The organism is Azospirillum sp. Sh1, assembly GCF_008365135.1.
Classification (GTDB): Bacteria; Pseudomonadota; Alphaproteobacteria; order Azospirillales; family Azospirillaceae; genus Azospirillum; species Azospirillum oryzae.
The window spans coordinates 1-57671 of record NZ_VTTK01000015.1 but is presented as its reverse complement, the minus strand read 5'-3'; the positions used below and the strand labels follow the sequence as shown (position 1 = coordinate 57671).

The window sequence follows — 57671 nt, the reverse complement described above, 5'->3', positions numbered from 1 at the left end:
GCATCCGCCGAAATACGGATTTCCCTGCACCCCCTGCCCTCCTTGCCGGAACTGGCGCTGGCATGGACGGAACTGGAAAGCCGTGCCGACTCTTCCTTCTTTCTCTCCTGGACCTGGATCGGCTCCTGGCTGGCGCAGATGCCGGATGGCATCGAGCCGCATTTGCTGGTGGCATTACGGGGCGATGAAGCGGTCGGTCTGGCCGTGCTCTGCCCGCGCGTGCGGCGGCGGTTCGGGGTACTGCACAGCCGATGCTGGATGCTGCACGAGACCGGCGACCGCAGCTATGACCGCCTGTTCATGGAGTATAACGGCATCCTCGCCGACCGCCGCGTCGCCGACGAAGTGACGGATGCCATGCTGCATTGGCTGGGCGAACGGCTGACCGCCAATGACGAGCTGGTGCTGGGCGGGCTGACCCTGGCGGCGGAACGGGCCGCCCGGCGGGTGGCGGCGCGAACCGGCCATACGCTGCAATTGCGCATCGCGGATTCGGCGCAGTGGGTCGACCTCGGCACGGTGCGGGCCGGCGGCGGCGACTTCCGTGGCGGCCTCGGCCGCAACACGCGGGCGGCGGTCAATCGGGCAGAGCGGCTTTACCGCGCCCGCGGCGCGCTGGATCACCGCGTCGCCGCGACGGTGGACGAGGCGATGGAGTATTTCGCCGGGATGGAGGTCCTGCATCAGGCCGGCTGGCAGGCGCGCGGACAGGCGGGCGCCTTCGCCAACCCGGCCTTCCGTCCTTTCCACACAAGGCTGATCGCCGAGGGGATGCGGCGCGGCGCGGTGCGGCTGAGCCGGGTCAGCGTCGGCGGGCAGCCCATCGGCTATCTCTACAACTTCGTCCATCGCCACCGCGTCCTGAACTATCAGGGCGGCTTCGCCTTCGAGGCCGACAACCGGCTGAAGCCCGGACTGCTGAGCCATGTGCTGGCCATCGAGGATGCGCTGGCCCGCGGGGAGGATTGCTACGACTTCATGTCGACGCCGGCCGGGCACAAGCCGCTGCTCTCCAATGCCGAACAGCCGATGAACTGGCTGACGCTCGGCCCCGACCGGTTCAGCCGGCGGCTGGAGGCGCATTGCCGCCGGGCGCGCGGGGTGATGGTCGACGCCGTGAAACGGTCGCTGCGCGGCTGGATCGCTCCGGCAAAGGGAATCTGAGAAGGGAGAGCGTTCGCCATGGCAACAGGACCGAAAGCCGGGCCGCTGGCCTGCGTGTTGGGCGACATGGATCTGGTACGCCCGCTGGGGCTGGCCGGCATCCGCTGTGCCGTGGTCGGACCGCCGGGCGGGGCGACCGCCCATTCCCGCTTCACCGAGCGGCTGATCCCGTGGGAGGGCGGCAACGACGAAGTGCTCGTCGACCGCCTGCTGCGTTTCGGTGCCGCGCAGGCCGAGAAGCCGGTGCTCTATATGGAGGAGGATGCGCAGCTTCTGATGGTGTCGCGCCATCGCGACCGGCTGTCCGCCGTCTTCCGCTTCGCGCTGGCCGATGCCGATCTGGTGGAGACGCTGGTCGACAAGGGCCGGTTCCAGGCGCTGGCGGAGCGGATCGACCTGCCGGTTCCCCGCACCCGGCGCCTGAGCCCCCTGCCCGGCAGCGAGGCGCCGGATCTGGACCTGCGCTATCCCGTGATCGTCAAGCCGCTGACCCGCCGCCCGCCCTGGGACGAGATCGAGGGGCTGGGCAAGGCGATCCGCCTGGATGGGCATGACGAGCTTCGCGCCCTGTGGCCGCGGCTGATCGCGGTCGGCATCGATCTGCTGGCGCAGGAACTGATCCCCGGACCGGAGACGCGGATCGAAAGCCACCATGTCTATATCGATGCGGACGGCGCCGTGGCTGGCGAGTTCACCGGGCGCAAGATCCGCACATATCCGGTCGATTACGGTCACAGCACCGCGCTGACCATCACCGACATCGACGGCGAGGGAGCCGACGTGGCGGCGCTGGGACGGGAGATCGCGGCGCGCATCGGCCTCAAGGGCGTTGCCAAGTTCGATTTCAAACGCGATCCCGACGGCCGCCTGCACCTGCTGGAGATCAACCCGCGCTTCAACCTGTGGCACCATCTGGGTGCGGTCGCCGGGGTGAACCTGCCGGCGATGGTACAGGCCGACCTGACCGGCCGACCCCGCCCAAACCCCCGCCCGGCCCCCCGCCCGGCCAAGGCCCGGCCCGGCACCTGCTGGTGCCATATCAGCAAGGACAGGCTGGCGGCGCGGGACGGCGGGGTGCCGACAGTGCGCTGGATCGCCTGGGTCGCGCGTTGCGAGGCGAAGGCGATCACGCCGGACGACCCGATGCCCTTCCTGCGGCCGAAGCTGGACCGACTGCTCGCCCGCATTCCCGGGGTCGCCGGCCCGGCGCGTCTGGCGAAGCCATGAAGATCGCCCTCATCTCCGACATCCACGCCAATCTTGAGGCGTTGCAGGCGACACTCGACGCCATCCGGGCCGAGGGGGCGGAGCGCATCGTCTGCCTGGGCGACATCGTCGGCTACAACACCGATGCCGCCGCCTGCATCGCCCTGCTGCAGCGGGCCGGCGCCGTCTGCATCGCCGGCAATCACGACCGGGCGGTGACCGGCGCCATCGGGACCGAGGGGTTCAGCGGACCGGCGGCGCGCGCCGTCGCCTGGACCAAGGAGCGTCTGGACGAGGAGAGCCGCGCCTTCCTGGCCGCCCTGCCGCTGACGGCGGCGGTGGATGGCGTCCTGGTCGCCGTCCATGGCGCCCTGCATCCGGAGGTAGGGAAGGAACTGGTGCGGCTGGACGATGACGGCAAACGCCGCTTGAGCCTTCAGGCGCTTCTCGGGCATCCCTCCGGCGCGCGGGTCTGCGCCTTCGGCCACACCCACCGGGCGGGGCTGTGGGAATGGCGGGACGGGGCGGTGCAGGCGGTGCCGCTCGACGGCGGGGCGCAGTTGCGGGCAGACGGGCTGTATCTGCTGAACCCCGGCACGGTGGGGGAGCCGCGCGGCGCCGACAGCCGCGCCAGCTTCGCCTGCTTCGACACCGCCAGCCGGCGGGTCACGCTTCACCGCGTCGCCTATGCCCGCCGGGCGGCACTGTCGAAAACCCGGCGCGCCGGGCTGGCGCCACGTTTTGCCGCAGTTCCGGCGTCGGTGCGGATGAAGTTGATCGGAATTCTGCGAGTTCTCGGTGTCTACGAACGGGTAAAACGGGCTCTTCCGCGCCGTGTGTCATCAATATGACAATCCCGTAACGCGGCTTTGCTTCAACAGCGACGTGGAAATGAGCATAATCCGGCGCGGGGGCAGAGGTGACGCCGGGCTATGGACACTATCGGTATACTCAACGGCGCTGCCGGCAGGATTCGGACCCGGCTCGGCAGGACATTGTCGTCCCTGGCCGCATCGCTGGCGCTTGGCCTTGGCCTTGGCTTGCCTGCGGCGATCCTGCCGGCGCAGGCGCAGCAGCCTGCCGCCGCGGTCGTGGATGGAAAGGTTGCGACGGACACCGGGCCGGTCCATCTGACGATCCTCTACACCCAGGGCACCACCGACCTTGACGAGACCGCCGGACGCGGCGGCATGGCCCGGCTGGCCGGGACGATCCGCCAGGAACGGGCCGCCCATCCCAACCTGCTGGTCCTGCATGGCGGCCAGACGCTGGCGCCGTCGGTGCTGGCCTTCTACGACCAGGGCGCGCACATCATCGACCTGCTGAACGGCATGACCATCGACGCGATGGCCGCGCTGAACCGCGAATTCCACCATGGCGACGACCGGCTGAGCGCCCGCGCCTTCGAGGCAGGCTTTCCCATCGTCACCACCAATACGGTGGACCGCGCCACCGGCCGAACGCCGGACGGGCTGGAGGACGCGGTGGTGCTGAGCGCCGGCCCCTTGCGCATCGGCGTGATGGCGGCGACGCCGGTGCTGACGCGGGAAACCACCCGTGCCCAGCGGACGGAGTTCCGCGACCCGGTTCCGGCGCTAACGGCCAAGGCCGCGGCATTGCGCGCCGACGGTGTCGATCTGGTGGTGGCGATGACCGGCTATGCCGGCGACACCCACCGCAGCGTGTTGGCCGCCCGTCCCGCCGACATCGTGCTGTACCAGGACCGCAACCGCCCATTCGCCGTCGATTACGACGGGCGTTTCCTGTCCGCCACCGTCGGGCCGCAGGCGGCCTGGGTTCTGGCGCTGGATCTGACGGTGGAGCGCAGGACGGGGCCGGACGGCAAGCCGCAAGTGAGCTGGACCCCGGCGCCCCGCCTGATCGACAGCGCGGCGGTGCCGCCCGATCCCGCCGCGCTGATCCAGGCCAAGACCTATGCGGCACGGCTCGACACCATGCTGCGGATGGAGGTGGGACGTCTCACCGCGCCGCTCGACACCCGCAAGGAGGCGCTGCGGACGGGCGAGAACGCCTTCGCCAACGCGGTGGTCGACACCCTGCGCGAGACGCTGGACGCCGACGTGGCGCTGATCAACGGCGGCGGCATCCGCGGCGATCGCCAATATCCGGCCGATGCCCTGCTGACCCGGCGCGACATCTACAGCGAGCTTCCCTTTCACGATGTCGGCGTCGTGCTGGACATCACCGGGCAGCAGCTTTGGGAGGCGGTGGAAAGCGGCGTTTCGGCGGTGGAGCAGCTGCAGGGCCGCTTTCCCCACCTGTCCAACGCCCGCGCGGAGATCGACCTGACCCGCCCGCCCGGCCAGCGGCTGCGCAGCCTGTCGGTCGGCGGCAACCCGGTCGGCCGGTCCACCCGCTACCGGCTCGCGACCAGCAGCTTCCTGGCGGCGGGCGGCGACGGGTACGGCGTGCTGGCGGGCGTGCCGAGGCTGGTCGAAGACCGCAACAGTGAGTTCATCTCCACCCAGATGATCGACCAGATCGCCCGCAGCGGCGAGTTCGTTCCCCGGCTGGACGGCCGCATGACGGTGAGGCGGTAATGGACGGCCAGCTTTCCACCAGCCTGTCTTCCTCCACCGTGCCGAGCATCGTGCGGAGCACGTCTGAAATCTTGAAGAGCACGTCCGGCGTCATGCAGACCGCGGCGCGGGTTGCCGCGCTGCCCACGCCGGCAACGGGCGCGACGCCGGGTCCGCAGACGCCGCCGCCGAACCGGACGCGACGCTTCGGCATCGCGGTGCGCATCACGCTGGGGCTTTCGGTGATGGCGCTGCTGGTGGTGCTGATCGGCGGCGTGTCGATGTCGTCCTTCCGCCTGTTCCGGGCGGAAGTCACGGCCCTGTCGACCAACACGCTGCCGGAGGTCATCACCAGCGCCGAACTGCACGGATCGCTGCAGAAGCTGGTGGCGCAACTGCCGCAGCTCGCCGCCGCGAATTCGACGCCGCAGCGCCGGTCCATCTATGACGGGCTGGTGACGGAACTGGATTCGATGCAGCTTCTGGTCGCCCGCATGCGCGGCCTGATGAAGGACAACCACGGGGACGGGAAGGAGCGCGACGGCAATGTCCGCCTGCTGGAGCAGACCCGCTCCACCCTGCTGATCCTGGCCGCCACCGTCGCCGACCTGAATGCCGAGGTCACCCGCCAGATCGAGTATGGCGACCGTCAGGCCGAAGCGGCCCGCGCGCTGAGCCGGCTGGCGGCGGCGATCGAAAGCATGCCCGACACCGGCGCCTGGGCCGCGCGCATCGGCGCGCTGATGGCGCGGGCGGCGGGGGCGACGCAGCTCGACCATCTCAGCCGGTTGAAGGGGGAGGCGCGGTCGGCCGAACGGACGCTGGCCGAACTGGCCCGCCTGACCGGCGGTGCACCCGACCCGACCGGCCAGATGATGTCCACCGTGCAGGAGGAGCTGTTTTCGCTGCTGGTCGCGCCGGGCGGGCTGTTCGAAAGCGCCATCGACCGCCTGCAGGCGCGCAACCGCGCCCAGGCGCTGACCGGGCAGGCCCAGGTGCTGGTGGAAACGGTCGAACGGTCCACCCGCGCGCTCTATGACTCCATCCGCGACCAGTCGGCCGAGCGCACCGATGCGCTGGCCGAGCTGATCGCCGAACGCACCCGCACGGTCATGATGTTGGCCGGCGCGTCGATCCTGCTGGCGGTCGGCGTCTATTTCATCTTCCGCCGCTTCCTGTCCTCGCGGCTGGTGGCGATGAACCGGGCGGTGCTGGCCCGGCTGTCGGGTGGCCGGCAGGCCGGAGGCGGGGCGGCCGGTACGGTTCCGGTCCCGGCCCCAGTCCCGGTGGACGGCGACGACGAGATCACCGACATCGGCGCCTCGATCCGCTACTTCATCGACGAGATCGACCGGCGCCAGCAGGCGCTGGCCGACAACGAGCGGCGATTCCGCGATCTGGTCGAGGGCTCGATCCAGGGCATCATCATCCATCGCGATTTCCACGCGCTCTACGCCAACGACAGCTTCGCCGCCATGCTGGGGCTGACGGTGGCGGAGGTGATGGCCCTGCCGTCGCTGCTGTCCGTCGTGGCGGTGGAGGCGCGGCAGTCGATGATCGACAATTACGACCAGCTGCTGGAGGGCGGGCAGTCCACGCCGCGCCGCCGGATCCGCGCCTGCCGGCCCGACGGCGCCGAGCTGTGGGTGGAGCTGACCGGCCGCCGGGTCGACTGGATGGACGGCCCGGCGATCCAGGCGGTGGTGGTCGACGTGACGCGGGAGGTCGAGGCGGATAATGCGCTGCGCCAGTCGCGCGACGCCGCCGAACGGGCGCTCGGCGAATTGAAGGCGACGCAGGCCAGCCTGATCCAGGCGGAGAAGATGGCCTCGCTAGGCCAGCTGGTCGCCGGCGTGGCGCACGAGGTGAACACCCCCATCGGCATCACCATCACCGGCGCCTCGCAGCTGCAGGCGCTGATCGGCGAACTGTCTGACCGCCACACGGCGAACGCGCTGAAGAAGTCGGATTTCCAGCGCTTCCTCAGCGACGGGATGGAGATGGCCAACCTGATCCTGTCCAACAGCACCCGTGCGGCCAATCTGGTGCAGAGCTTCAAGCTGGTCGCCGTCGACCAGTCCAGCGACGAGCGCCGCGCCTTCCTGCTGCGGGATTACATCGACGAGCTGCTGCGCAGCCTGCATCCGACCTACAAGGCGCGGGCGGCGCTGACCATCGACATCGATTGCCCGGCGGATCTGGAACTGGACGGCTATCCGGGGGCCCTGTCGCAGATCCTGACCAACCTGGTCATGAACGCGCTGGTCCATGCCCTGGATCCGGAGCAGCCCGGCCGCATCACCATCGCCGCCCGCGTGATGGACGGCGACATGGTCGAACTGTCGATCGGCGACGACGGCGCCGGCATCGCGCCGGAGGTCCTGCCCAAGGTCTTCGACCCCTTCTTCACCACGCGGCGCGGATCGGGCGGCAGCGGGCTGGGGCTGCACATCGTCTACAATCTGGTGACCGGCCGCCTGCACGGCACCATCGGGGTGGAGAGCCGCCCCGGCGAAGGCACCCGCTTCACCCTGCGTTTTCCCCGAGTCACCGCGGCGGCATAGATCGCTGCCACATCCGCCCGCCCGTTTCCCCGACCGGCGACATGCCTGTGCATGGGCCGGACATATCTCGGTATGCTGGCGTTCGTCCGCTGCCCTTCGGCGTGGCAGCGACGGTTGATTCCACGTGCAAACAGTCAGTTTCCTATACAGGCTTCCAGTGTTTTTATCGCTATGAGGGAGCTTGAACGAAATGAATTTCAGCAGACGGGATTTTCTGGCATCCACCGCCGCCGTGGCGGGTGCCTCCATGCTGCCCTTCGCCCCGGCGCGGGCGGCAACGGCGAAATATATCCGCTACAGCGCGACCAGTGACGAAGGCAAGGCGATGCTGCGCAGCTACGCCACGGCCGTCCAGCGTATGGTGAACCTGCCGCCCGACCATCCGCACAACTGGTTCCGCAACGCCTTCGTCCATTTCATGGACTGTCCGCACGGCAATTGGTGGTTCTATGTCTGGCACCGCGGCTATCTCGGCTATTTCGAGGAGACGGTGCGCAAATACAGCGACAATCCCAATTTCGCCTTCCCCTATTGGGACTGGACGGTTCTGCCGCAGATCCCGAACGAGATGTTCGACGGCGCCCTGACCCCGGTCAGCGAGGCCTTTCTTCCCCATACCAAGGACCTGAAGACCTTCACCGCCTATATCAAGCCGGCGATGAAGAAATATTGGGACACGCTGAATGCGGCCCAGCGCAAGCAGCTGGACATCCGCGGCTACAGCAGCTTCGACAAGCTGTGGGACGACGTCACCGGCTGCAGCCACGGCAAGTGCGATCCGGGCAACGAGGCCTTCGCCGCGACCGACCGTGCGCGCTACCTGAGCCGTGAGAACCCGAAGCTGGACGACAAGACGGCCAAGGCCTGCTCGCCCCATACGGTGCTGACCGGCCTGCTGCCGGTGGATTACTACAACGCCGACGTGACCCGCAGCTTCACCAGCTCCAAGACGGCGTCGCACAACGTCATGCCGGGCGGGAACACCCAGTTCTCCGTTCTGGAAGGCCAGCCGCACAACCTCGTCCACAACTGCATCGGCGGCGTCGGCCCGTGGGATCCGGGTCCCTACGGCAACATGACCAACTTCCTGTCGCCGGTCGACCCCGTCTTCTTCCTGCACCATGCGAACATGGACCGGCTGTGGGACGTCTGGACGCGCAAGCAGCAGCGGCTGGGCCTGCCGATCCTGCCGACCGACAAGGAGGAGCTGTCGCAGTTGTCCCGCGAACCCTTCCTGTTCTTCGTCCGCGCGGACGGCAGCTATGTCCTCGACGGCCGCGCTGGTGACTATCTCAGCACCGAACGGTTCCAGTACGAGTACCGGCACGGCTTCGGCGACGCGGAATCGGCGCAGGTGGTGGCGGCCAATCCATCGGCTCAGGTCAAGGCTCCGGTCAGGGGCACGGTGGCGAAGGGCGTGGGATCGGTCCAGCTGTCGGCGGCGCCGTCCAGCCCGGTGGTGATGGCGGTCAAGGTGAGCCGCCCCGCCGGCACCGGCGCCTCGCGGAATTTCGACCTGCTGATCAACGCCCCGGCCGGCGTGACGAAGGTGGCGGCGGACAGCCCCTATTACGGCGGCACCATCGGCTTCTTCGGCCCGGCGATGCACGGCATGGCGGACGACGCCACCTTCACGCTGCCGCTGCCCCAGGCCGCCCACACCGCCGCACTGGCGCAGAGCCCGACAGCCAACGCGGCGGCGCCGGCGGCATCCGCAACGCTGGAGGTTCGCCTTGTCCCGACCAATGGCACCACCACCACCGCCGCCGTCAAGGCAGTCTCGCTCCAGGCCCTGTAGGGGTTGGCGAGGCGGGCCTGCTGCCGCCCTGCTCGCGCTGCTGGTCCTGACGGGCCAGCCCGCGGGCGCGGAGCCGGCGACCCCGTCCGGGACGCCGGACCGCAATGGGGAGATGGTCCTCGCCCTGCCGCATCCGCTGCGGCAGGGCGAGGCCGCAATCCTTGCAGTCACCCTCGGCCCGCTCACCCGTGGGCAGACGGTGGAGGTCGCCACCTCGGACGGCGTGCCCATCGGCGCCGCCGCTCCCTTCGGTCCCCAGCGTGGTCAGGGCGCCGGTACCGTGACCATTCCGGTGCCGGCCGGGGTTTGGCGGGACGGACGCCTCGCGCTCCGCCTGCACATCACCACCCATGACGGCCGGTCCCGTCCGCCGACGGCGGATGAGGTCAAGGAGATTCGGCTGTCCATCATCGGCCCAACTCCCCAATCACCGCCCTAACCGCCGCCTGTCAGCGCACCGGCCCGTCGAACCAGTGGCGGCCCTGGCGGTCCTCCACCTCGACCACCCAGACGTCGGGGTCGTAGCGCAGCTGACGCGCGATGTAGGTGTCGGCGTCCGTCTCCGGCACCGGATCGGCGCCGGTGCCACGCGCCCAGAACAGCCGCTCGCCATCCGCCTCGCGGGTCTGGACCAGCACGGTGAAGGTGCGGTCGAGCCGGTTGATCTTCAGGATCACCGTGCCGCGGCTGGGATCGCCCTTGCGGACCACGGTCATCGCCACGCCCTGGGCGTCGGCTGCGCGGATGTGGGCCGAAACCCAGAGATGCGTCGGAAGGCGGTCGTCCATTGCCGTGACAGGCTCCTGATCGTGGGCTCTTGGTGATTTTCGATTCTCGCCCTGCCCGGCCGGCCGGTGTAGAGAAGAAGGTATGGCAACACTCCTGGACGCTCTGAACGCTGCCGTCAACCACCACATGGCCGGCCATGCCCAAGCGGCGGCGGACGCCTATCGCCACATCCTGACCGCGGAACCGGCACAGCCGGACGCGCTGCACCTGTCGGGCGTGCTGCGGGCGCAGACGGGCGACGCGGCGGCGGCGGTGCGGTGGATCGGCCGTGCCGTTCGGGTTCGTCCGACGGCGGCAGCCCCCTGGGGCCATCTGGGCGCGGCGCTGCGGGCGGCGGAGATGCCGGAGCGGGCGGAACCGGTGCTGCGGCGCGCCCTGGCGCTCGACCCGAGCGATGGCGACGCGGTGGAGGCGATGGGTGCCTCGCTGCACGCGCTGGCGCGCTACCCCGATGCGCGGCGCTGGCTGGAGCGTGCAGCCCGGCTGCGCCCCGGCCATGCGGCGACCCTGCTGAATCTCGGCACCGTCCTGCGCGACCAGCGCCGCTTCGACGAGGCGGAGGCCTGCTTCGACGCCGTGCTGGCACGCAATCCCGCCAATGGCGACGCCCATCTGGCGCGCGCGGTGGGGCGGCTGGTCCGCGGCGACCTGCGCGCGGGTTGGGAGGGGTTCGAGCATCGCTGGCACCGCTTCGCCAGCCCGCCTTGGGCCGGCCAGCCGCCGGGCGGCGCCACCATCCTGCTGCACATGGACCAGGGGTACGGCGACGCCATCCAGTTCGTGCGCTATGCCCCGCTGGTGGCACAGATCGCGGCGCAGGGCGGCGGCCGGGTGGTCCTGGAAACGCATCTGCTGCTCTACCGCCTGTTCAACCGCTGCCTGGGGTCGTCGATCCAGGTGCTGGTGCGCGGAGAGGATCCGCCGCCGCACGACATCCACTGTCCGCTGATGAGCCTGCCCAGGGCCTTCGGCACCGAACTGGAGACCATTCCCGCCGGCGTGCCCTATCTCGCCCCCGATCCCGGCGACGTGGAGCGCTGGCGCGACCGGCTGGCCGGTGAGGACGGGGACGGGAACGGGACCGCCCTGCGGGTCGGGCTGGTCTGGGCCGGCAACCCGCAGCACCGCAACGACCGCAACCGCTCCATCCCGGTGGCAGCCTTGGCACCGCTGTTGTCGGTGCCGGGGGTGCGGTTCGTCAGCCTGCAGACCGGCGACGCGGCGGCCGACCTGAACCGCCTACCCGGCGTGGCGATCCCCAACGCGATGGAGCGGGTGCGCGATTTCGCCGATACCGCCGCCATCCTCGCCAACCTCGACCTGCTGGTGACGGTCGACACCGCCATCGCCCATCTGGCCGGGGCGATGGGCCTGCCGTGCTGGCTGATGCTTCCCCATGTGCCGGACTGGCGCTGGATGCTCGACCGCGCCGACAGCCCCTGGTACCCGTCGCTGCGGCTGTTCCGCCAGCCGCGCCCCGGTGACTGGACCACCATGCTCGGCACCGCCGCCGCCGTGCTGAAGGCGCAGGCCGCCCGCGCCGCCCGGCGCTTGGGATAAGGCCGGCAACTTCGGCGGGAGCTTTCTGCCCGGCGGGCCCGGCGGCACTAGGCGAAACTTTCCTACCTGCCGGCAAAATCCGGCCCCGCCGTGACGCTTCCGCAAATAATCAGCCGATTTCAATGAGTTGTCGTCGGCATGGCAGTTGGCACTCCGCTTGCTAGATAGGGCGCAGAAGACCTTTGCCCTATCTTTCGGAGACCCCGGCCATGAGCATCTTCGGTTCGATGACAACCGCCGTTCTCGGCCTGAATGCCCAGTCGAAGGCGCTCGGACATATCTCGGACAACATCGCGAACAGCTCGACCATCGGCTACAAGCGCGTCGATTCGGCCTTCGAGACGATGGTCCTGCAGTCCAGCCAGCGCCTGCACGAGCCGGGCGGGGTCACGGCGCAGCCGGTCTTCATGAACAACATCCAGGGCAGCCTGACCCAGGTGCAGAGCCCGACCAACATCGCTATCCAGGGCCAGGGCTTCTTCAGCGTCACCAAGGTGGCGACCCAGGGGTCGAGCACGCTGGTGCAGACGCAGACGGGCACGGTCAACTCATCGGCCGCCTTCTACACCCGCGCCGGCGACTTCGAACTGGACAAGAGCCGCTATCTGGTCAACAGCTCCGGCTATGCCCTGAACGGCTGGCTGGTCGATCCGGTGACGGGCGTGCTGCACAAGGACCAGGTGGCGCCGATCCAGGTCAACTCGCTGATCGACAAGCCGGTGGCGACCAACACCATCGACTTGGCCGCCAACCTGCCGGCGACGCCGAAGCCGGGTGAGAAGATTCCCGACAGCAGCATCCAGATCTTCGACAGCCAGGGCAACCCGCGCACCGTCAATTTCAAGTGGCGGCAGCAGGCGGACAGCAGCTGGCGCATGGTCCTGGACGCGCCGGGCTCCAACACCAAGCCGGTCGACGGCACCTTTACCGGCAATCCGGCCACCGTGACCTTCGGCCAGAACATCGCCGGCCAGACCGCGGTCGCGCAGGTCAACGTCATCACCCTTGCCGGCAACAACACCAATGGGCAGGACAACCTGCGCATCGGCGACACCTATACGGTCAAGGTCAACGGCACCAACTACAGCCTGAAGATCACGGCCGACAACATCGGGTCGATCCGGACCTATTCCGGTCTGGCCGGCGCGCTGGCCAACCAGATCAACTCCGCATCGCCGGCGGCCTCGGTGCTCGCCACCTCGTCGGGCCAGACGATCCGCGTCACCGCCCGCGAGCCCGGCACGCCGTTCAAGCTGAACACCGACGTGGTGTCCGGCACCAATACCACCAACACCATCGTCACACAGACCTCGACGGCTGCGACGGCGAGCGCCGGTGAAATCGATAAGTTCCAGTTCCCGCAGACGCAGGTCGAGGTCGGCGACTCCTTCACCATCAACGTGAACGGCACGCCGATCAGCTACACGGTGACCGCCGCCACCTATCAGAGCTATTCGACGGTGAGCGATGTCGTGTCCCAGCTGGCCGGCAAGATCAACCAGGCGCTGGGCTCCACCGTCACCGCGTCGTCGGCCGGCAACATCCTGTCGATCCAGGCCAATGCGGTGAACACCAACGTCACCTCCAGCGCGACGGTGACCAACTCCAGCGCGTCCGTGAACACGATGAGCTCGCTGCCGTCGGTCTCCAGCGTGGCCGGCGTGCGCCAGAGCCGCACGGTGACGCTGACCGGCACGCCGGGCGACATCGGCACGCAATACACCCTCAGCATCAATGGCACGGCGGTGACCTACAGCACCACCGGCGAAGAGATGACGATGGAGGACATCACCGCGGCGCTGGCGAACAAGATCAACTCCAACACCTCGCTGCCGGTGACCGCCACCGCGCAGGGCGGCGTCATCACCGTCACCGCCAAGACCGCGGCCACGCCGGCCAACGCCAACACGATGACCGGCACCGGCTCCATCACGCTGGGCGGATCGACGGTGGACGTCGGCGATACCTATACCGTGACGGCCGGTGGCGTGACCTATTCGCTGACCTTGGACAACGCCAACATCAACACCTACAGCACCCCGAACGCGGTTCTGAACTATTTCGCCACGCAGATCACCGCCGCCGGCGGCACTGCGACGGTGACCGGCAACGTGCTGGCCGTGACCAGCGACGCGACGGCGACCGGCACGGTGAGTGACGCGACCGCTTATCAGTTCACCCTGGACCAGAGTGCCGTCGCCGGCCAGACGCCGGCCCATATCGGCCTGACCTTCGGCAAGACGCCGGAGACGGTCGGCACGCTGACCAACATCTCCACCGCCCTGGTCGGCACCGGCACGGCGGTCAGCGCCGCCAACCAGTCCGCCGGGTCCGACGCCAACGTCACCTTCACCGTCGACTACGGCTTTGGCCCGCAGCAGATCTCGCTGAACCTCGGCAAGTACCAGAAGCCGGGCGGCCTGACCCAATATGCCGGTGAGGAGATCAACGTCACCCAGCTGGTCCAGAACGGCGCGCCACGCGGGCAGTTCAAGGACGTGGTGTTCGGCGACAACGGCACCGTCATGGTCAATTACGACAACGGACGGTCGAAGATGATCGCCAAGGTTCCGATCATCACCTTCAACAACCCCAACGCCCTGCAGCGCGAATCCGGCGGCGTCTTCGTCGAGAGCGAAGAGGCCGGCAAGCCGAACTTCAACGATCCGGAGACGAACGGCGCCGGTGCGGTGGTGGCGAACAGCGTTGAAAGCTCCAACGTCGATATCGCCGACGAGTTCACCAAGATGATCGTCACCCAGCGGAGCTATTCCGCCAACGCGAAGATCGTCACCACCTCCGACGAAATGCTTCAGGAAGTGCTGGGGCTGAAGCGCTAAGCGCGGCCCTGACCTTCTGATTACCTGATCGCCTCTCTACCGATCGCCCGTCTACCGATCGCCAGTTCCCTGATCGTCTGAATGGGGGGCGGCGGCCATCCCGGCACCGCCCCGACCATCCCGATCCGTGAAAGGTCTCCTGCCATGTCCCTCTTCGCAGCCTTGAACAGTGCCACGGCCGGGCTGCGCACGGTCCAGACCAACGTCAAGCTGGTTTCGGACAACATCGCGCAGGCCAACGACCCGAACCGCACCCGCCACACCGCCCAACAGTCGGTGGACGCCAGCGGTCAGGTCATCAGCACGACCTATCGCCGGGAAGTCGACAAGGCGCTGATGGCCCAGGTGATGGATCTGACCTCGCGCGACGGCGGATCGCAGGTGACCTCGACCTACATGCAGCAGCTGGGCGACCTGATGCGGACCACCAACGGGACGCCGCTGCTGAACGACTATGCCGACAAGTTCCAGGCGGCGATCAAGACCCTGTCCACCTCGCCGGAAGACGAGACGGCGCAGTACCAGCTGGTCCAGACGGCCGAAAGCTTCTCGCGCGAGATCCGCCGCGTGTCGGAAGGCGTGGAGCAGCTCGACCGCGACATGTCGACCGACATCACCAAGTCGGTCGACACGGTCAACGACCTGCTGAAGCAGATCAATTCGATCAACAACGACATGGTGTCGCTGCAGGGCCAGGGGTCCGCCGCCAACGCCGTCGCCGACAAGCGCGACGGGCTGGTGCGCGAGCTGAGCACCTACATGGGCATCCGCACCGTGGAGCGGCCGGACGGCCGGCTGGCTATCTTCACCCCGTCGGGTCTGGCGCTGGTCGATGCCCAGCCGGCAAATCTTTCCTATGACGGCGGCAACATCAACCTACAGGTCGGCAATCAGGTCACCTCGATCAACAGCCACCTGACCACCGGCAAGCTGGGTTCGCTGATCCAGATGCGCAAGGACGGCTCGACCACCGAGCCGCCGACGCCGGCCAGCGGCGACCCGACGACCGAGGTCATCCGCAAGCTGCGCTCGCAGCTGGACGAGTTCGCCAAGGCCTTCACCGGCCCGACCAAGGCGGGAGAGCCCACCAGCTTCGCCGACGCCTACAACGATGCCAGCCCGGCCGCCGCCGGCGAACAGGCCAACCAGTTCTTCACCGGCACCGACCGCTTCACCATCGCGATCAACCCCAAGCTCCTGGACAACACCAGCAAAATCAAGCAGTCCGCCATCGACGGCATGGTCCAGGCGGTCAATTCCGCCGGCCGCAGCTTCAACGCCGACGGGCTGCAGATGAAGGACACCAGCTACAGCGCCATCGGCAGCGCCATCACCGGGACCTGGATGGCCGCGGCCAAGACGGCCAATACCTCCGCTGAGTCCAACAAGGCCTCCATGCAGCTTCTCAGCGAGCGCTACCAGTCGCAGACGGGCGTGAACATCGACGAGGAAATCGCCCAGCTGCAACAGCTCCAGACCTCCTACCAGGCTTCGGCACGGGTCATGCAAGTGGCCAATGCAATGTTCGATGCGCTGGAGGCGGTGGTCCGATGAGCTCGATAACGGGAGTCAGCAGCTACTCGAAATATCTGAGCCTTGTCCGGAACCTGTCCGGGGGCCAGAACGACATCAACCGACTGTCCGAACAGCTGACCACGGGCAAGAAGTCGGTCGATCTCAACGCCTACGGGCCGGAGGTTCAGAAGCTTCTGGACCTGCGGTCGGAGATGGCGAAGAAGGACAACTACGTCCAGAACATCAACATGGCGGCGCCGCGCGTGCAGGCGACGGACAAGGTGCTGACCTCGCTGGAATCGATCGTGTCGAGCTGGACCTCCAGCACCACGATGCCGTTCGAGCCGGGTCCGGCCAGCGTGGCCACGCCGATCAACACCAATCCCGACGGGATGAAGCTGTCGGTCGACGCGGCCAAGTCGAAGCTGACGGTCGGCGCCAAATACACCGTCACCGCGGTTCCGTCGCAGCAGGGCCCCAACGGCACCTTCGACGTGACCGTGACCGACGGGCTGGGCGGCAAGACCACCCGCGCCATCAATCTGGGCACCACCCCGCCCAACGACGGCAAGGGATACAACTTCAACATCTCCGGCGGCCCTGGCGAGGGCGCGATCCTGAACCTCAGCTTCGACACGCTGAAGGCCTCGTCGAGCAGCAGCTTCTCCGTCACCTTCCCGCAGGCCGATCAGGTGAAGGACCGCGCCGAGGGCGCCATGCGCGACATCCAGGCGCTGATGAACCAGCGCTTCGGCGACCGCTACCTGTTCTCCGGCTCGCGGTTCGGGACGGAACCGGTCACCGACCTGATGGCGACGAAGCAGACCAGCAAGATCACGCTCAACGGCGCCGTGGTGAACGCCGACGATTATTTCGAGGTGACGGTCTCCGGCAAGACCTTCGGCTATCAGATCCAGGCGACCGATCCGAAGACGCTGACCTTCGTCGCCCAGACCCTGACCACCCAGATCAACGCCGCCAACCCGCCGCTGCCGATGACGGTATCGACCTCCAACGGCATCATCACGCTGGTCGGCCAGGATCCGGGGCAGAAGTTCGACCTGTCGGCCCGCGTCATCAATTCCGCCACGGTGGAGAACACCGTCACCGCGCCGACCACCACCCAGGCGCCGACGACCACCCTGCCGCAGATCGACAGCTTCACCCTGAACGGTGCGGCGGTGGACATCGGCGACACCTTCGAATTCACGGTCGCGGTCGGCGATCCCGACGATCCGTACAACCAGAACTACTACACCAAGAACCCCAACGAACCCCGCGACCTGCCGCCCTACCAGACCTACACGGTGCGCTACACGGTCAGCGATACCGACTATGCCGCCGGCGTCACCGGCGTCAGCCAGGTGGCCGACAAGCTGCGCCAGAACTTCGCCAACCTGAACCCGGCCCCGCCGGTCACCATCGACGCGGTCGGTAACGGCCCCGGCATCGCGCTGACCAGCACGGCCAATGCCGATCCCAACCATCCCAACCGCAGCTCGCTGTTCTCGACCAGCGCCAAAGTGACGAACGGGTCGCTGCAGAACACCATCTCCGTCGGCACCCTGCCGCCGGAGCAGGACAGCCTGATCGACGTCCCCTATGCCGAGCCGCCCGACCTGCCCTTCTACGATGCCGAATATCTGACCAAGGGCAAGAATGCCGAGGCGTACCGCAAGTCGCAGGTGACCATCGACGACAACCTGAACCTGACCTACGGGGTCAGCGCCGACGACAAGGGGTTCCAGACGCTGGTGAAGGCGATGCAACTGGTGCGGACGGCGGCGGCCAATCCCGGCAAATGGACGGAGTACAGCACCCAGGCGCGCGAGATGCTGACCCAGGCGACCGACCAGATCCGGTCGATCCACGCCAAGGTCGCGTCCGATGCCGCCACGCTGGAGACCACCAAGGACGCCCACACGGACTCGATCGCCACACTGACCGACCGCATCGCCAAGATCGAAGGCATCGACCAGACCGAGGTCGCGGCCCGGCTGAGCAGCGCGATGAATGTCCAGCAGGCGACCTACACCGTCGCCGGCCAGACGCAGAAACTGTCGCTGCTGAACTATCTGGCCTGACAGAAAAAAGGGGCGGCCGGACCGGCCACCCCCCGTTTCCTCAGATCGCCGGAACCGTCACTTGCCGCGGCCGGCCGACTGCATGAAGTTGTCGTAGGGCAGTTCCGCCACGCGGAACCACAGCTGCACCTCGTCCAGGAAGGGCTTCCAGCTGTCGTAGACGGCCTTGAAGTCCGGGTTGGTCTTCGCGATGTCGTCGTACAGTTCGTAGGCGATCTTGTGGGCGGCTTCCATCAGGTCGCGCGGATAGGGGCGCAGCAGGGCGCCCTTGGCGACCAGACGCTTCAGCGCCTTGGCATTTTCCGCGTCGTAGCGGGCGGTCATCGCGCTGTTCGCCTCGGCACAGGCCGCCGTCAGGATCGCCTGATAGGACTTGGGCAGCGCGTCCCATTCCTTCTGGTTGATGTAGAGCGAAACCTGCGGCCCACCTTCCCACCAGCCCGGATAATAGTAGTATTTGGCGACCTGGACGAAGCCCAGCTTCTCGTCGTCATAGGGGCCGACGAACTCGACGGCGTCGATGGTGCCCTTTTCCAGCGCCGGGTAGATGTCGCTGCCGGCGATCTGGGTCGGGGCGGCGCCCAGCTTGGCCATGATCTGGCCGGTGATGCCGGCGATGCGGATCTTCAGGCCGTTGAAGTCGGCCAGCGACTTGATCTCCTTGCGGTACCAGCCGCCCATCTGGGCGCCGGTGTTGCCGGCCGGGAACTGGACGATGCCATGCTTGGCGAAGAAGGTGCGCATCACCTCCTGGCCGCCGCCATACTGGTACCAGGCGTTCTGCTGGCGGGCGTTCGGGCCGAAGGGGATCGCGGTGTCGAAGGCGAAGGTCGGGTCCTTGCCGACATAATAATAGCCGCAGGTGTGGCCGCACTGGACGGTGCCGTTCTGGACGGCGTCCAGCACCTGCAGGCCGGGGACGATCTCACCGGCGGCATGCACGCGGATCTGGAACTTGCCGTCGGTCGCCTCGGACACGCGCTTGGCGATCATCTCGGACGTGCCGACGAGGATGTCGGTGCTCTTCGGGAAGCTCGAAGCCAGGCGCCACTGGATGGCCGGCTGGGTCTGCGCGATGGCCGGGGCCGCGAGGGTCGAGGCGGCAACGGTCGAAACGGCACCGACGCCGGCCTTGGTGAGAAACGCTCTTCTTTCCACTCCCGCTACTCCGCAAGATTATTGCTGTTGCTGACGATTTCCGTGACCCGCGATGAATCAGGGAATTACAGCGACTTAGGCGAGAGTGTAACAAAGCATCCGATGCGGAGGCCCGCATCGCATAAATGTGCATGCCTGCCTTTCGAGGGGGTGTCAGGAGGCGGTGCGCAGCCGGCCCAGGAAGACCGACAGCGGCGGCATCACCAGCGTCCGGCCATCGGCGGTCAGTTCCGGCGGCAGGGCACCCGGAGCGCGCGGGACAGCCAGATCCTCCAGCTCGCCGCGGCCGCGCAGGGCGAACTCGGCCGGCCGGTCGGCCATGTTGAAGACGGCGAGCAGGCGGTCGTTCCCCGACGTCCGTTCGAAGGACAGCAGGTCGCCATGCTCCTCCACGGCGGTGACGGAACCGGCGCGCAGCGCCTCCAGGTCGCGGCGCAGGGCGAGGGCGGCGCGCCACACCGCCAGCGGGCTGCCGGTGGTCCGCTCCTGCCGGTCGACGGCGAGGTCGAGATGGGGGTCGGACACCGGCAGCCAGGGCTCGGCGACGGAGAAGCCGGCGTGGGGCTCGGCGGCGCGCCAGGGCATGGGCGTGCGGCTGCCGTCGCGGCCCTGGAAGTCGGGCCAATAGGTGATGCCGAAGGGGTCGCGCAGCTGGTGCTGTTCCAGCACCGCGTTGGGCAGGGCCAGCTCCTCCCCCTGATAGAGGCAGACGGTGCCGGGCAGCGCCGCCGCCAGCATCGCCAGCAGGGCGTTGAACGACTGCGGATCGGCACCGGCGGGCAGCCAGCGGCTGACGGCGCGCTCCACATCGTGGTTGGACAGGCTCCAGCAGATCGACTCCGGCCGCCCCGCGGCGCTCAGCGCCTGGGCGAAGCCTTTGGCGCTGAAGGGCTGTTTCGCCAGCGACAGGGTGTAGGCGGCGTGCAGCCCCTGCGGTGTGCAATAGGCGGCGATGCGCTGGCCGGCACCGGGCTGGCTCGACAGCTCGCCCAGCAGGACGCGGCCGGGATAGCGCTCCACCGTCTCGCGCAGCCGGGACAGGATGCTGCCGATCGCCGGGTGCATCATGTCGTAGACATGCTGTTGCAGGGCGAAGGGCTTCAGCGGCGGCTCGGCCTCGCGCCAGAGGGCGGCGGGATTGGAGCGCAGCTGCGGGTCATGGGCGAAGAAATCGACGGCGTCGATGCGGAAGCCGTCGACGCCACGCTCCATCCAGAATTCCGCCGTTTCGCACAGCGCGTCCATCACCGCGGGATGGTGCAGGTTCAGCGCCGGCTGGCTGGGCAGGAAATGGTGCAGGTAAAATTGCCGCCGTCGCGGCTCCCAGGTCCAGGCGGCGCCACCGAACACCGACAGCCAGTTGTTGGGCGCGGTGCCGTCGGGCTTGGCGTCGGCCCAGACATACCAGTCGGACTTGTCGCCATCCCGCGACCGCCGGCTGTCGACGAACCAGGGATGGGCGTTGGAGGTGTGGCCGCAGACCAGATCGACCAGCACCTTCAGCCCCAGCCCATGGGCGCGCTCGATCAGCCGGTCGAAGACGGCGAGATTGCCCATGCGCGGGTCCACCGCGCGATGGTCGGCGACGTCATAGCCGAAGTCGGTGCGCGGCGACGGGTAGAAGGGGCTGATCCACACCCCATCGACGCCCAGCGAGGCGACATGATCCAGTCCCTCGATCACGCCGTCGAGGTCGCCCCAGCCGTCGCCGCCGTGGTCGCGGAAGCTCAGCGGATAGATCTGGTAGAGCGCCGCCCCGTTCAGCCAGGACGCATTGGGGGCCGATGGTTTGGACTGGGAGGATGTGTGGGACAAGGCAGGAGGCTCCGCGCCGGAGGTCGCATAAGCGGTTCGCGGTGCCAGAGTCGCCTGTCGTGGCTAACGAAAGGTTACCGGCCGTTCGTGGTCACAAGACCCTGCCTTTCGTAGGGATCGGCCATCGGGACAGAAACTTGCGGACGGGTGTCCTGGGGCTTGGCCGCCGCGCTGCGCTGCGGCTATACCAGCGGCTCAGTTCGAGGAGTGGGGATGCGACGCGGCGGGACGGCGACCGAATCGGCGACGACGGAGAAGGAGCGGCGACTTGGCCGTTACCGGTTGCTCGACCTGATCGGGCGGGACGGCGATGCCCGGCTGCACCGCGCGCTCGACGGCAACGGACAGACGGTGGAGCTGTGGACGGTGCCGCTGGCCCGCCTGTGCGCCGATGCCGCCGGGCTGGAGCGGTTCCGGCAGATGGCGACCGCCGCGGCCCGACTGTCCCACCCGGCGATCCCCGCCATCCTGGCATCCGGTGAACATGCGGGAACCGCCTTCGTCGCCACCCTGCCAGTGGAAGGCCGGACGCTCGCCGCGCGGCTGGACGACGGTCCGTTGGCATGGGACGAGGCGGTCGCGACGCTCGACCGCATTCTGGACGCGCTGAGTGCCGCACACCGGGCTGGTGTCGTGCATGGTGCGCTGACCGCAGCCGTCATCCATCACAGTGGATCGGCGGCAGTGGTCGGTGGTTTCGGCCGGGCGGCGCTGACGGCCTTGGACGCAAACCGCAGGGGCGATCTGGAGGCCGCCGCCCGCCTGACGGAGCGGGTCCTGGCGGGTCAGGAGGACCGGCCGGCGGTTGTGGGCCTGTTGGCGGATCTGCGGGACGGCGGCGCCTTTCCGGACGTGGCCTCCCTGCATCTTGCGGTGACCGGACTGACCGGAGCGTCCCGTCCTTTGGCAGTCGCGCCGGCACGCTCGCGCCGCTGGCCGCTGTGGGCCGGCGGAGTGGTTCTTGCGGGTGGCGCCGTCGCTGCCGTGACGGTTCTGAACTGGCCATCGCCTCCCCCCACCGTGGCTGAGAGTCCGGCTGCAGAATCGGCGGCGGTTGCCCCACCGACACCGGCTCCCCCTGCCGCTCCCTCTGCCACTCCCTCTGCGCCCCCCTCACCGCCGGCGGCGAGCAGGCAGCCGCCGGTCGCGGCGATGGAACAGGCGCTGCGCGCCGTCCCCTGCGCGCTGGTCACGGTGGAGAAGACCAGCGGCCGGCTGCTGGTTTCCGGAACCGTGGCGGGGGAACGGGCGGAGGCGGAGGTGCGCGAGACGGTCGAGGTCCTTGCCGCCGGCTGGGACCACGGCTTCGACCTCGCCAATGCGGATGCGCAGTTCTGTGCGCCTCTGGGCAGCGTCGCCACGGCGCTGGACGCCAATCGCGGGCTGGCGGAGCCATTGACGGCAACTGTGCTGGGGGGGCCGGCGCTGAGTGCCGGCGATCCCCTTGTCCTTGAGATCCGGGCACCCGTCCGTCCGGTGCAGTTGCAGGTCGATTACTTCACCATCGACGGCAGCGTCGTCCACCTGCTGCCCAACCCGTCGGACAGCGGAGCGGCACTGGCCGCCGGTGCATCACGCCGGCTTGGCGAAAAGGCCGGAGACGGCGAACCGCAGACCGGCCGGTACTGGACCATCGGCCCGCCCTTCGGCACCGAGATGCTGCTGACCATCGCCACGGCGGCACCCCTGTTCCCTACCCCGCGGCCGGAGCAGGAACCGGCGGCCGACTATCTGGCCGCCCTATCCGACGCGCTGGCGACCATACCGGACGACGCCCCTGCCCCACTGGCGGATGCGCGATTCATCGCCACCGGCCCCTGACGAACGGCATCACGCCGTCGCGGTGAAGCGTCCGACCACGACGGTGACGTTGTCCTGACCGCCGGCCGCGTTGGCCGCGTCGACCAGGGCGGCGGCGGCGCGGGCCGGGTCCGGCTCCTCCCGCAGGATACGGGCGATGAGCCCATCCGGCAGCATGCCGTTCAGCCCGTCGGAACAGAGCATGACGACATCTTCGGGCATCAGCGAATGCACGCCGACCTCCGGCTCCACATCCTCCGCGGTGCCGAGCGCCCGGACGATGATGTTCCGCTGCGGCGCGGTCCCCCGCCCGCCATTGTCGAGCCAGATCTGGTAAAGGCTGTGGTCGCGCGTCAGGGTGCGCAACTCGCCATCGCGCAGGCGATAGACCCGGCTGTCGCCGGCATGGAAGACCACGATCTGCGCCGTGCCGGGAACCCGCCAGACGCCGGCCACCGTGGTGCCCATGCCGCGCCCCTGCGCAAATCCGCGGGCGGTGTTCAAGTCGAAAATCGACCGGTTGGCCTGCTGCACCGCCGACCGCGCGACCGACAGCGCCCGGCGCACCGCCGGTTCGGCCGCCGCCGGGTCGGTCAGGGTGCGGTCGGCATCGTCGTGGTCCGCCACGGAGATCCCGTCCACCAGCGTGATCGGCTCGATCGGCGCATGACCGCGCAGAAGTCCGCAGATCACCTCCACCGCCTTGCCGCTGGCGATGTCGCCGCCGGCATGGCCGCCCATTCCGTCGCAGACGACCGCGAATTCACAGTCGCTGCTGGCCTGGAAACTATCCTCGTTGCGGGAGCGGGTGCGCCCGACGTCGGTGAGGCCGGCGACGGTCAGGACATAGGCTGAGTTCGGCATTCAGGCGGCGGCTCCCGTCTCGCGACTGTCTGGCCCCATGGATGGTGGGACCGGATTTCCGGGCCGGCTCCATCGGGACCGGAAGCACCGGGAGACCCGGCAATACGGGAAGGGAGCGGCGACCGTTTGTCCGATAATGGCGCAAGCACCCCGAAAGATACAGCGGTGATTGTGCCGGGCGATTGTCCCGGCCCGACGATTGCCCCTGCCGATGATCGCACAGCGCAACCGCGCGGCAATAGCCCGGCTGTCCTTGGAAAACCGATGTGGTAGACTTCGACCATTCCTGTCGGACGAAGGATGGACCGCCATGGCCGCCAGCATCGGAATCGCGCTCAGCGGCTTGACCGCCCAGACGCGGCGGCTGGACGCCTCGGCCTCCAACGTCGCCAATGTCCGCTCCACCGGGGCGGTTCCCACGACCGATGGGACGGCGGAGGGAAAGCGCGCGCCCTACCAGCCGCTGGCGGTCGCACAGTCCGATGCCAATCCCGGAACGCGCGCGACCTTCACGCCGATCACCCCGGCCTATCTGCAGGAATATGCGCCGGACGACAGTGCGGCGAACGGCGACGGGATGGTGGCGGCGCCCAACGTCGATCTGGCGACGGAGCGCGTCAACCAGATGGCCGCCAGCCGCGCCTACGGCGCCAACATCGCGGTCGTCCGCACACAGGATGAAATGCTGACGTCTCTGCTCGACTCGAAAGTCTGAGCGGCCGGCTGTGCTTGCGGACGGGTTCAGACGGTGATGTTCAGATTTTGCCCGCGTGTCGGGGTGACGTTGCCGCCGCCGGAGCCACCCTCCGGCTGGACCAGCGCGGCGACGGTCGCCTGCTGCTGATCGGCGTTCTGGCTCAATGCCTTCACGCCGAAATTCATCTGGTTCTGCGCCTGCTTCAGAGCAATCGCCGCGCCGGCGGTCGATGACGTGACGTCCATGGCGATCCTGGCCCCCGGAAATAGCGCCCCCGCGAAGAGCGCGTTTTCAGATGACCACATTCACCCGCGCGGCAGAACTGCCGGCGGACGCGATGTTGGTCGAGGACGATTGTGCCACGGACGAGGACGTAGCGGAAGCCGCAAGCGCAACCGGGGCGGCAGTCGAGGTGGAAACGGCGGAGGTCGAATTCCCTGTTCCGGCAGAGAGTCCGGCGCCGGCGACCGGGGAAGCGCCGGAAGCATTGCGACCATAGGCCGCAGACTGGCTGCCCGCTTGTCCGCTTGCCTGCCCACTCCCCTGCCCATCCCCGCCGACCGTCAGCTTCAGCAGCGACGCGCGTTCCGCGTTCTTTTCCTTCTGCTGGGCTTCCTTGTACTGCTTCAGCGCCGCTTCGGTCGGGATTTGCGACACCGTCTTCCCGTTGGCCGGGTCGCGGTACAGCATCACCAGCCGCGAGGCATCGGTGTCGTAGCTGAAGGCGATGGTCGGGAAGCGGTTGACCAGCGGATTGGTGCCGCCGGCGTCCGGCTGGGGATCGGCAGGTACGGCGGAAGTCGGAGTCCGGGTGCCGGCCCCTGTTTCTACGGCATTGCTGCCGCGGGGCGTCATGAAGGCGAACGGCCGCGAGACCGTCGATGTGGCTGCCGCCACGTTCATGACCGGCTTATCCGAATCGGTGAGAATTGAACATTAAATTACCGTAACCCCGGCGGAGCGTAAAGGCTTTCTTTACTCTTATTTGGGTTTGCCAATCTAACCCTTTCGGCGAAACGCGGTTGCGCGTTACGGGCATATTCCTGTCGAAAATCCGGTTTTCCGCGCGGGCGGGCTTGCGGCGACGGCACCGGTCGTCCTAAAGCGTAGGATCATGGCCACGATCCTCGAAGCCTTGACGCTGGCGCTCGACCTTCATCTTGCCGGCCGCTTCGGCGAGGCGCAGGAACTTTACACCCGCATCCTCGATGCCGAGCCGGAACAGCCGGACGCATTGCATTACCTCGGCGTTCTGGCCGGTCAGGTCGGCCGCGGCGAGTTCGGCCTGACGCTGGTCGACAAGGCGCTGGCCCTGCGGCCGGAGGCGGCGGACATCCACGCCAACCGCGCCAACCTGCTGCGCGGCCTGGATCGCCTGGGCGAGGCGGAAGCGGGCTATCGCCGCGCATTGGCTCTGCGCCCCGATTTCGCGGAGGCCTGGACCGACCGAGCCTTCGCCCGCCATAGCCGCGGCGATGCGGCGGCCGTCGATGCCGCCGCCGAACTGCTGGAACGTGCCTTGCGGATCGAACCGATGCTGGAGCCGGCGCGGGAAAAGCTGACCGACCTGCTGCACGCGCGCGGACGGCTGCGGCTGGAATCGGGGCAGGTGACGCCGGCCCTGGCCGACCTGATCCGGGCCGCCGCACTCGACCCGCGGGATGCGGACATCGCCTTCCTGCTGGGCAACGCCCTGTTCGCCGCCGGGCTTCGCGCGGATTCGGTGATCGCCTTCCGCAACGCGCTGGCGCTGGTGCCGGATTTCCTGTCGGCCGCGCTCAACCTCGGCATCGCGCTTGCCGCCACCAATCGGGCAGCGGCGGCGCTGGCCCCGCTGCGCCAAGCCGTGCGCATCGACCCGGCCCATCCCGCGCCGCGCGACACGCTTGCCCTGGCCTTGCGGGCGCTGGGTCGTGGCGAAGAGGCCGACGCGCTGGCCCAGCCGCAGCCGGCTCCGCCCCAACCGACACCGGCGCCGAAGCCGCCGTCCCCCCGCCGGCCGCGGCGGCCCCGCTAAGCGGGGGTCCGCTCCGCCAGCACCACCAGCCCCATCACCGGCTCACCGCTTTCGTAGCGCAGCCGGTCATGGTCGCAACGCCGGAGCGAGAGCCCCGCACCCGCCACCGCCGCACGGACGTAGGCTTCGGCATGGGCATAGCGGCCATGGGTGGCGACGCGGTGGGGCCGTCCGTCGGCCGGCTCCAACTCCTCGACCGTGAAAGCCAGCCGGCCGCCGGGCCGCAGCGCCGCGCGGGCGGCGGCGAACGCCTCGTCGAGGACGCCGAAGTAGCAGAAGACGTCGGCGGCGACGACGAGATCGAAGGCGCCCGGCCGCTCGGTGAGGAAACCGACCAGTTCGGCCGCCTGAAGTTCGTCATACAGGCCGCGGGTGCGGGCGCGATCCAGCATGCCGTCCGACAGGTCGACGCCGACCAGCCGGCGGGCATAGGGCCGGAGCGAGGCGGCGCACAGCCCGGTGCCGCAACCGGCGTCGAGCACGTCGAGGCCGCTGCGCCGTTCCTCCTCCGCCAGCAGGCCGGCGAGCAGCGACGGCGCGCGGTAATCAAGCTCCGCCAGCTTGCGGTCGAACTCCTCGGCGAACAGGTCGAAGGTCTGGCGTACATAGTCGTCGGGCGCGCGCGCATCGGCCTCCTCCCCGGCGATGGCGGCGCCGATGTGGCGCGCCAGCGGGTTGGCGGGGTGGTCGCGCCGCCACAGCCGGGCCAGCGCCGCCGCCTCTTCCACCCCGCCCTGCTCGTGCAGCAGGTAGAGCACGGCGCCGAGATTGTCGTGGGCGTCGGCCCAGTCCGGCCGCAGGGCGAGCGCCCGCCGATAGCCCATCGCCGCCTCGCCGAAGCGTCCGAGGTCGCGCAGCAGGTTCCCGCGGTTGTTCCACGCCTCCGCATGGTCCGGCCGCAGCGCCAACGACTGGCGGAACGCATCGTCGGCCTCGCCATGCCGCTCCGCCTGCCGCAGGACGGAGCCGAGGTTGTAGTGCGCCATCCCCTCATGCAGGCCATGGGCGACGGCGGCGCGGTAGGCGGCGGCGGCCTCCTGCAGACGGCCGAGAGCGCGCAGGGCGTTGCCGTGGTTGTTGTGGGTCCCCGCCAGGGTCGGATCGGCCTCCAGCGCCCGCGCATAGAGCGGTTCCGCCCCCGCCGCGTCGCCGGCCGATGCCAGCGCATCCGCCTGCCGGCTGAGCCTGACCGCCGGCGCCACGGCGGCTCCCCGCAGTCCACCGCGCAAGGACAAGCGTGACCCTGCCATCGCGTGCTCTCCTCTTTCCCGCCGGCGGCGCCTGCACCGGCCGATTTGCCGCCGATATCAATGTCATCATTATCAATGGCATCTTTACCGTGATCCACCGATGATGGCACTCCCTTTGAGGGTGGGGACAGTCAGGGACGGGGCCGGAACGTGGCGAAGCACACCAACATGCTGGCGCAGGCCGTGGCACACCATCAGGCCGGGCGCCTCGCCGAGGCGGAGCGCGGCTATCGCGCGGTGCTGACGGCGGAACCGCGCAATGCCGACGCCCTGCATCTGCTGGGGGTGGTGGCCCTGCAATCGGGCCGCGCCGGCGAGGCGGTGACCCTGATCGGCAAGGCGCTGGCGCAGGCGAAGGGCGTCCCCGACTATTGGGACAATCTGGGCAGCGCGCTGTCCGCCGCCGGCAGACCGGATGACGCGGTGCAGGCCCACCGCAAGGCCGCAACCCTGGACCCGCAAGGGGCGCAGCGCCGGCACAATCTGGGCAACGCCCTGGGCGTCCTCGGACACCATGAAGAGGCGGAACAGGCCTTCGCCGCGGCGCTGGCGCTGAAGCCGGACTATGCCAAGGCCTGGTACAATCTCGGCAACGGCCATGCCGCACGCCATCGCCATGGCGATGCGGTGGCGGCGCTGGACCACGCCGTGCGGCTGGTGCCGGGCATGGTCGAGGCGCACAACAACCTTGGCGATGCGCTGGCGATGAGCGGACGGCTGGACGAGGCCATCGCCCAGCATCGGCTGGTGGCCCGGCACCGTCCGGACGACGCCACGGCACAGTATAATCTGGGCGCCGTCCTGCAGCAGAAGGGCGCCCTGGAGAGCGCGGAGATCGCCTATCGACAGGCGCTGAAGCGCAACCCGCGCCACAGCGCGGCGCTGAACAATCTCGGCAGCGTGCTGAAACGGCTGGGCCGTCCCGATCAGGCGGAAATCTGCCACCGACAGGCGCTGGAACATCATCCGGAGTTCGTGGAGGCGCGATACAACCTCGGCAACGCGCTGCAGGCACTGGGGCGGTATGACGAGGCGGCGGTCTGCTTCGAGGAGGCGTTGGCCCAGCAGCCCGACCTTGCCACCGCGACCTACAACCTGTCGCTCCTGGCGCTGCGTCACGGCGACCTGACGCGCGGTTGGACGGGGTACGAGCGGCGGTTCGCCGCCGGAGAGGCGATACCGGACCGGCGCTTCGACATCCCGCGCTGGGGTGGGCAGCTGCTGCGCGGCAAGCGGCTGCTGGTGTGGCGCGAGCAGGGGGTGGGCGACGAAGTCCTGTTCGCGTCCTGCTATCCGGACGTCGTCGCCTGGGCGGGCGGGCCGGTCACCATCGAATGCGACCCGCGGCTGGTCCCGCTGTTCCGCCGCTCCTTCCCCAAGGCCACGGTGCGGGCCGAAAGCTGCACCGGTGACGCTTTCGGCGAGATCCCGCGCGAGACCATCGTACCGCCGGACTGCGACCTGCAGGTTCCCGCGGGCGACCTGCCGGAACTGCTGCGCGGCAACCTGTCCGCCTTCGAACCGCAGCCCCCCTGGCTGGTGCCGGATCCGGCGCTGGTGGAACGCTGGCGGGAGCGGCTGGCGGCGCTGGGGCCGGGCTTGCGGATCGGCATCGGCTGGCGCAGCCAGCTGATGACGGCCGAGCGCAAGGCTTCCTATGTGCTGCTGGAACATTGGGGGCCGCTGTTCGCCGTCCCCGGACTGGTGTTCGTCAACCTGCAATATGGCGACTGCGAGGCGGAGCTGCGGGTGGCGGAACAGCGCTTCGGCGTGACCATCCACCGCTGGGCCGACCTGGACCTGAAGGACGATTTCGACGGGGCGGCGGCACTGACCGCGAACCTGGATCTGGTGATCTCGCCGGCGATGTCGGCGGGAGAACTGGCGGGTGCGCTGGGGGTGCCGGTCTGGCGCTTCGGCAGCCGCGACTGGACGCAACTGGGCGCCGGCGTCCGGCCCTGGTTCCCGTCGATGCGCCTGTTCCAGCCCAACGCCGGCGAGGGGCTGGAGGCCATGCTGGTCCGAATGGCGGTGGAGTTGGCGCGCGCGGCATCCGGCAAGCCTCCGCTGCCCCTTCCGGTCCCCGACGCGGACGGAAGGCCGGGAAGCGAGACCGACAGACTGACGGCGAATGCCGTCGCCCATTACCGCGCCGGCGATGCGGCGGCGGCGGACACCCTGGTGCGGCAGGTGCTCGACTCGACCCCCGGTCATCCGGTCGCCCTACATCTGGCCGGTGTGCTGGCGAAGCGACGCGGAGCATTGGAAGAGGCGCAGGCCCTGCTGGTCCGCGCCGTCGCCGCCGACCCGGTCAATGCCTCCGCCCATGCCGCGTTGAGCGAGGTCTGCCAGGGGTTGGGCCGCTTCGATGCGGCCGAGCGGGCGTCGCGCACCTGTGTCGCGATGCAGCCCGACGGTGTCGGGCACTGGGTCAACCGGACCGCGCTGCTGCGCCGCCTGGGGCTGGATGGGGAGGCGCGATCCGCCGTTGCCCATGCCCTGCGCCTGCGCCCCGATCTGGCGCCTGCCCATGGCCACCGTGCCGAACTGGCGCTACGTCCCGAGGATGCGGTGGCGGCCCATCGCATCGCGGTCGCCCTGATGCCGGGGGCCGCCGATATGCTCAGCAACCTCGGCACCGCTCTCCACAAGCTCGACCGTTTCGCCGAGGCCGCGCGCACGGCACGCCGCGCGATCCGCAGCGACCCCGGCCTCGCCGTCGCCTGGACCAACCTGGGCAACAGCCTGGAAGCGCTGGGCAGGGCCGCGGAGGCGGAGGCCTGCCACCGCACCGCGATCGGCCTTGCCCCGTCGTTGGCCGAGGCCCATGGCAATCTGGCCTATCTGCTGAAGCGGCAAAGCCGGCATGAGGAGGCGTTGGCCGCCTTCGATGCGGCCCTGCAGGCCGATCCCAAGCATGCGCAGTCCCACTTCAACCGCGCGCTCCTGCTTCTGGAGACCGGTGTCCTCCGGTCGGGCTGGAGCGGTTACGACTGGCGCTTCGGCACGCCGGCGTTCCGGAACCATCGGCGCCGGCTGTCGATACGGGCTTGGCGCGGCGAGAACATCGCCGGGCGGCGCCTGCTGGTGTGGCGGGAGCAGGGCGTCGGCGACGAATTCCTCTTCGCCTCCTGCTATGACGAGGCGATGCGGCGCGCCGGCCGTCTGGTGATCGAGTGCGACAGCCGGCGGGTGCGGCTGTTCGCGCGCTCCTTCCCCGATGCCGATGTCCGCCCGGAAAGCACCGACCCGCGCGACGCCGATGTCCAGATCGCCGCCGGCAGCCTGCCGCGCCTGCTGCGCACCGAGTTGAAGCGCTTCCCCGAACGGACCTCCTGGCTGGTGCCGGATCCGGTGCTGGTGGAGCGCTGGCGGGAGCGGCTGGCGGCGCTGGGGCCAGGCTTGCGGATCGGCATCGGCTGGCGCAGCCAGCTGATGACGGCCGAGCGCAAGGCGGCCTATGTGCTGCTGGAACATTGGGGGCCGCTGTTCGCCGTCCCCGGACTGGTGTTCGTCAACCTGCAATATGGCGACTGCGAGGCGGAGCTGCGGGCGGCAGAAGAGCGCTTCGGCGTGACCATCCACCGCTGGGCCGACCTGGACCTGAAGGACGATTTCGACGGGGCGGCGGCGCTGACCGCGAACCTGGATCTGGTGATCTCGCCGGCAATGTCGGCGGGGGAACTGGCGGGGGCGCTGGGTGTGCCGGTCTGGCGCTTCGGCAGCCGCGACTGGACGCAGCTGGGCAGCGGCGTCCGGCCCTGGTTCCCGTCGATGCGCCTGTTCCAGCCCAACACCGGCGAGGGGCTGGAGGCGGCACTGGTCCAGATGGCGAAGGCATTGCGGGCCACCGCATCGCCGCGCGGGAGGGGGACGGCGCCTGCCGGGGCATCTGTCGGTATTGGGGATGGCGAGACCACGGACCCCGACCCGGACCGGCTTCTGGAGCAGGCGGTCGCCGCCCATCGAGCCGGTTCCTTCGCTGCGGCAGCCCCGCTTTACGAGCGGGTGCTGGCACACCGCCCGCGGGATCCGGTGGCGCTCCATCTGTCCGGCCTGCTCGCCCACCAGACGGGCGCGCCGGAACGCGGCGAAGCGCGCATCGCAGCGGCGGTCGCCGCCGCCCCGGATTATGCGACGGCGCATATCAGCCTGGGGAACGTTCGCCTGGCACTCGGGCGGGCAGGACCGGCCGCCGCCGGTTTCCGGACCGCCCTGGCGCTTCAGCCCGGCAACGCCGCGGCGCTGACCAACCTCGGCAATGCGTTCGACGCGCTGGAGCGGAGCGGGGCCGCCGTGCCGCTCCACCGGCGGGCGGTCGCCGCCGACCCCGACCTTGCGGAGGCGTATGACAATCTGGGCGCGGCCCTCGCCCGGCTCGGCCGTTGGGGCGAAGCGGAGCGGGCCCATGCCCAGGCGCTCCGGCGGGCACCGGCGCTGGAGGCGGGATGGGTGAACCTGTCGGTGGCGCTGCGGCGTCTCGGCCGGTTGAACGCCGCGGAGCGGGCGGGCCGATACGCCCTGGCGCTCGCCCCCGCCCTGGCCGACGGAATGGCGAACCGCGGCCGGCTGCTGCGCGAAATGGGAGACGACGCGGCAGCGGCCCTGTGGTGCGGCCGTGCTCTGGCGGCCGAACCCGGCCACGCGGCGGCGGCCTTCAATGCCGGGGTTCTCGACCTCGCCGCCGGCCGGCTGGCGCAGGGATGGGAAGGCTATGATCGGCGGTTCGACACGCGCGACCTGACGTCCGCCGTCCGCCGCCCGGCGGCCCCGCTCTGGACGGGCGGTGACCTGTCGGGGAAGAGCCTGCTGGTCTGGCGCGAGCAGGGGATCGGCGACGAGCTGATGTTCGCCCAGCGCCTGCCCGAACTGATCGCCCGCGCCGGCCGGCAGGGGGGGCGCATCGTGGTGGAATGCGACCCGCGCTTCGTCCCGCTGTTCGCCCGCTCCTTCCCGCAGGCGACGGTGCGGGCAGTGCCGGCCTCCCTGGCCGAACCGTCGACCGATGTCGACTGCCATCTCCCAATCGGATCGCTGTCGCGCCATTTGGGCGCTTCCCTGACAGGGTTCGCCGGGCTGGAACCGGCATTGCGTGCCGACCCGGCGGCGGTCGACGGCTGGCGCCGGCGGTTGGCCGAATTGGGAGAGGGCTTGCGGGTCGGCATCGCCTGGCGCAGCGGCCAGCTCGATCCGGACCGCATGCCTGATTATACGCGGATCGAGGATTGGCAGCCTGTGCTGACCCTGCCGGGGCTGATTCCGGTCAATCTGCAATATGGCGACTGCGGGGCCGAACTGGCGGCGGCCCGGGAGGCTTTCGGCCGTGCGCCGCACGCCTTCCCCGACCTCGACCTGCGCAACGACCTCGATGGCACGGCGGCGCTGATGTCGGCCCTGGATCTGGTGATCGCGCCCGCCACCTCCACCGGAGAACTGGCTGCGGCGCTGGGCGTGCCGGTCTGGCGGCTGGCGCGGACGGGCGATTGGACTATGCTCGGCACCGGGGTGCGGCCCTGGTTCCCGTCGATGCGTCTGTTCCGGACGGGCCCCGGCCAACAGGTGGCCGATCTGCTGCCGGCCGTGGCGGCGGAGCTTGCGCGTCCCGGTCGGGCCATCGGTTGAAAAGGCCGGCCATCGCAAAGCAGCGCATCAAAAAAGCCGGGTGAGGCGACCCGCCTCAACCCGGCCTATTGAACCCCTGTTCAAGGGTGATGTCTGAAGGTCGATGCTGTGATTGGGGGGATTAATTCATCGGGCCGGTGCGCGTCAGGCGGTCGATCTCTTCCTTGACGTGCAGCTTTTCGAGCTTGAGGCGCTTCACTGCGCTCTCATCCGGCCAGGAGCGCTTTTCCTCGTCGAGGATCGCCCGGTCCAGGCGCATGTGCTTGTCTTGCAGAGACGAAAGGCGAGCTTCAGTGTGCATGAGTCGCTCTCCATAGGATCAGTCCGCTTCCCGCCTCAATGTGACGGGCCGGTGACAACAGTGTTCACCCATCCGAAGCGCCGAACAACCCTAATCTTGCGTTTTATGCAGTCAAACCATGCGAAAAAATGCCCCAACCGTTCAGACGTATGACAGTGGGTCGCAGGGGTGGGATCTTGAAATCATTTCGCGCAACACCATCCGGAGGTAAGCTGACCCTTTGAACCAAAGGGTTATGTCGCCGGTGGAGGCCCCCCTGCGGCGGTGACGGCGACGATGGCCGAGAGCGACCGGCGTGCCTCCGCGTGGCCGGGCTGAATCACCAGCGCACGGCGATACCAGCCGGCCGCCTCGCCGCGGCGTCCCATCCGATGGAGGAGTCCGGCCAGCCGCAAGGCCACCGACGGGACCGTCGGGTCGAGGCGGGCGGACCGGCGCAGGGCCTCCACCGCCTGCTCCGCAAGGCCGATGCCGTCCAGCGCGACGCCCCATTGGTGAAGCACCGCCGGCCCGGCGCCGGCCAGTGCCGCCCGGCCATAGGCGGTGGCCGCCGCAGCGGCATGTCCGCCCTCGCGCTCGGCATGTCCCAGCCCTTCCAGCGCCGTCAGCATGGCGGGGGCGAGCGCAAGGGCATGGCGGAAGCGGCAGGCCGCCGCCTCGGGACGGCGCAGCGCGCGCAGAATCTTGCCATGGTTGACCGCTGCCTCGGTCTCCGCCGGATCCTGTGCCAGCGCCCGGCGGAGCAGCCCGTCGGCCTCCTCCAGCCGGCCGAGCTGGGCGACCAGCAACGCGGCCCGGTGCAGGGCCTCCGTCTCGGCCGGATCGATGGAGAGGATGCGGCGGTAGAGCCGTTCCGCCTCTTCGAACCCGCCGGACTGGTGACGGTCGAACGCTTCGGCAAGCAGGGCGCGAAGGTCGGTCATCAGGCCGGCGCCAGTTCCGCCAGCGCGCGTACCGCCTGCCGGGCGGCGGCGGCAAGTCCCTCGCCGACTGGCGGCTGGATGAGCCGCATCGACGGGAACCAGGGCCGCACACCCGTTCCCATCTGCGTCCAGTCGCGGGTGCCGAGCCGCCAGACCGGGACGCCCAAGGCACCGGCCAGTTCCCCGACCGCCGTGGCCGGCGAGATCACCAGATCCAGGTTGGCGATCAGGGCCGCAACCCCCTCGAAATCGTCCTTCAGGTCCAGGTCGTCCCAGCGATGAAGACGGCGCGTGGCCGTTTCCACCTGTGCCAGTTCGGCGCGGCAGTCGCCATATTGCAGCATGACCACGCTGACGCCGGCCAGATCGAGCAGGGCCGTCCAGTCGGCCAGACCGGTATAGGCGGCGGCGCGCTGGGCGGTGACGATTTGGCTGCGCCATGCCAGCCCCACCTTCAGGCCGGGCAGGGCGGCCAGCCGGTCGCGCCACAGGGCGATGCGGTCGGGATCAGGGCGCAGATAGGCCGGACGGCCGGGGAAGCGGTCCACCCGGTCGCGGACCAGGGCAGGCAAGGTGCCGGCCGGCATCTGCAATTCGCAATCCGGCGGAGTGATCGTCTCGCGCCCGGCGGCGTCCGCGGTCTCGGCCCGCACCGTCACCCACGGGAAGGAGCGGGCGAACAGACTGACCAGCCGCCGGTCGCATTCGACCGTGACCGGACCGTCCAGCCCTTGCAAGGCGTCGAAGCAGGAGGCGAACAGGATCTCGTCGCCCACCCCCTGTTCCGACCAGGCCAGCAGTCGCCGCCCCCGCAACGGTTCCCCCGTCCAGACCGGCCGGTCGATGCGGCGCGCCCGCTGCAATTGACGGGCGGAGAAGCGGCGGCCATAGCCGGCCCAGCCTTCCGCGATGCACCCGTCTGCAAGGTCCAGCAGGCCGAGGTTCCAGGACGCCAGGGCAAACTCCGGGTCGATCCGCAACGCGCGGCGCAGATGGATCTTCGCCTCCTCCGGCCGGCCGGCCAGCGTGGCCATGGTGGCGAGGTTGTTGCCGGCGTCGGCGGACCCCGGCTGCAGGGCCAGCGCCCGGCGGTAATGGCCGGTCGCTTCCGCCATGCGCCCCAACAGTTCGCAGGCGTGGCCGAGATTGGCATGGGCCGGGAGATGCTCCGGCTGGAGGGCGATGCAGCGGCGATGCAGCTTCATGGCCTCGTTCACCCGCCCGCAGGTCTGGTGAACGAGGCCCAGATGGGTCAGCGCCTCGGCAAAGGCGGGGTGCAGGGCCAGCGCGCGGGTGAAGGCGCGGACCGAGTCGGCATGGCGCTTATCCGCCTCCTGCACCAGTCCCAGATGGTTCCAGGCCTGGGGAAAGGCCGGGTCGATCCGCAACGCCCCGCCGATCAGGGCGAGCGCCTCGTCGTTCCGCCCGGTCTGGTGCATCAGCAATCCCAGAAGATGCAGCGCATCGGCATGGCCAGGGGCCTTGCGGTCGGGATCGGCGGCGATGGCGGCGCGATAGGCGGCCTCCGCCTCCGCCAGCCGGGCGGCGCGGTGAAGGTCGGCGGCCCGGTTCAGCAGGGCGTCGAAATCGGGTTGCGCCTCGGGCTCCGGCGATGCTGCAACCACCGGTACGGACTCCGGCACCGGTCCTGGCGAGGTGGCCCGCAGGGTGTCCGCCATCCCCCGGATCGTCGATTCCAACCCCTCGCCGGTGTTGGGCTGGAACAGGCGCATCGACGGGAACCAGGGACGTGTGCCGGTGCCCAGCTGCGTCCAGTCGCGGCTGCCGAAGCGCCAGACCGGCACCCCCAGCGCACCCGCCAGTTCCCCCGCCGACATGGCCGGCGAGATCACCAGATCCAGGTTCGCGGTCAGCGCCGCCGCCCCGTCGAAATCGTCCTTCAGGTCCAGGTCGGCCCAGCGGTGGATGGTCACGCCGAAGCGCTGTTCCGCCACCCGCAGCTCCGCCTCGCAGTCGCCATATTGCAGGTTGACGAACACCAGTCCGGGGACGGCGAACAGCGGCCCCCAATGTTCCAGCAGCACATAGGAAGCCTTGCGCTCGGCCGTCATCAGCTGGCTGCGCCAGCCGATGCCGATCCGCAAGCCCGGCCCCAGCGCCGCCAGCCGCTCCCGCCAGCGCTCCACCAGCACCGGATCCGGCACCAGCCAGGAGGTCCGTTCGGGGAAGCGCTTCAACTCGGTGCGCAGCAGGCGCGGCAGGCTGCCGGCGGCGATCTGGACATCGGCGTCGCGCGGGTCGGTGCTTTCCGGGCGGACATCGGCATCGGGGAAGGAGCGCGCGAACAGCCGCACCAGCCGGCGGTCGCACTCGATCACCAGACGGCCGGCGCGCCGCATCGCCTCGTCATAGCAGGAGGCGAAGAGGAATTCGTCGCCGACGCCCTGCTCCCGCCACACCAGCAGGCGCCGCCCGGCGATGTTCTCGCCGCGCCAAGCCCGTATCGACAGCCGGCGCCGATGGTTCCGGAACGCCGGCGTGCCGAAGCGCCAGTCGTAACCGCTCCAGCCCGACCGGAGGACACCGGTCTCCAGAAGCAGGAGCGCGCGGTTGAAGTGGGACTGCGCATGCTTGGGATCGGCCTGCAGGGCCGCATCGAAGGCGGCCAACGCCTCCTCATGCCGGCTTTGCCGCTTCAGCAGATAGGCCAGATTGCCATGGGCCTCGGCCAACGACGGGGCAAGGCCGATCGCGGTGCGGTGGCAGGCCTCCGCCTCCGCGGCCCTGCCCAGCGCTTCCAGGCTGTTGCCCAGGTTGGTCCAGGCGACGGCGAGGCCGGGGTCGCTGCGGATCGCGCGGCGTGCCGTGCGCGCGGCCTCGGCGAAACGGTCGAGCTTGTGGAGAGCGGTGCCGAGGTTGCTGAGCATATCGGCGGCCCCCGGCATCAGGGCGACCGCGATGCGATGGGCCGCCACCGCATCCTCGGGACGTAGCGCCAGTTCGGCACGGTGGCCATGGGCAGGCGCCAGATCGGGGCGCAGGCGCAGGGCATGGGCAACGGCGGATCGCGCCTCCCCATCCAGCCCCAGGCGGCGCAGCAGCGCGGTCCGGTTGACCCAGTGCCCGACACCGTCGGGCTGCATCGCGACACAGGTGCGCGACGCCCGCTCGGCCGCATCGAAGCGGCCCAACCCCTGGCAGACCTCGCTCAACGCGGCATGGGCGGAGGCATTGACCGGGTCGGCGGCGACGGCGCGGACCAGCAGGGCCTGCGCCTCTTCCAATGCTCCGCGTCGCTTCGCCAGCACACCGGCCAGATGTAGGGCGACCGGATGACCGGGGGTCGAGTCGAGCACCTGCCGCACCAGGGTGTCCGCCGCCGCCGCATCGCCGGCGCGGTAATGGGCGACGGCATTCGCCGTCAGTCTGTCGGTCTCGCTTCCCGGCCTTCCGTCCGCGTCGGGGACCGGAAGGGGCAGCGGAGGCTTGCCGGATGCCGCGCGCGCCAACTCCACCGCCATTCGGTCCAGCATGGCCTCCAGCCCCTCGGCGGCGTTGGGCTGGAACAGGCGCATCGACGGGAACCAGGGCCGGACGCCGGCGCCCAGTTGCGTCCAGTCGCGGCTGCCGAAGCGCCAGACCGGCACCCCCAGCGCACCCGCCAGTTCTCCCGCCGACATCGCCGGCGAGATCACCAGATCCAGGTTCGCGGTCAGTGCCGCCGCCCCGTCGAAATCGTCCTTCAGGTCCAGGTCGGCCCAGCGATGGATGGTCACGCCGAAGCGCTGTTCCGCCGCCCGCAGTTCGGCCTCGCAGTCGCCATATTGCAGGTTGACGAACACCAGTCCGGGGACGGCGAACAGCGGCCCCCAATGTTCCAGCAGCACATAGGAAGCCTTGCGCTCGGCCGTCATCAACTGGCTGCGCCAGCCGATGCCGATCCGCAAGCCCGGCCCCAGCGCCGCCAGCCGCTCCCGCCAGCGCTCCACCAGCACCGGATCCGGCACCAGCCAGGGCCCTTGCGTTTCGAAGGCGGACAGGCTGCCGCGCAGGTGGCCCGGCAGGTCGCCGGCCGGCACATGGAAATCGACGCCCGGCGGCCGGTCCGGCGAATGAATCGTCTCCCTGCCCGCGGCATCGACCGATTCCGCCCGGACGGTCGCTCGCGGAAAGGAGCGTGCGAACAACGGCACCAGCCGTCGGTCGCATTCGATCTCCACATGCCCGGCGCGCGCGATCAACGCCGGATAACAGGAGGCGAACAGGATTTCGTCACCGATCCCCTGCTCGCGCCACACCAGCAGGCGGCTGCCGCCGGGCTCCTCGCCGCGCCACAGCGGGGCGGCGATCCGGCGGTTCACATACCCCTTGGCCCTGAAACGCCAGCGGTATCCCTCCCACCCGCCGGCGAGATCGCCGCGGGCGAGACGCATCATACCGCGGTTGAGGTGCGCCGTGCCGAGCGACGGATTGACCGACAGGGCGAGGTTCATGAAGGGCTCGGCCGCCGCATGGTCCTGGCGGTATTGCCAGATCATCATGCCGAGATTGCCCGCGGCCTCCGCATTGCTGCCGTCGATCTCCAGCGCGCGCCGATGGGCCGCCTCCGCCTCCCCGATACGGCCGAGAATCTGCAGGGCCAAGCCGTAGCCGGTCAATGCGGCCGGGTCCTCGGCGTCGACCGCCAAGGCACGCCGGTACAGACGAACCGCCCCGCCGGTATCGTCGCGCTCGAGAAGCAGGCCGGCGAGATTGGAATAGGCCTCCACGCTTCGGGGGTCCGCCGCCGCGGCACGGCGACAGAGATGCTCGGCGCGGTCGGTCTCCCGCTTGCCGATGTGGATGCCGGCGAGATTGACCAGGGCCTTCCCGTAGTCGGGCCGAAGGCGCAGGGCGCGCCGGTACCACCGCGCCGGCCGTTCGAAATCGCACGCGGGATCGTAGCGATCCTCCAGCGACGTCCCGAGGTTGTTGACCGCCACGGCGTCGTCGGGGCTGAGGACCAGCGCCCGGCGCAGCACCGGGACGGCCTCGCCGGTCATCCCGAGTTCGAGCAGGGCCACGCCCAGATTGTTGCAGGCGCCCTGCATCGTCGGGTCGCGGTCCAACGCAAGGCGGAACTGCGCGACCGCCTCACGCAGCCGCCCCATGCCCTGCAGGGCGGTGCCGAAGGTGAAGTGCAACTGCGCATTGCCGGGATGCGCCGCGACCGCCGGGGCGAGAACGCCGCAGGCTCCCCCATGGTCGCCCCGGCCATTCAGCAGCGCGCCCAGTTCCAGCGACAGCTCCTCGTCCGTCGGGGCAGCCTCCAGCGCACGGCGCAGGCAGGCCTCCGCATCCGGGTGGCCCAGCCCGCGCAGACAGATCGCCAGATGCCGCCAGGCGGCGGACCGCGACGGATCGGCCTGGACCACCGCATAGAAGGCATTGGCCGCCGGCGCGATCCGGCCCATTTCCCGCTGAAGGATGCCGTAGTTGAAACGGGCGGTCAGATTGTCGGGGTCGAAGGTCAGCGCGCGGGCATAGGAGTCCGCCGCCTCTTCCCGCCGGCCGAGATGCTGAAGCACGGTGGCTCGGTTGCCATAGGCCTCGACATAGCGGTCGTTCTGCCTGATCGCGACCCCATAGGCGGCAAGCGCCTCCTCCGGCATGTCCAGATCGGCCAGGACATTGCCGAGGCTGTTGTAGGCGGTGGGAAAGCGCGGTTGCAGCGCCAGGGCCGCCCCCAGTCCGGAAAGAGCCTCGGCGGTCCGGCCGGTCTGGTAGGCGATCATGGCCGACAGGTGCAGCGCGTCGGCGTGCGCCGGATCGTCGATCAGGACCCGGCGATACAGCGCCAGCGCCTCGGCGAAGCGGCCGGCGCGGTGCAGCGACAATGCGGCGTCGAGCAGATCGGCTGCGGTCACGGCATCCGGTCTGTCGTCGGGGTGTCGTCGTCGTCGGCCCCACCGCCGATCTGATTGGCGCCGTCTTCGACCGCCGCGCCGTTCGCCGCCCGGAACAGTTTGCGGCAGAGCTTGAGCGCCCGGTAGTAGTTGCGGCCTTCGACCAGCCGCGTGATCTCGTCCAGCGTCTTGGCGGCGTCGGGCCGCGCCTCCCGCGTTTCGTCGAGAATGGAGGCGAAGCGCTGAAGGTTCAGCGTCGAGTCTTCCGGGAAGATGTAGACGAGCTGAATGACGAAATAGAGTTTCTTCTCGATACAGTCGATCTGCTCTTCCTTCAGCACCTCGCGCCCACGCAGGAAATTGGCGGTGTTGTAAAGGAAGAACGAGCCCGGACGGTCACCGGCACCGATGACGGCACCGTTGATGATGACCTTCTCGTTGGGACGAAGCACGAACTTGAGTGGCATGAGTGGGGAACCCGGGGCTTGCGGGCCGTCGCCGTCCGGCCTTTGCCGGCCCGGTCCGGCCCAAAAAAGAAACGGGCGGCGGCCTGATGCCGCCGCCCGCCGGGCGTGATCCTACCCGAACTTGCCGTCCGAACTCTACGCCTTAGAACAGGCGCAGGATCGACTGCTGCGACTGGTTGGCCAGCGAGAGGGCGATGGTGCCCAACTGCTGCCGGGTCTGCAGCATCAGCAGGCTTGCGCCTTCCTCGTTCTGGTCGGCCAGCGTCAGCTTGCTGGCACCTTCCGTCAGCACGTCGCTGAACTCCTTGGTGAAGTTCTCGCGGGTCGTGATGATGTTCAGGTTGGTCGACAGCGACTGCGACGCGGAGCGGATCGTCGCCTTGGCCTTGTCGAGACCGGAGACCGCCTTGTCGATGTCGGCGCGGTCCGTCCAGTCGTTCTGCGCTTCGTCGAGCTTCAGGCCCTGACCGCTGGTGGTCAGGTTCACCGCGCCCACCGTGATCGAATTGGTGTTCGTCTCGTTGAGCTGGACGGTGATGTCGTTCGACGAGTTGGCGTCGGAGATCTGCTTGGTGACGATGTTGGCCGAGCAGTTCGCCGAAGCGGCCTGCTTGATGGTCTTGGCATCGACGTTCAGATGGACCGTGCCGCTGTCGAAGGCGAAGGCCTGGTCGCCGCTCGCCAGCTTGCCGTCGCCCTGATCGCTCATGCCGTCGCGGGTGACCTGGGCGCCGTTGGAGTTGGTGACCTGGATTTGCAGGTCGACCTTCTTCTCGATGGTCGAGATGCCGTTGCCCTGGTTGTTCGCCGCTTCCATCAGGCGACGATCGACCGTGAAGGACACGATCGTGCCCGACGCGAAGCTCTCCGAGATCTTCTTGGTCAGCGCGTTGGTCGTGCTGGAGGTCAGGGAGAAATCGCGCACCACGCCGCTCGTGGTGTTGCCGGTCAGGGTGATGGTGCCGCTGGAGCCGACGGAGGCGGTGGAGACATCCTTGCCGGCCAGACGGCCGCCGGTGGCGATGGCGCTGCTGATCGAGGCCTGCAGCTTGGTCGCCACGTTGACAGCGGCGTTCTGGCCGACGGCCACGTCGCCGCTGGTGGCGGTATAGCTGAAGGTCTGGCCTTCCACCGTGATCGAGAAGATGTCGCCTTCTTCGACGGTGCCGCTGACGTTCACCGTGGAGATCTGGGCCTGCGTCGACGTTGCCGCCTGCGTCAGGTTGGTGGAGGTCGTCTGCGTGTTGTCGAAGTAGGAGGTCGTCCGGCTTTCGTTGCCGTCCGACACGATGATGTCACGGGTGCGGCCGTTGGCGCCGCGCACTTCGATCTGGACGTTGGAGAAGCTGCCCGAGGTGCTGGAGATGGTGCCCGACAGCTTCAGGCCGGTCAGGCCGTGCGCATTTTCGGCCGAGTTGATGTCGTCGGACTTGCCTTCGATCGAGCCGTCGCCCTTGATGCGGATCGAATAGGTGTCCGGCGCCTGCACATTGGTGACGCGGGCGTTGTCGACGCCGACGATGGTGTTGACGGCGGCACGGGACGAGCTGGTGCTGTCCATGCTGAGGCCGTTGCCGGCGATCAGGTTCTTACCGCCGTAACCGCTGTCGGCGGCCAGCTTGTCGATCTGTCCGCGCAGCGTGTTGAACTGCGAGGCCAGCGATTTGCGGGTGGCGATGGAGGCGGCATCGTTGCCGAGCGCCGCATAGGCGGCGGTGGTCAGGCCCTTGGCCTGGTCGACCATGGAGTCGATCGAGGTCAGGCCCTTGTCGGCGGCCTGGATCGTGCTGATCGACTGACCCATCGCGTCCTTCAGCGACGTCAGGTCGCCGGCGCGCTGGTTCAGACCCTTGGCCGAGAAGAAGGCGGTCGGGCCGTCGAGAGCGGTGTTGACCTTGTTGCCCGTCGACAGGATGTTCTGTTTCTTGTTGATCTGTTCCTGCGTGCTTTGCAGCTGCAGCAGGTTGGTCCGCATGGACGATGAGAGGGTAACGTTGCCAGCCATGATAGCCACTCCTTTGGAGGATCAATGTCCGGACGCGCACCGCTTTCGGAACGCTTGGCCCGGAAGGGGACTAATTCCCCCGCCAAAGTGGTAGGCAAGAAGCGGGCCAGTTCAAATTTGCCGGGTTTCCTTGGTAATCCGTGCCGGTGGGCAGGAACGCACCCGGCAAATTTTGCCCACCTGCCGGCAAATTCTGCCGATTACGGGGCAGGGGTTGCCGGGGCGGCAGATTCTGCCGGGTATTTCCTGCCGGGCAGGACAACCGTTTCGCACACCGCCAGCGGTCCGACGGCGAGCGCCGCGCTGCCCCAGGACCAGCCGACGCCGAAGCCCGACAGCAGCAGCCGGCGGCAGCCCGAGGCCAGCGGTTCCGCCAGCGAACCCGTCAATGCCAGCGGGATGGAGGCGGAGCTGGTGTTGCCGACCTCACGCAGGGCGACGACGGTTCGATCGGCGGAAACCCCCAATTTCTGGCCGAGATGGCGGATCATCTGGGCGTTGGCCTGGTGCAGGACGAGATGGTCGACCATGTCCGTGGTCCAGCCGGCACACTCCAGCACGGCGCGGACGCTGCCCGGCACCTCGCGCAGGGTGAAGGCGAAGACCTGGGTTCCGTCCATGAACAGCCGCGGCGGCCGGTCGGGATGGCGCATCGCGCCGCCGTCCGCCGCCAGATAGGGCGCACCGGTGCCATCGCTGCCCAGGTCGAAGGCCATCGGATCAGCTGAGTCGTCCAGTTCGAGGGCGACCGCGGCGGCGCCATCGCCGAACAGCGGCGCCACGGCGCGATCCTCCGGATCGATCAGCCGCGAGGTGGTGTCGCCGACCAGCAGCAGCGCCCGCCGTCCGACCGCCTTCAGCAGCCCCGCCGCCGCCCACAGCCCATAGACGAAGCCGGAGCAGCCGTGGGTGATGTCGAGCACCGCCGCCCCCTTGCGCAGCCCGAGCCGCCGGTGCAGGAGCGAAGCGGTGCCCGGCAGCGTCTGGTCGTGGGTCTGGGTCACCAGGACCAGCAGGTCGAGGCTACCCGGCTCCCAGCCCAGCCCGTCGAGCAGACGGCGGGCGGCGGCCTCCGCAAGGTCGCTGGTGCATTGGCCGGGAGCGACGATCCGCCGCTCCTCGATCCCGGTGGCCGCGGCGATCTTGCGGGCCGCGTCCTCGCCGAAGCGGCGGGCGAGATCCCCGACCGTCTCGCGTCCTTCCGGCACGCAGCCGACGACGCCGCGCACGCCCACCCCGTCGATCCGGCTGGCGACCATCTCCGCCTCCCCTGTTCCCTTACGGCTCTCCCAACGGCTTTGCTTGTGGGCGTCAACAGGTGATGCCGCCGTCCACCGTAAGGGTCTGACCCGTGATGAAGCCACCGCCGTCGCCGAGCAGGAAACGGACCAGCGGCACGACGTCCGCTGCGGTGCCGAGCCGCCCCAACGGCGTGCGGCGGACGATCTGGTCGCGCTGCCCGTCCGACAGGGTGCCCGACATCTCGGTGTCGAGATAGCCCGGCGCCACCGAGTTAACGGTGATCGCCCGCCGCCCGACCTCGCGCGCCAGCGCCCGCGTCAGGCCATCCAGCCCGGCCTTCGACGCCGAATAGGCGGCGAGCCCGACATAGCCGCGCTGGCCGATGATCGAGGAGATGTTGACGATGCGTCCACCACGGGCGCCAGCCCCGCGCGCCGTCAGCTTGGCCCGCAGGAAGGCGCGGGCGGCCTGGAGCGCGCCGGTCAGGTTGGTCTGGATCACCGCCTCGGCATCCACCTCCGGGAAGGTCGCCAGCACGCCCTCGCGTGCGATCCCCGCATTGTTGACCAGTCCCCACAGCGGCGCCTCGCCGCCCCAGGCGATGGCGGCATCGAAGAAGGCGCGCACCTCGTCGCCGTCGCCGATGCGGCAGGGGTGCCAGAACAGGTCGGGACCGGCCAGCCGTTCCAGCGCTTCGGAGGGAGAGCGGCTGCAGGTGGAGACCCGATAGCCGTCGGCAAGCAGCGCCTCCACCAGCGCAAGGCCGAGGCCGCGGCTGCCGCCGCTGACGATGACGTGACGTTTCGGCTCGGCGGACGCGGTCATTGGGCTCCCTTTCGGCTCTTCTTGCCCGCGGCGCTCAGCGGGATATGGTCGGCGAAGGTCACGGCGCGCGGACGGGCTGCGGGCGGCAGGTCGGCGGTGGCGGCGCGCAGGGCGACGCGAAGGGCGGGGTCATCGGCGCCTGGGACCGGAACGATGGTGGCGGTCAGGAGATGGCCGGTGATCGGGCTCGTCACCGCGACGACCGCGGCATCCGCCACCCCATCGACCGCCAGCAGGCGCCGCTCCACCACCTCCGGCGAGACCTTCACTCCCCCGACATTGACCAGCCCGTCGAGCCGGCCGGCGAACAGCACCCGGTCGCCCCGGCGTTCCACGAGGTCGCCGGTGGACAGCCAGCCGTCGGCATCGACCGCCCCCGGTGCCGCGCGCGGGCTGCGCACTTCCAGCACCCCGTCGGCGATGCGCAGTTCCAGCCCGTCCGGCGCCGCGTCCAGCCAGGCCGCCGGAAAGCCGGCCCGACCATCGGCGACGGCGAACAGCGCTCCCGCCTCGGTCGAGGCGTAGATGTGGCGCAGCCGGGCATGGGGAAACCGCTCCGCCAGCCGGTCGAGAAGCGGCTGGTCGGCGGCCTCGCCCCCCAGCGTCACCGCGGCCAGCGGCAGGTCGAGCGCCGTTTCCGGCCCGCCCAACGCCATCAGGAAGGCGCGCCAGAAGCTGGGTGTGCCGCTGACATGGGTCACGGCATGGCGCCGCGCCGCTTGCGCCAGCGCGGCGATGGTCCCGGCGCCCCGATTGGGCACGGCGACCAGCAGCGCCCCGGCTGCGGCTGCGGTCAGCATCACCTGAAGGCCGGCGAAGGCGCCCGGATCATAGGTCAGCAGCCAGCGTGCGCCCTCCTCCGCCACGCCGCGCAACCGGCCGCGCAGGCGGGCGAAATCATGGCGCAGGCGCTTGGGGGTGCCGGTGGTGCCGGAGCTTTCCAGCGTGACGGAGAAGCCCGACCCGGATTGCCAGCCCCCGGACTCCGCACCGCCACGGGCCAGCAGAAGCCCCTGCCCCGCAGTCTCGGCGGCGGCCAGCGCCGCCAGCACGCGCGACGGCCGGTCGGCTTGCACGACACCCCCTGCCGGCATCGGCAACGCGGCAAGGTCTGCCCAGCCGAAGACCTCCTCCCCTTCGATCAGGCGGAAGGCGGGATGGATCCAGTCTGGGCGGTGCCCGGTCATGCGGGAACGGTGTAGAGCGCCGCCAGTTCGCCGACGGTGGTGAACTGCCGGAAGCCTTCGCGGAAGGGATCCTGGCCTGTGCGCTGTTCCAGCACCACCAGCAGCGTGGCGAGGTCGAGGGAGTCGATCGGCAGATCGCCGTCGAGAAAACGGCTGTCCGCCGTCAGGGGCGGCAGCACCTCCCCCTTGTCGGCGGCGATGCGGCCGAGTTCCTCGGCGATCAGGGCGAAGATGCTGTCGGTCATGGTCTGGTCGGCTCGGCAGATGGGTGCCCGGATCGGCGGTCGTCGCAGCCGTCCAGGAAGGTCCGGATGGCGGCGGTCACCGGGCTGGCGGTCTCGATGTGCGGCAGATGGCCGGCATTGTCGAAAACCCGGAACGGAGCGTCCGGCGGCAGCCGGTCGGCGGGCGGCAGCGGAATGATGCGGTCCTCGCGGCCCCACAGTACCTGGACCGGCATAGGATAGGCGCTCCAGTCCACCGGCGGTCCGCCGCCATCGGCATGGGCGGCGAAGGACACCTCGATGATGCGTTCCAGCGCGGCGCGGCGGATCGGGTCGGCGCCCTGGGCATGCAGCACCTCGCCGAAGCGGGAGATCAGCGGCGACGGACCGGCGAACAGACGTTCGGCGCAGGCGCGCGCCTCCGCAACGTCGGCGGGCGCGATGGCACGGCGCAGGAAATCCAGGTCGAAGGGAGTGCCGAGCCCGGCGCTCGACAGCAGGGTCAGGCTCGCCACCCGGTCGGGCGCCAGCCCGGCCAGTTCACGCGCGACATAGCCGCCCATCGAATGGCCGACCAGATGCACACGCGGCAGTTCCAGCCCGTCGAGGAACTCGACCAGCCAAGGAGCGAAGTCGGCGACCCGGCCGCTGCCGACATCCGGCGTCGATCCGCCATGGCCGGGCAGATCGACGGCGATGGCACGCCGCCGGGCCGACAGTGCCGACAGGTTGAACTGCCAGGTCAGGCGGTCGCCGGCGAAGCCATGCAGAAGCAGGACGGGCACGCCGCCGCTGCCGACCGACAGGTAGGCGGCAGGGCCACCGGCGACGGCGGCGACACCGGCGCGCAGGCGGCTGCCTTCGGAGAAAGGCCGGGAAACGGGAACCGGCACCGGTCAGGCCGCGACCGGGGCACCCGCCAGGGCCAGCAGGTCGGCGACCGTCTTCGCCTTGGCCAGCTTCTCGCCTTCGACCACCACGCCGGTCTTCTCGTCCACCAGCGCGATGAAGCTGATGACCGCCAGCGAATCCCAGGCCTCCAGCGATTCCAGGGTCTCGTCGCCGGTCAGCGTGCCGGGATCCAGTTCGAGCATCTCGTCAAGAGCGAGAAGGAATTCATTGCGATCCATAAGCTTTTCTCCTTGGTCGAACCGGGACCGGATCAGTGCGGCGTCTTTTGCCGGACCGAACGGTTGATGTCCACCCAATCGGGGTGGTCGCGAAGAGTTCTGCAACAATCCTGCCAGCCGAAGCCGGGGTTGGACGGGACCAACGCCTCCAGCAGGCGGCGCACCAGTTCATAGTCGGCAGGCTCGTCCACGCACCAGCGCTGGTCGGCCGGCTCCACCGGCGCGTCGGGCACCAGCGCGGTCCCCAGCCGAAAACGGTCGGGCCGGCGGTAGATGTAGGGGGTGACATGCTCCCGCTCAGCCGGGTCGGCGGCGTTGGCCGCCGCCTCGTCCAGCAGGCGGCGCGGGAAGATCTCGGCATCCAGACCGCGCGGATAGCGGGTGCTGTCGATCGACAGGTAATCCAGCGGCTGGCCTTCCCGGAAGGCGGCGATCAGACGGCCGACCAGCACCGGGTCGATCAGCGGACAGTCGGCGGTAACGCGCACCACCAGATCGGCGCCGGCCAGCGCCGCGGCACCGGCGAAGCGGCCCAGCACGTCCTGCTCGTCGCCTCGGAAGACGGCGACTCCGAGCCCCTGCGCGCACTCCACCACCGGATCGTCGGTGGCGTTCACCGTCGTCGCCAGAACCACCGCATCCAGCCCTGGCGTGCGGGACAGCCGTTCCAGATGGTGGGCTAACAGAGGCCGACCGACGGCCGGCATCAGCACCTTGCCCGGCAGCCGGGTGGAGGTCATCCGGGCTTGCGAGATCGCGACGACGCGCGGCCTATCCATGCGAGCCCTCCTGCGTCGGCGGTGCCAGCATGTCCCAGGACAGCGGCTCCCCCCGGTTCAGGCGGCGGGCGGCGCGGCGGCCGAGCACGTCCGGCAGATGCTTGGGCGCCATCCCGAATCCCGGCCGGATGGAGCGGACGTTGGCGGCGGTCAGCGGCTCCCCCGCCTCCAGGTCGGCGACGACATAGAGGGAACGTCGGTAGTCGCGCCCACCGGCCTCGCTGGGCTTCACCGTATAGTCGACCCGGCCCATGGCGGCGGTCGCCGTGCGCACGGCGTCGGCCATCGCCTTGAACTCGGCCGGCTCCAGGGAAAAGGCGCTGTCGACCCCGCCGTCGGCGCGCGACAGGGTGAAGTGCTTCTCGATGATGGTGGCGCCCATCGCCGCGGCGGCGACCGGCACGGCGATACCCTGGCTGTGGTCGGACAGGCCGGCGGTGACGCCATCGAAGGTTTGGGCCAGATGAGGGATGGTGCGGAGGTTGCAGTCCTCCGGCGGGGTGGGATAGCCGCTGACGCAATGCAGCAGGGCCAGCGGCACGTCGCCGGCCGCCGCCACCGCTTCCTCGATCTCGCCCAGCGTGGCGAGGCCGGTGGAGATGATCAGCGGCTTGCCGGAGCGGGCGGCGCGGCGGATCAGCGGCAGGTCGATCAGTTCGAAGGACGCGATCTTGAAGGCCGGGGCGTCGAGTTCCTCCAGCAGTTCGATGGCGGTCTCGTCGAAGGGGGAACTGAAGATGGTCAGACCCAGCGCCCGCGCCCGCTCGAACAGCGGGGCATGCCACTCCCAGGGCGTGTGCGCCTCGCGGTAGAGGTCGTGCAGGGTGCGTCCGCCCCACAGCCCGCCCTCCAGCCGGAAGCCGGGACCGTCATGGGCGATGGTGATGGTGTCGGCGGTGTAGGTCTGCAGCTTGACCGCGTCGGCCCCCGCCTCCTTCGCCGCCTCCACCAGCGCCAGAGCACGGCCCAGGTCGCCATTGTGGTTCCCCGACATCTCCGCGATCAGATAGGGCGGATGGCCGCAGCCGATCGGACGGCCGGCGATGGACATGGAAGGACGGCCTGGGGGGCGATGGCTGGGGACGGCGTTCGGCAAGGGGCGGCTTTCCAAGGGACCAGCGGCTTATGGTCTGGGGACTGAGGGGATCAGTCTTCCACGAAAATGTGAAGGAAGATTAATTCGCTCCGGCATGTTCGGCGCGCAGCAGGGTCCGCGCCTCCTCGCCATAGGCAAGCAGCCGTTCGACGCATCGGTTGCGGTCGCCGATCTCGATGAAGCGCGCCTTCGCGGCGGCCCCGGCCGCAGCATGGGCGGCGGCGTCGGTGGCGAGCGTCACGGCACGCTCCAGAAAGGCGTCGCGGCCGGACACGCAGAATTCGGGACCGGAGACGACCGCTCCGTCACCCCAGCCATAGGTCACCACCGGCACCCCTTCGGCCAGGGCGAAGGCCGCGCCGCCGCCGCCGCCCTGGCGCGGCGGGTTGAGGAAGACGCGGCAAAGGCCATAGAGCGCGCGGATGTCGGGGACATGGCCCAGGCAGCGCATGCGCTGCCTGTTGCGCAGCGGCGCCAGGCGCGCCTGCAGGTCCCGCACCTCGCCGGCGAACACCAGACCGGCGTCGGGGCAGTGGTCCAGAATGTCGTCCAGCAGGCCCAGCACCTCCCCCGTCACCTCCTGATCCAGGCGGGTGCCGACCACCGCGAACAGGGGCGTGCCGTCGGCAAAGCCGGTGTCCACGCGCACGCCGTCGGACGGCGGCAGGGTGTAGCCGAAGGTGAAGGGACGGAAACGGCGGGCGAAGGGGCCGCGATACAGCGCCGGAATCGACTGGGTGTGGTCGCGCTCTTCGAATCCAAGCACGATGGGGGCCAGCGACAGGGTGATGCCGGAACTGGTGGGCAGCGCCACCACCGGCCGGGCGCCGGAGTCGGCGAACAGGTCGGCGACGATGTTCGACCCGCCGAACGACACGATCAGGTCCGGGTCGTAGCCGTCGATGGCCTCCACGATGACGCGCAGTTTGTCCTGGCTGAAGGCGGGATGGGTGAAGGAGGCGACCTTGACCTGCCGGCCGAACATCCTCAGCGCGTACACGCCCTCCAGATCGGCGGCGACCTCCGCGATCATCGGCGGGATGAAGACGCTCTCGACCCGTGCCGGCAGGCCGTTGACGTTGATGATGGCGACGTCCAGCCCGAATTCGTCCTGCATGCGGGCGGCGAAGTCGAAGCAGTCGCGGGTCGGCTGATGCCCCTGGTTGGTGAACTGGTTGGTCACCACCGCGACACGGCGGATCGGTCCGTCGCGAAAGGTCGCCCGCGGCGGCGTCAGGCCCCAGCGCCGCGCGATCTGGCGGACCATCGCCGTGTAGTAGCGGAACTGGTCGCAGGGGACGAAGCTCGCCAGTTTGTCACCACTGGCCGCGCCCAGGAACAGCTGCCGCGACATGCACCAGTGGGTGTAGTGCAGGGCCGCCGGATCGGCGCTGTCGCCGCCCAGGATCAGGTAATGGAGAATGCGTTCATAGTGATAGAGATCGCCGGTCAGCAGGAACAGGACCGAGCGCAGCCGGACATTGTCGTTCGACGGGGCCTCGCACTCCAGCCGCTCGGCCAGCGCCAGACGGCTGTCGAGGTCGAGATCGCGGCGGATTTCCTCGCACAGCGTGGTGAAACGGTTGATCTTCTCGGCGTCGAACTGCCGGTCGGTCAGATAGACCATCATGGCGGCGGCGGCCGCGGTCACGCGGTCGGACGGGACCGTTTCCGGCATCTTCTGGACCTTTCGACTGACAGCCTTCCCGTGTGTACCGCCGCCGCCACCGGCAGGGCAAGCGGGCACTGCCGCCCGGCGTCCGATACAGGCGCCACGCAGGACCATTGTGCGGCGCAGCGGAAGCCGTTGCACCGCAAGGCGGATTGCGACACACTCCTGATACCCACACTTATTGAAGGGATGTTCGCATGGCTGGTTTCGATTCTGCCGCCGGCCCGGCCGGCGTGGTGACCGGGCTGATCGAGAAGGCCGCCGCCGAACTGGACGTCATGTCCGACGCGGCGGGCGAGCTCGCACCGGAGGTCGGCGATCTGTCCGCCGTGCTGGTGGAAGCGCAGCGCATCGCCGACCGTGCAGCCCTGGACCTGCGCCGTCTGGTCAAGAAGCTGCCGCGGGCGACGGCCTGACGTCCAGGCGCTGCTAAAGCTTCAGCCCGGCGACACCGTCCAGGATCGCCCCCTCGGCCAAGGCGCGGCGTTCAAGCTTGGCGCCGAACAGCTTGGCGCCGGTAAGGTCGGTCCTGGCGAGGTCGCAGCCGCGCAGGTTGGCAAAGGACAGGTCGGCGTTGCCGAGATTGACGGACCGCAGGCTGGCGCCGCTGAGGTCGGCATAGCGCAACTTCGCTCCCGACAGATCGGCGGGGCGGGAGCGATGCTCGTCGAACACCAGGGGCCGCAGATTGACGTTGCGCAGGTCGGCGTTGTTCAGCTTCGCGTTCCGCAGGCTGATGCCGCGCAGGTCGCCGTCCGCCAGCTTCGCCCCGCGCATGTCGGCCCTGTCGAGCACCGCCGCCTGAAGCTGCACACCCGACAGGTCCAGGCCATAGAGCGTCGCCCCAACCGCGCGCAGCATGGTCAGGCACATGTGGGCCAGCGACGGGGCATGGCGCAGGTCGAAGCCGGACAGGTCGAGCATCGCGCCCTGCGCCCCGCTCGACCCGACCCAGGTCATATGGTCGGCCAGCAGATCCTCCAGCGACCGCCCCAGCTCCGCCACCACGCGGCCGACCGGCTTGTCGGTCAGCGCCTCTTCCACATCGGCGTCGGTGAGGTCGGTCATCACCATGACGGCGCCGGTCAGCACCGCGCCGCGCAGGCAGGCACCGCGCAGGTCGGCGCCGGACAGGTCGGCCCCCTCCATGTTGGAGCCGGTGAAGTTTGCGCCGCGCATGGTCGCCCGCACCAGCTTGCAGCCGCGCATCACCGCGTCGGAAAAATCGGTGTGGATCGCCATGACGCCCGACATCCGGGCATTGGTCAGGTTGGCCCCCGACAGGTCGGCGCCGTCGGCCTCTGCCGGGGAGGAGTCGATCTGCACCATATGCAGATGGCCGGACCGGTCCTTTTCGGCCAGGGAACCGTCGCGCAGGTCCGCCTCGAACAGGTTGGCGCCGACCAGGATCGCGCCGCGCAGGCAGGCGCCGCGCAGATCGGCCTTGATCAGACTGGCGCCGTCGAAATTGGCCTGCCGCAGATCGGCGACGAAGAAGGAAGCGCAATCGAGCCGCGCGCCCGCCAGATTGGCACCACGCAGGCTGGCGCCGACGAAATCGGCATGGGCCAGATCGCGGCCCGACAGGTCCAGCCCGGACAGATCGCAGAAGGACAGGTTGGCGCGCGCGCCGCCCACCCGGGCATTGCGGAACATCTCGTGCTTCCGCACCGCCAGATCGAGCTGCGCCTGATCGAGACGCCTGAGCGTGCGATTCTGCACCATGGCCCCATGAACTCCCTATTCTGCGCCAGTTTGAGGCAAGCCAGCTTCAGAAAGGGTTAATTCAGGCCGCGGACTCGTTCTCCAGCGCCTGTTCGCCGCCGTCGGGTTCGCCGCAATCGGGCTCGCCACCGTCGGCCGTGCGGCTGCCCGGCCGTTCCGACAGGATGGCGGCGATGGCGTCGCGCAGTTCGTCCGGGGACACCGGCTTGTGCAGCAGCCGGCAGCCGGTGGCGACCGCCTCGCGGATGCGTTCGGGCGCGGTATCGCCGGTCAGGATCAGGCCGGGCACCGGCCGGTCCAGCCGCTCCCCCACGGCCGCCACGGTCTGCACGCCGGTCAGCCGCCCGGGCAGCCGGAAATCGCTGACGATAAGGTCGGGCATGGGGCCGTCCAGTGGCGGCGCCCCACTTTTCGTGCCGCCGAACAGCGCCAGCGCGCTTTCACCGTCGACCGCCGCGATCACCCGATAGTCCCAGCTTTCCAGCAGCAGCCGCACGGCGTCGCGCTGGATCGGATCGTCCTCCACCACCAGGATCAGCCGGTCGCCGCTCTGGACCGGATCGAGGTCCGGCGCCGGCGCCTGGGTCGGCGGCCGTTCGGTGCCGACCACCGGCACATTGACCGCGAAGACGGAGCCGCGGCCCTGGAGCGACCGCACCTCCACCGTGTGTCCCAGCAGCGCCGCCTTGCGCCGCACCTTGGCCAGTCCGAGGCCGAGGCCCTGGCGCCGGTCACGCTCCGGATTTCCGAGCTGGACGAAATCCTCGAAGATGTTGTCGAGCTGTTCGGCGGGAATGCCCGTCCCGGTGTCCCACACCTCGATGCGCAGCCAGCGGCCATGCCGGCGGCAGCCGATGGTGACGCGGCCCTTGTCGGTGAAGCGGATCGCGTTGCGCAGCAGATCGCCCAGCATGCGCGTCAGCAGCGTCCGGTCGGTGCGGATCACCATGCGGGTGGGCATCGCGCGCAGCGTCAGCCCCTTTTCCGTCGCCATGCCGCGGAATTCGGCCAGCAGCTCCTCGAACACCGCCGACACCGGCACGTCGGCCAGCTGCGGCCGGACGACGCCGGCGTCCAGCGTCGCCACCTCCAGCAGGGCGTGCAGGAGCTTTTCCCCGGCGTCCAGCGCTTCGCCCATCTTCTCGGCGATGTTGCGGTCGCGCGTTTCGGCCAGCCGTTCCATCAGAATGTGATGGAACAGCCGCAAGGCCTGGAAAGGCTGGCGCAAATCATGGTTCGCCGCCGAGAGGAACCGGCCCTTGGCCTGATTGGCCCGCTCTTTTTCCTCCAGAGCCCGGCTCAGCTTCAGATTGAGGGTGCTGAGGGCGGCGGTCCGCTCCTCCACCCGTTCCTCCAGCTGCGCATTGGCCAGCTCCAGCTGGGCGTTCGCCTCGGTCAGGGCCTGACGGGCCAGCGCCTCGCGCCGCAGGCTGGCGGCCCCCAGCAGCGACAGTCCGGCAAGCGCCGCCACCCCGGCGACCACCACGAAAAGGCCGCGCTCCATCCGGACATACCAGGGCTCCAGCACGGCGGTGCGCGGGATCGTCACCGCCGACAGGATCGGCAGGTCGGCCATCCGCTTCACGCCGAGGATCGACGGCTTGCCGGTACCCATCCAGTTCGCATCGACCTGGATCGTCCCCGCTTCCAGACGCGGCAGAGGGCCCAGCGACGGGACGCCGATGCCGGCCAGACGGACGCCGTCGGGACGGTACAGGCCGACGGACCGCGCCATCCCGTCACCGAAGGCGTTCAGCACCGGGTTCAAGGCCGACACCGGGACAGCCACCAGGACCGCACCGTCGAAAAGGCCCGTCGCGGTGTGGATGCGGCGGGCGAAAAGAATGGCCGGCTGGCCGGCCATATGTCCGAAGGCCGGCAGGATCTGATGCTCCTCACCCGGCGGTAAGGGGCGGACCAGCAGCGAAAGGCCGTCGCTGGTTTCCGGCTCGGCGAAGGCGACGGGGGAGCCATACCGCAGCGAACCGTCCGCAGCCAGCAGAGCGATGCGGCCGTTGCGTTCCACCGCCATCGCTTCCTGCAGGCCGCGTTCCGCCCATGATTTCAGCCCCCGGCCATCCATCCGGCCGGCGACCTGTTCCAGCAGGTCGATGCTGGCGTCCAGCACGCCCCGTGCGTGGCCGTCGAACAGAATGGCCGCCTGCCGGGCGTCGCCTTCGGAGCGTTCAAGCGTGTCCCGGTAATCGAGCGCGGTGACGGCGGCCCAGGATGCGGTTCCCAGCAATGCCAGCATTGCGCAGAGGACCGCAACCAGGGTCCGCGGCGAAGCGGTGATCCGGCGGACGAAGGCGGAGGACGGCGTGGGTGGTGGGGCCATCTGCGGCGATGACATCGGCCCGGTCAGGCAGGCATCGGACGGACCCGCGGTCCACGGGACCGAAGCTCCTTCCAAAGCGGCAGCGACAGGCGGGTGACGATCATCGGCGGGAAATCCTCGGCGGTGGCGAAGGGGGTCAAGCGGCGGTCGGCGGGCGTGGGAAGCGGCTTGCCCAAACCGTGCCGGACAAGGTCACGCATTCGATTGTTCCGAATGTTCGAATGACAAATCGGCCTGCATATCCCCGTTTGGTTGATGGACCGGAACTATAGCTTAGCCCCAATAGCCGGAGGAACTTTATCACACAAAGCAATGCAGCGCGACCGGTCTTGGCGACTATGACCATAATCATAACCACCCTGCCCATCCGGTGAATGCAGCTTCAACGATACCATAGCTTCCGGCGCGCAATCATCGTGCTGGTCTCCACTTTTAATATTTCATTTTGTTATGGCCGTCCGCAAAAACCGAACCCCGGGATCGAATAGCCGCACCGGGACCGCGTCACTGCGCGCATGGCAAACCGAGCAAACGGCAAAAGGCCGCACGCGCAGGATGCGCGGCGGCATGATGTCGATCAGGCAGGCGGTCCAGGAAGGCGATTCAGGGAGGAGGTGCGACGGTCGGCGTTTCACCGCGCACGATCAGGATCAGGCCGTCGTCCGCAGCTTCCAATTCCTTCCCGGCGTCGCGGGGGATCGGAACCTTCTGGCGGCGGCAGAAGAGCAGAAGCAGCGCCAGCGTCTTGCTGGGCGTGAACAGGACCTCCCGCGTTCTGGAGGCGCCGCTCTGCTGAATTTGAACCGACAGACCGCCTTCCGAGGTCGGCGTCACCGTCGTGACGACGCCCAGCGGCAGGTCCGTCTGATTGGGGGCCTTCTGATACCAGGCGAGGGCTTTTTTCAGGGCGGAATTGGTGAAGAACAGCTCACGGGTCTCTACGATCATTCCATACCCTGACCAAACACTCAGGCCCGGCCGCCCTCCAGTCCCGGGTTCAGCCGGAACGTAATCGCGCGCCCCAGTTTGGATTCCCGCAGAAGGATCTGCTTGGTTTCCAGCAGCTTGATGGCCCGGTTCACATTGGGCCGCTGCATGCCCAGCGCGTCAGCCAGTTCGGACTGCAGCACCGGAACGGAGCGATCGAAATGGAGCCTCCGGCTCAGATAAGTGAACACACGAAGCGCCTCCAGAGTGATCTCGCGGTCGGTCGACACGGCTCTGGAGATGACGTCATGATGATGCAGCATCGTGGCCTCGGTACGCAAGGTTGTCAGGTTGCTGGGGCGATAATCGGAATGGTTCGGCATTGCGCCGCGCAGACCCGCTGCGCCGGGTAAGGTCTGCGACCCCGTGTTCGGCTCGGTCATCGTCTCTTCCCATCCGCTGCGGCCGGCAAGGCCGGTGATTTCAGGTGGGGTGACCGTACCGCACGATTATTGTCCGAGTATGTCGCCAAGATTTCGCGACTGACATAATTGGTGTCTCCGGAGGCAACCATGAAACCGGGTTGAAACCGCCTCGCGCGGTCCGGCCTGCCTGTCACGCCCGGCTGTGCGATGATTTGTCGCGGGAACCCGTCCGGCTAAAGGTCTGTTTCAACAGGGAAGTGCCCGAAGGGTGGCCGGCTACGGAAGGGAGATCCGCCATGCACCGACTGATCCTGCTGCGCCATGGCCAGAGCGTGTGGAATGCGGAAGACCGCTTCACCGGGTGGACCGACGTCGGCCTGACCGACCGTGGGATCGCCGAGACGCACAAGGCGGCCGACCTGCTCAAGGCCGCCGGCATCGACGTGGACATCGCCTTCACCTCGGTGCTGAGCCGCGCGATCGAGACCCTGCACCTTGTCCTTCGCGACATGGACCGGCTGTGGCTGCCGGTGCACAAGCACTGGCACCTGAACGAGCGGCATTACGGCGCACTGCAGGGATTGAACAAGGCGGAGACGGCGGAGCGCCACGGGGCGGAGCAGGTGTTCCAGTGGCGGCGAAGCTGGGACGTCCCGCCGCCGCCGATCGAGCCGGACGACCCGCGGTCCGCCGTCACCGACCGCCGTTATGCCGGCCTCGCGAAGGCCAACCTGCCGCGCGGCGAAAGCCTGAAGGACACCACGGAGCGGGTGGTCCCCTTCTGGCGCGACGAGATCGCCCCGGCGCTGCGGCTGGGTGCGCGGGTGCTGGTGTCGGCCCACGGCAACAGCCTGCGCGGGCTGGTCAAGCATCTGGACGATGTCGCCGACCACGACATTCCGCTGTTCGAAATCCCCACCAGCCGCCCGCTGGTCTATGAACTGGGCGCCGACCTGACGCCGCTTCGCCGCTACTTCCTGGGCGAAGGCGGCACGGTCGAGGAGATCAACTGGCCAAAGCGCGAGGGAGCGAATCCGGGCAGCAGCGCGGCGGCATGAGTTATGCTGAAATTCCCCCTCTCCCCCCCGGGGAGAGGGTCGGGGTGAGGGGGATGCAGGAGGTGGATTCTTGGGGAAGGGCCGTCGCGCTTCCCCCCCCCCCCCCCCCCCCCCCCCCCCGGGGGGGGGGGGGGGGGGCCCCCCCCGCGGGGGGGGGGGGCCCCCCCCCGCCCCCCCAGGCGGACCCCCGGCACCCCCCTCGGCCGGCCCAGGCGGCG

At 69.2% G+C, this 57671-nt stretch carries 43 protein-coding genes (1 of these 43 running past the window's edge); 17 read left to right on the top strand and 26 right to left on the bottom strand.

Translation table 11 applies throughout. From position 1 onward, the window contains the following. The 7 genes from FZ029_RS16795 to FZ029_RS16765 form a co-directional block, all read left to right on the top strand. A protein-coding gene (locus FZ029_RS16795) for a GNAT family N-acetyltransferase (protein WP_149270270.1) crosses the window boundary here: on the top strand, positions 1 to 1164 show its 3' portion. The gene continues 78 nt to the left of window position 1, outside the view; the window shows 1164 of its 1242 coding nt (coding positions 79-1242); its start codon lies beyond the left edge, outside the window; the stop codon is at positions 1162 to 1164. An 18-nt stretch (positions 1165 to 1182) separates the two neighbouring features. Beyond that, positions 1183 to 2391 carry an ATP-grasp domain-containing protein gene (locus tag FZ029_RS16790; protein ID WP_149270268.1) on the top strand — a complete coding sequence of 403 codons (1209 nt, stop codon included), beginning with the start codon at positions 1183 to 1185 and terminating at the stop codon, positions 2389 to 2391. After that, the gene (locus tag FZ029_RS16785) at positions 2388 to 3221 is read left to right on the top strand and encodes a metallophosphoesterase family protein (RefSeq protein ID WP_149270266.1); all 834 of its coding nucleotides are present in this window, start codon (positions 2388 to 2390) and stop codon (positions 3219 to 3221) included. Before FZ029_RS16790 ends, FZ029_RS16785 begins: the two co-directional genes overlap by 4 nt. An 81-nt stretch (positions 3222 to 3302) precedes the next feature. Further along, entirely contained in the window at positions 3303 to 4931 is a 1629-nt protein-coding gene (locus FZ029_RS16780) for a 5'-nucleotidase C-terminal domain-containing protein (protein WP_149270264.1), read from the top strand. Continuing rightward, positions 4931 to 7474 (top strand): ATP-binding protein, encoded by a 2544-nt coding sequence (locus tag FZ029_RS16775; RefSeq protein WP_247892335.1) that lies wholly within the window; start codon positions 4931 to 4933, stop codon positions 7472 to 7474. The genes FZ029_RS16780 and FZ029_RS16775 overlap by 1 nt, the downstream gene beginning before the upstream one ends. 190 nt (positions 7475 to 7664) lie before the next feature. Continuing rightward, positions 7665 to 9272, top strand: coding sequence for a tyrosinase family protein (locus FZ029_RS16770; protein WP_149270262.1), 1608 nt, complete (start codon positions 7665 to 7667; stop codon positions 9270 to 9272). Between the two features lie 112 nt (positions 9273 to 9384). Further along, positions 9385 to 9711 carry a hypothetical protein gene (locus FZ029_RS16765; protein ID WP_149201284.1) on the top strand — a complete coding sequence of 109 codons (327 nt, stop codon included), beginning with the start codon at positions 9385 to 9387 and terminating at the stop codon, positions 9709 to 9711. A gap of 10 nt (positions 9712 to 9721) precedes the next feature. Here FZ029_RS16765 and FZ029_RS16760 read toward each other — a convergent pair whose 3' ends face one another. Next, positions 9722 to 10060 carry a DUF1491 family protein gene (locus FZ029_RS16760; protein ID WP_149270260.1) on the bottom strand — a complete coding sequence of 113 codons (339 nt, stop codon included), beginning with the start codon at positions 10058 to 10060 and terminating at the stop codon, positions 9722 to 9724. Positions 10061 to 10142: 82 nt separating this feature from the next. On the opposite strand from FZ029_RS16760, the gene FZ029_RS16755 reads away from it, so the two are divergent. The 4 genes from FZ029_RS16755 to FZ029_RS16740 all read left to right on the top strand — a co-directional run bounded on the left by FZ029_RS16755 (position 10143) and on the right by FZ029_RS16740 (position 18060). Continuing rightward, positions 10143 to 11621: a tetratricopeptide repeat protein gene (locus tag FZ029_RS16755; protein WP_149270259.1), complete on the top strand. Its 1479-nt coding sequence runs from the start codon at positions 10143 to 10145 to the stop codon at positions 11619 to 11621. 209 nt (positions 11622 to 11830) lie between these two features. Next, positions 11831 to 14461, top strand: coding sequence for a flagellar hook-basal body complex protein (locus FZ029_RS16750; RefSeq protein ID WP_149270258.1), 2631 nt, complete (start codon positions 11831 to 11833; stop codon positions 14459 to 14461). Between the two features lie 144 nt (positions 14462 to 14605). Continuing rightward, positions 14606 to 16015 (top strand): flagellar hook-associated protein FlgK, encoded by a 1410-nt coding sequence (flgK, locus tag FZ029_RS16745; RefSeq protein WP_149270256.1) that lies wholly within the window; start codon positions 14606 to 14608, stop codon positions 16013 to 16015. Continuing rightward, positions 16012 to 18060: a hypothetical protein gene (locus tag FZ029_RS16740; RefSeq protein WP_149270254.1), complete on the top strand. Its 2049-nt coding sequence runs from the start codon at positions 16012 to 16014 to the stop codon at positions 18058 to 18060. The genes flgK and FZ029_RS16740 overlap by 4 nt, the downstream gene beginning before the upstream one ends. A 57-nt stretch (positions 18061 to 18117) precedes the next feature. Here the strand turns inward: FZ029_RS16740 and FZ029_RS16735 are convergent, their stop codons facing one another. Beyond that, the gene (locus FZ029_RS16735) at positions 18118 to 19218 is read right to left on the bottom strand and encodes a TRAP transporter substrate-binding protein (RefSeq protein WP_149270252.1); all 1101 of its coding nucleotides are present in this window, start codon (positions 19216 to 19218) and stop codon (positions 18118 to 18120) included. Positions 19219 to 19371: 153 nt separating this feature from the next. Then, positions 19372 to 21033 (bottom strand): alpha-amylase family glycosyl hydrolase, encoded by a 1662-nt coding sequence (locus FZ029_RS16730; RefSeq protein ID WP_247892334.1) that lies wholly within the window; start codon positions 21031 to 21033, stop codon positions 19372 to 19374. A 213-nt stretch (positions 21034 to 21246) separates the two neighbouring features. Here FZ029_RS16730 and FZ029_RS16725 point away from each other — a divergent pair, with 213 nt between their 5' ends. Further along, positions 21247 to 22854 carry a DUF4384 domain-containing protein gene (locus tag FZ029_RS16725; RefSeq protein WP_149270248.1) on the top strand — a complete coding sequence of 536 codons (1608 nt, stop codon included), beginning with the start codon at positions 21247 to 21249 and terminating at the stop codon, positions 22852 to 22854. A 9-nt stretch (positions 22855 to 22863) separates the two neighbouring features. On the opposite strand, the gene FZ029_RS16720 is transcribed toward FZ029_RS16725, so the two are convergent. Next, complete coding sequence (locus FZ029_RS16720; protein ID WP_149270246.1) at positions 22864 to 23697, bottom strand: protein phosphatase 2C domain-containing protein; 834 nt, start codon at positions 23695 to 23697, stop codon at positions 22864 to 22866. A gap of 310 nt (positions 23698 to 24007) precedes the next feature. Between FZ029_RS16720 and FZ029_RS16715 the strand changes: the two genes are divergently transcribed. Next, entirely contained in the window at positions 24008 to 24412 is a 405-nt protein-coding gene (locus FZ029_RS16715) for a flagellar basal body rod C-terminal domain-containing protein (RefSeq protein ID WP_149270244.1), read from the top strand. Positions 24413 to 24438: 26 nt separating this feature from the next. Here the strand turns inward: FZ029_RS16715 and FZ029_RS16710 are convergent, their stop codons facing one another. Together FZ029_RS16710 and FZ029_RS16705 are read right to left on the bottom strand one after the other, a co-directional pair. Further along, on the bottom strand, positions 24439 to 24639 hold the full coding sequence (locus FZ029_RS16710) for a putative motility protein (protein ID WP_146205356.1): 201 nt from the start codon (positions 24637 to 24639) through the stop codon (positions 24439 to 24441). 46 nt (positions 24640 to 24685) lie between these two features. After that, the gene (locus FZ029_RS16705; protein ID WP_188051960.1) at positions 24686 to 25297 is read right to left on the bottom strand and encodes a hypothetical protein; all 612 of its coding nucleotides are present in this window, start codon (positions 25295 to 25297) and stop codon (positions 24686 to 24688) included. 211 nt (positions 25298 to 25508) lie between these two features. Here FZ029_RS16705 and FZ029_RS16695 point away from each other — a divergent pair, with 211 nt between their 5' ends. Further along, the gene (locus FZ029_RS16695) at positions 25509 to 26411 is read left to right on the top strand and encodes a tetratricopeptide repeat protein (RefSeq protein ID WP_149270238.1); all 903 of its coding nucleotides are present in this window, start codon (positions 25509 to 25511) and stop codon (positions 26409 to 26411) included. Here FZ029_RS16695 and FZ029_RS16690 read toward each other — a convergent pair. Continuing rightward, on the bottom strand, positions 26408 to 27661 hold the full coding sequence (locus tag FZ029_RS16690; protein WP_149270236.1) for a methyltransferase: 1254 nt from the start codon (positions 27659 to 27661) through the stop codon (positions 26408 to 26410). The two genes, FZ029_RS16695 and FZ029_RS16690, sit on opposite strands and share 4 nt — an antisense overlap. Positions 27662 to 27811: 150 nt before the next feature. Between FZ029_RS16690 and FZ029_RS16685 the strand changes: the two genes are divergently transcribed. Beyond that, entirely contained in the window at positions 27812 to 33283 is a 5472-nt protein-coding gene (locus tag FZ029_RS16685) for a tetratricopeptide repeat protein (protein WP_247892333.1), read from the top strand. A gap of 121 nt (positions 33284 to 33404) precedes the next feature. Here FZ029_RS16685 and FZ029_RS16680 read toward each other — a convergent pair whose 3' ends face one another. From FZ029_RS16680 to FZ029_RS16615, 14 genes are all read right to left on the bottom strand, one after another. Then, the gene (locus FZ029_RS16680; protein WP_042694032.1) at positions 33405 to 33584 is read right to left on the bottom strand and encodes a YdcH family protein; all 180 of its coding nucleotides are present in this window, start codon (positions 33582 to 33584) and stop codon (positions 33405 to 33407) included. Positions 33585 to 33817: 233 nt separating this feature from the next. Next, a complete protein-coding gene (locus FZ029_RS16675; protein ID WP_149270234.1) occupies positions 33818 to 34507 on the bottom strand; it encodes a tetratricopeptide repeat protein in 690 nt (229 codons plus the stop codon). Then, positions 34507 to 40374, bottom strand: coding sequence for a tetratricopeptide repeat protein (locus tag FZ029_RS16670; RefSeq protein ID WP_149270232.1), 5868 nt, complete (start codon positions 40372 to 40374; stop codon positions 34507 to 34509). Before FZ029_RS16670 ends, FZ029_RS16675 begins: the two co-directional genes overlap by 1 nt. Beyond that, a complete protein-coding gene (locus FZ029_RS16665) occupies positions 40371 to 40820 on the bottom strand; it encodes a flagellar biosynthesis repressor FlbT (RefSeq protein WP_149270230.1) in 450 nt (149 codons plus the stop codon). The genes FZ029_RS16670 and FZ029_RS16665 overlap by 4 nt, the downstream gene beginning before the upstream one ends. Before the next feature lie 142 nt (positions 40821 to 40962). Beyond that, entirely contained in the window at positions 40963 to 42825 is a 1863-nt protein-coding gene (locus FZ029_RS16660; protein ID WP_149270228.1) for a flagellin, read from the bottom strand. A gap of 200 nt (positions 42826 to 43025) precedes the next feature. Further along, positions 43026 to 44084: a ketoacyl-ACP synthase III gene (locus FZ029_RS16655; protein ID WP_149270226.1), complete on the bottom strand. Its 1059-nt coding sequence runs from the start codon at positions 44082 to 44084 to the stop codon at positions 43026 to 43028. Between the two features lie 52 nt (positions 44085 to 44136). Beyond that, the gene (locus tag FZ029_RS16650) at positions 44137 to 44892 is read right to left on the bottom strand and encodes an SDR family oxidoreductase (RefSeq protein ID WP_149270224.1); all 756 of its coding nucleotides are present in this window, start codon (positions 44890 to 44892) and stop codon (positions 44137 to 44139) included. Further along, positions 44889 to 46079: an AMP-binding protein gene (locus FZ029_RS16645; protein WP_149270222.1), complete on the bottom strand. Its 1191-nt coding sequence runs from the start codon at positions 46077 to 46079 to the stop codon at positions 44889 to 44891. The genes FZ029_RS16650 and FZ029_RS16645 overlap by 4 nt, the downstream gene beginning before the upstream one ends. After that, entirely contained in the window at positions 46076 to 46324 is a 249-nt protein-coding gene (locus FZ029_RS16640; RefSeq protein ID WP_085083545.1) for an acyl carrier protein, read from the bottom strand. The genes FZ029_RS16645 and FZ029_RS16640 overlap by 4 nt, the downstream gene beginning before the upstream one ends. Beyond that, entirely contained in the window at positions 46321 to 47196 is an 876-nt protein-coding gene (locus FZ029_RS16635; protein WP_149270220.1) for an alpha/beta fold hydrolase, read from the bottom strand. The genes FZ029_RS16640 and FZ029_RS16635 overlap by 4 nt, the downstream gene beginning before the upstream one ends. A gap of 3 nt (positions 47197 to 47199) precedes the next feature. Continuing rightward, positions 47200 to 47433: an acyl carrier protein gene (locus FZ029_RS16630; RefSeq protein WP_149201261.1), complete on the bottom strand. Its 234-nt coding sequence runs from the start codon at positions 47431 to 47433 to the stop codon at positions 47200 to 47202. A gap of 32 nt (positions 47434 to 47465) precedes the next feature. Then, positions 47466 to 48212 (bottom strand): glycosyltransferase family protein, encoded by a 747-nt coding sequence (locus tag FZ029_RS16625; protein WP_149270218.1) that lies wholly within the window; start codon positions 48210 to 48212, stop codon positions 47466 to 47468. Then, positions 48205 to 49263 carry a pseudaminic acid synthase gene (gene pseI / locus FZ029_RS16620; RefSeq protein ID WP_149270216.1) on the bottom strand — a complete coding sequence of 353 codons (1059 nt, stop codon included), beginning with the start codon at positions 49261 to 49263 and terminating at the stop codon, positions 48205 to 48207. The genes FZ029_RS16625 and pseI overlap by 8 nt, the downstream gene beginning before the upstream one ends. A 124-nt stretch (positions 49264 to 49387) precedes the next feature. Continuing rightward, the gene (locus FZ029_RS16615) at positions 49388 to 50986 is read right to left on the bottom strand and encodes a glycosyltransferase (RefSeq protein WP_149270214.1); all 1599 of its coding nucleotides are present in this window, start codon (positions 50984 to 50986) and stop codon (positions 49388 to 49390) included. Positions 50987 to 51177: 191 nt separating this feature from the next. Between FZ029_RS16615 and FZ029_RS16610 the strand changes: the two genes are divergently transcribed. After that, positions 51178 to 51396, top strand: coding sequence for a hypothetical protein (locus FZ029_RS16610; RefSeq protein ID WP_149270212.1), 219 nt, complete (start codon positions 51178 to 51180; stop codon positions 51394 to 51396). 13 nt (positions 51397 to 51409) lie between these two features. On the opposite strand, the gene FZ029_RS16605 is transcribed toward FZ029_RS16610, so the two are convergent. The 5 genes from FZ029_RS16605 to FZ029_RS16590 form a co-directional block, all read right to left on the bottom strand. After that, positions 51410 to 52705 carry a pentapeptide repeat-containing protein gene (locus FZ029_RS16605; protein WP_149270210.1) on the bottom strand — a complete coding sequence of 432 codons (1296 nt, stop codon included), beginning with the start codon at positions 52703 to 52705 and terminating at the stop codon, positions 51410 to 51412. A 61-nt stretch (positions 52706 to 52766) separates the two neighbouring features. Then, on the bottom strand, positions 52767 to 55058 hold the full coding sequence (locus FZ029_RS16600) for an ATP-binding protein (RefSeq protein WP_149270208.1): 2292 nt from the start codon (positions 55056 to 55058) through the stop codon (positions 52767 to 52769). Positions 55059 to 55066: 8 nt separating this feature from the next. Continuing rightward, entirely contained in the window at positions 55067 to 55243 is a 177-nt protein-coding gene (locus FZ029_RS33035) for a hypothetical protein (protein WP_188051959.1), read from the bottom strand. Positions 55244 to 55646: 403 nt separating this feature from the next. Then, on the bottom strand, positions 55647 to 55991 hold the full coding sequence (locus FZ029_RS16595; RefSeq protein ID WP_109152634.1) for a hypothetical protein: 345 nt from the start codon (positions 55989 to 55991) through the stop codon (positions 55647 to 55649). 20 nt (positions 55992 to 56011) lie between these two features. Beyond that, positions 56012 to 56413: a helix-turn-helix domain-containing protein gene (locus tag FZ029_RS16590; RefSeq protein WP_149201254.1), complete on the bottom strand. Its 402-nt coding sequence runs from the start codon at positions 56411 to 56413 to the stop codon at positions 56012 to 56014. Positions 56414 to 56691: 278 nt separating this feature from the next. Between FZ029_RS16590 and gpmA the strand changes: the two genes are divergently transcribed. Then, positions 56692 to 57453, top strand: a complete 762-nt coding sequence (gene gpmA, locus FZ029_RS16585) for a 2,3-diphosphoglycerate-dependent phosphoglycerate mutase (RefSeq protein ID WP_149270206.1) — start codon at positions 56692 to 56694, stop codon at positions 57451 to 57453. Positions 57454 to 57671: the final 218 nt, after the last annotated feature.

What these genes read in the sequence shown, in the direction of transcription:
- FZ029_RS16590 (WP_149201254.1), bottom strand. Translation starts at nt 56,413, where the DNA reads ATGACCGAGCCGAACACGGGGTCGCAGACCTTACCCGGCGCAGCGGGT.
- FZ029_RS16655 (WP_149270226.1), bottom strand. Translation starts at nt 44,084, where the DNA reads ATGGTCGCCAGCCGGATCGACGGGGTGGGCGTGCGCGGCGTCGTCGGC.
- FZ029_RS16775 (WP_247892335.1), top strand. Translation starts at nt 4,931, where the DNA reads ATGGACGGCCAGCTTTCCACCAGCCTGTCTTCCTCCACCGTGCCGAGC.
- FZ029_RS16695 (WP_149270238.1), top strand. Translation starts at nt 25,509, where the DNA reads ATGGCCACGATCCTCGAAGCCTTGACGCTGGCGCTCGACCTTCATCTT.
- FZ029_RS16765 (WP_149201284.1), top strand. Translation starts at nt 9,385, where the DNA reads ATGGTCCTCGCCCTGCCGCATCCGCTGCGGCAGGGCGAGGCCGCAATC.
- FZ029_RS16755 (WP_149270259.1), top strand. Translation starts at nt 10,143, where the DNA reads ATGGCAACACTCCTGGACGCTCTGAACGCTGCCGTCAACCACCACATG.
- FZ029_RS16780 (WP_149270264.1), top strand. Translation starts at nt 3,303, where the DNA reads ATGGACACTATCGGTATACTCAACGGCGCTGCCGGCAGGATTCGGACC.
- FZ029_RS16625 (WP_149270218.1), bottom strand. Translation starts at nt 48,212, where the DNA reads ATGGATAGGCCGCGCGTCGTCGCGATCTCGCAAGCCCGGATGACCTCC.
- FZ029_RS16650 (WP_149270224.1), bottom strand. Translation starts at nt 44,892, where the DNA reads ATGACCGCGTCCGCCGAGCCGAAACGTCACGTCATCGTCAGCGGCGGC.
- FZ029_RS16640 (WP_085083545.1), bottom strand. Translation starts at nt 46,324, where the DNA reads ATGACCGACAGCATCTTCGCCCTGATCGCCGAGGAACTCGGCCGCATC.
- FZ029_RS16770 (WP_149270262.1), top strand. Translation starts at nt 7,665, where the DNA reads ATGAATTTCAGCAGACGGGATTTTCTGGCATCCACCGCCGCCGTGGCG.
- FZ029_RS16660 (WP_149270228.1), bottom strand. Translation starts at nt 42,825, where the DNA reads ATGGCTGGCAACGTTACCCTCTCATCGTCCATGCGGACCAACCTGCTG.
- FZ029_RS16630 (WP_149201261.1), bottom strand. Translation starts at nt 47,433, where the DNA reads ATGGATCGCAATGAATTCCTTCTCGCTCTTGACGAGATGCTCGAACTG.
- flgK (WP_149270256.1), top strand. Translation starts at nt 14,606, where the DNA reads ATGTCCCTCTTCGCAGCCTTGAACAGTGCCACGGCCGGGCTGCGCACG.
- FZ029_RS16785 (WP_149270266.1), top strand. Translation starts at nt 2,388, where the DNA reads ATGAAGATCGCCCTCATCTCCGACATCCACGCCAATCTTGAGGCGTTG.
- FZ029_RS16645 (WP_149270222.1), bottom strand. Translation starts at nt 46,079, where the DNA reads ATGACCGGGCACCGCCCAGACTGGATCCATCCCGCCTTCCGCCTGATC.
- FZ029_RS16725 (WP_149270248.1), top strand. Translation starts at nt 21,247, where the DNA reads ATGCGACGCGGCGGGACGGCGACCGAATCGGCGACGACGGAGAAGGAG.
- pseI (WP_149270216.1), bottom strand. Translation starts at nt 49,263, where the DNA reads ATGTCCATCGCCGGCCGTCCGATCGGCTGCGGCCATCCGCCCTATCTG.
- FZ029_RS16710 (WP_146205356.1), bottom strand. Translation starts at nt 24,639, where the DNA reads ATGGACGTCACGTCATCGACCGCCGGCGCGGCGATTGCTCTGAAGCAG.
- FZ029_RS16740 (WP_149270254.1), top strand. Translation starts at nt 16,012, where the DNA reads ATGAGCTCGATAACGGGAGTCAGCAGCTACTCGAAATATCTGAGCCTT.
- FZ029_RS16675 (WP_149270234.1), bottom strand. Translation starts at nt 34,507, where the DNA reads ATGACCGACCTTCGCGCCCTGCTTGCCGAAGCGTTCGACCGTCACCAG.
- FZ029_RS16595 (WP_109152634.1), bottom strand. Translation starts at nt 55,991, where the DNA reads ATGATCGTAGAGACCCGTGAGCTGTTCTTCACCAATTCCGCCCTGAAA.
- FZ029_RS16690 (WP_149270236.1), bottom strand. Translation starts at nt 27,661, where the DNA reads ATGGCAGGGTCACGCTTGTCCTTGCGCGGTGGACTGCGGGGAGCCGCC.
- FZ029_RS16665 (WP_149270230.1), bottom strand. Translation starts at nt 40,820, where the DNA reads ATGCCACTCAAGTTCGTGCTTCGTCCCAACGAGAAGGTCATCATCAAC.
- FZ029_RS16610 (WP_149270212.1), top strand. Translation starts at nt 51,178, where the DNA reads ATGGCTGGTTTCGATTCTGCCGCCGGCCCGGCCGGCGTGGTGACCGGG.
- FZ029_RS16705 (WP_188051960.1), bottom strand. Translation starts at nt 25,297, where the DNA reads ATGAACGTGGCGGCAGCCACATCGACGGTCTCGCGGCCGTTCGCCTTC.
- FZ029_RS16715 (WP_149270244.1), top strand. Translation starts at nt 24,008, where the DNA reads ATGGCCGCCAGCATCGGAATCGCGCTCAGCGGCTTGACCGCCCAGACG.
- FZ029_RS16615 (WP_149270214.1), bottom strand. Translation starts at nt 50,986, where the DNA reads ATGCCGGAAACGGTCCCGTCCGACCGCGTGACCGCGGCCGCCGCCGCC.
- gpmA (WP_149270206.1), top strand. Translation starts at nt 56,692, where the DNA reads ATGCACCGACTGATCCTGCTGCGCCATGGCCAGAGCGTGTGGAATGCG.
- FZ029_RS16605 (WP_149270210.1), bottom strand. Translation starts at nt 52,705, where the DNA reads ATGGTGCAGAATCGCACGCTCAGGCGTCTCGATCAGGCGCAGCTCGAT.
- FZ029_RS33035 (WP_188051959.1), bottom strand. Translation starts at nt 55,243, where the DNA reads ATGCGTGACCTTGTCCGGCACGGTTTGGGCAAGCCGCTTCCCACGCCC.
- FZ029_RS16750 (WP_149270258.1), top strand. Translation starts at nt 11,831, where the DNA reads ATGAGCATCTTCGGTTCGATGACAACCGCCGTTCTCGGCCTGAATGCC.
- FZ029_RS16760 (WP_149270260.1), bottom strand. Translation starts at nt 10,060, where the DNA reads ATGGACGACCGCCTTCCGACGCATCTCTGGGTTTCGGCCCACATCCGC.
- FZ029_RS16600 (WP_149270208.1), bottom strand. Translation starts at nt 55,058, where the DNA reads ATGTCATCGCCGCAGATGGCCCCACCACCCACGCCGTCCTCCGCCTTC.
- FZ029_RS16790 (WP_149270268.1), top strand. Translation starts at nt 1,183, where the DNA reads ATGGCAACAGGACCGAAAGCCGGGCCGCTGGCCTGCGTGTTGGGCGAC.
- FZ029_RS16720 (WP_149270246.1), bottom strand. Translation starts at nt 23,697, where the DNA reads ATGCCGAACTCAGCCTATGTCCTGACCGTCGCCGGCCTCACCGACGTC.
- FZ029_RS16680 (WP_042694032.1), bottom strand. Translation starts at nt 33,584, where the DNA reads ATGCACACTGAAGCTCGCCTTTCGTCTCTGCAAGACAAGCACATGCGC.